General features: G+C 71.5%; 51 protein-coding genes (2 of these 51 running past the window's edge). 18 read left to right on the plus strand and 33 right to left on the minus strand.

Going from position 1 to position 57,671, the window contains the following annotated elements; genetic code table 11:
- The 4 genes in view from BJ975_RS13280 to BJ975_RS13295 are tightly spaced (each overlapping or abutting the next) and all read left to right on the plus strand, a layout consistent with a single transcriptional unit that may run on beyond the window.
- On the plus strand, positions 1-62 hold the 3' portion of the coding sequence (locus BJ975_RS13280; protein WP_218845931.1) for an iron-siderophore ABC transporter substrate-binding protein. Its footprint begins 955 nt before the window's first position; 62 of the gene's 1,017 nt are visible here — the last part of the coding sequence; its start codon lies off the left edge, out of view; the stop codon is at positions 60-62.
- Positions 59-1,093 (plus strand): FecCD family ABC transporter permease, encoded by a 1,035-nt coding sequence (locus tag BJ975_RS13285; RefSeq protein ID WP_179426691.1) that lies wholly within the window; start codon positions 59-61, stop codon positions 1,091-1,093. Before BJ975_RS13280 ends, BJ975_RS13285 begins: the two co-directional genes overlap by 4 nt.
- Positions 1,090-2,127 carry a FecCD family ABC transporter permease gene (locus BJ975_RS13290; RefSeq protein WP_179426693.1) on the plus strand — a complete coding sequence of 346 codons (1,038 nt, stop codon included), beginning with the start codon at positions 1,090-1,092 and terminating at the stop codon, positions 2,125-2,127. Before BJ975_RS13285 ends, BJ975_RS13290 begins: the two co-directional genes overlap by 4 nt.
- On the plus strand, positions 2,124-2,921 hold the full coding sequence (locus BJ975_RS13295) for an ABC transporter ATP-binding protein (RefSeq protein WP_179426695.1): 798 nt from the start codon (positions 2,124-2,126) through the stop codon (positions 2,919-2,921). Before BJ975_RS13290 ends, BJ975_RS13295 begins: the two co-directional genes overlap by 4 nt.
- Positions 2,922-3,028: 107 nt before the next feature.
- On the opposite strand, the gene BJ975_RS13300 is transcribed toward BJ975_RS13295, so the two are convergent.
- Entirely contained in the window at positions 3,029-6,256 is a 3,228-nt protein-coding gene (locus BJ975_RS13300) for a M14 family metallopeptidase (RefSeq protein ID WP_179426697.1), read from the minus strand.
- A gap of 175 nt (positions 6,257-6,431) precedes the next feature.
- Positions 6,432-7,253: a 1,4-dihydroxy-2-naphthoyl-CoA synthase gene (gene menB / locus BJ975_RS13305; protein ID WP_179426699.1), complete on the minus strand. Its 822-nt coding sequence runs from the start codon at positions 7,251-7,253 to the stop codon at positions 6,432-6,434.
- Positions 7,254-7,278: 25 nt separating this feature from the next.
- Between menB and BJ975_RS13310 the strand changes: the two genes are divergently transcribed.
- Positions 7,279-8,028 carry a helical backbone metal receptor gene (locus tag BJ975_RS13310; protein WP_179426701.1) on the plus strand — a complete coding sequence of 250 codons (750 nt, stop codon included), beginning with the start codon at positions 7,279-7,281 and terminating at the stop codon, positions 8,026-8,028.
- Here BJ975_RS13310 and BJ975_RS13315 read toward each other — a convergent pair whose 3' ends face one another.
- The 7 genes from BJ975_RS13315 to BJ975_RS13345 form a co-directional block, all read right to left on the minus strand.
- Entirely contained in the window at positions 8,029-9,450 is a 1,422-nt protein-coding gene (locus BJ975_RS13315; protein WP_179426703.1) for an NAD(P)/FAD-dependent oxidoreductase, read from the minus strand.
- Positions 9,451-9,511: 61 nt separating this feature from the next.
- Positions 9,512-10,516 (minus strand): hypothetical protein, encoded by a 1,005-nt coding sequence (locus BJ975_RS13320; RefSeq protein WP_179426705.1) that lies wholly within the window; start codon positions 10,514-10,516, stop codon positions 9,512-9,514.
- A gap of 98 nt (positions 10,517-10,614) precedes the next feature.
- Positions 10,615-13,203 (minus strand): ATP-dependent chaperone ClpB, encoded by a 2,589-nt coding sequence (gene clpB / locus BJ975_RS13325; protein WP_179426707.1) that lies wholly within the window; start codon positions 13,201-13,203, stop codon positions 10,615-10,617.
- Positions 13,204-13,328: 125 nt separating this feature from the next.
- Complete coding sequence (locus BJ975_RS13330) at positions 13,329-14,822, minus strand: PTS ascorbate transporter subunit IIC (RefSeq protein WP_179426709.1); 1,494 nt, start codon at positions 14,820-14,822, stop codon at positions 13,329-13,331.
- Positions 14,823-14,856: 34 nt separating this feature from the next.
- Entirely contained in the window at positions 14,857-15,132 is a 276-nt protein-coding gene (locus tag BJ975_RS13335; RefSeq protein WP_179426711.1) for a PTS sugar transporter subunit IIB, read from the minus strand.
- A gap of 16 nt (positions 15,133-15,148) precedes the next feature.
- A complete protein-coding gene (locus BJ975_RS13340) occupies positions 15,149-15,601 on the minus strand; it encodes a PTS sugar transporter subunit IIA (protein WP_179426713.1) in 453 nt (150 codons plus the stop codon).
- A gap of 120 nt (positions 15,602-15,721) precedes the next feature.
- Positions 15,722-16,351: a class I SAM-dependent methyltransferase gene (locus BJ975_RS13345; RefSeq protein WP_179426715.1), complete on the minus strand. Its 630-nt coding sequence runs from the start codon at positions 16,349-16,351 to the stop codon at positions 15,722-15,724.
- 79 nt (positions 16,352-16,430) lie between these two features.
- Between BJ975_RS13345 and BJ975_RS13350 the strand changes: the two genes are divergently transcribed.
- From BJ975_RS13350 to BJ975_RS13360, 3 genes are all read left to right on the plus strand, one after another.
- The gene (locus BJ975_RS13350; protein WP_179426717.1) at positions 16,431-18,077 is read left to right on the plus strand and encodes a GDSL-type esterase/lipase family protein; all 1,647 of its coding nucleotides are present in this window, start codon (positions 16,431-16,433) and stop codon (positions 18,075-18,077) included.
- Positions 18,078-18,248: 171 nt separating this feature from the next.
- Positions 18,249-19,721, plus strand: coding sequence for a flavin-containing monooxygenase (locus BJ975_RS13355; protein WP_179426719.1), 1,473 nt, complete (start codon positions 18,249-18,251; stop codon positions 19,719-19,721).
- Positions 19,718-20,866: a zinc-binding dehydrogenase gene (locus BJ975_RS13360; protein WP_179426721.1), complete on the plus strand. Its 1,149-nt coding sequence runs from the start codon at positions 19,718-19,720 to the stop codon at positions 20,864-20,866. The genes BJ975_RS13355 and BJ975_RS13360 overlap by 4 nt, the downstream gene beginning before the upstream one ends.
- A gap of 152 nt (positions 20,867-21,018) precedes the next feature.
- Here the strand turns inward: BJ975_RS13360 and BJ975_RS13365 are convergent, their stop codons facing one another.
- The 9 genes from BJ975_RS13365 to BJ975_RS13405 form a co-directional block, all read right to left on the minus strand.
- The gene (locus tag BJ975_RS13365; RefSeq protein ID WP_179426723.1) at positions 21,019-21,309 is read right to left on the minus strand and encodes a hypothetical protein; all 291 of its coding nucleotides are present in this window, start codon (positions 21,307-21,309) and stop codon (positions 21,019-21,021) included.
- Between the two features lie 108 nt (positions 21,310-21,417).
- A complete protein-coding gene (locus tag BJ975_RS13370) occupies positions 21,418-22,398 on the minus strand; it encodes a prenyltransferase/squalene oxidase repeat-containing protein (RefSeq protein ID WP_179426725.1) in 981 nt (326 codons plus the stop codon).
- A 103-nt stretch (positions 22,399-22,501) separates the two neighbouring features.
- Positions 22,502-23,215 (minus strand): class I SAM-dependent methyltransferase, encoded by a 714-nt coding sequence (locus BJ975_RS13375; protein WP_179426727.1) that lies wholly within the window; start codon positions 23,213-23,215, stop codon positions 22,502-22,504.
- Positions 23,202-24,449, minus strand: a complete 1,248-nt coding sequence (locus BJ975_RS13380; RefSeq protein ID WP_179426729.1) for a glycosyltransferase family 4 protein — start codon at positions 24,447-24,449, stop codon at positions 23,202-23,204. The genes BJ975_RS13375 and BJ975_RS13380 overlap by 14 nt, the downstream gene beginning before the upstream one ends.
- Positions 24,450-24,506: 57 nt before the next feature.
- Positions 24,507-24,923 (minus strand): OsmC family protein, encoded by a 417-nt coding sequence (locus tag BJ975_RS13385; protein ID WP_179426731.1) that lies wholly within the window; start codon positions 24,921-24,923, stop codon positions 24,507-24,509.
- Between the two features lie 44 nt (positions 24,924-24,967).
- Positions 24,968-26,449 carry an FAD-dependent oxidoreductase gene (locus BJ975_RS13390; protein ID WP_179426733.1) on the minus strand — a complete coding sequence of 494 codons (1,482 nt, stop codon included), beginning with the start codon at positions 26,447-26,449 and terminating at the stop codon, positions 24,968-24,970.
- Entirely contained in the window at positions 26,446-27,279 is an 834-nt protein-coding gene (locus tag BJ975_RS13395; RefSeq protein WP_179426736.1) for an FAD:protein FMN transferase, read from the minus strand. The genes BJ975_RS13390 and BJ975_RS13395 overlap by 4 nt, the downstream gene beginning before the upstream one ends.
- Positions 27,280-27,282: 3 nt before the next feature.
- Positions 27,283-27,762, minus strand: coding sequence for an FMN-binding protein (locus BJ975_RS13400; RefSeq protein ID WP_179426738.1), 480 nt, complete (start codon positions 27,760-27,762; stop codon positions 27,283-27,285).
- Between the two features lie 141 nt (positions 27,763-27,903).
- Positions 27,904-28,365 carry a VOC family protein gene (locus BJ975_RS13405; RefSeq protein WP_179426741.1) on the minus strand — a complete coding sequence of 154 codons (462 nt, stop codon included), beginning with the start codon at positions 28,363-28,365 and terminating at the stop codon, positions 27,904-27,906.
- Between the two features lie 67 nt (positions 28,366-28,432).
- Here BJ975_RS13405 and BJ975_RS13410 point away from each other — a divergent pair, with 67 nt between their 5' ends.
- The 3 genes from BJ975_RS13410 to BJ975_RS13420 all read left to right on the plus strand — a co-directional run bounded on the left by BJ975_RS13410 (position 28,433) and on the right by BJ975_RS13420 (position 30,772).
- Positions 28,433-28,771 (plus strand): DUF952 domain-containing protein, encoded by a 339-nt coding sequence (locus tag BJ975_RS13410; protein WP_218845933.1) that lies wholly within the window; start codon positions 28,433-28,435, stop codon positions 28,769-28,771.
- 9 nt (positions 28,772-28,780) lie between these two features.
- Positions 28,781-30,148, plus strand: a complete 1,368-nt coding sequence (locus BJ975_RS13415) for an FAD-dependent oxidoreductase (RefSeq protein ID WP_179426745.1) — start codon at positions 28,781-28,783, stop codon at positions 30,146-30,148.
- A 132-nt stretch (positions 30,149-30,280) separates the two neighbouring features.
- The gene (locus BJ975_RS13420) at positions 30,281-30,772 is read left to right on the plus strand and encodes a SixA phosphatase family protein (protein WP_179426747.1); all 492 of its coding nucleotides are present in this window, start codon (positions 30,281-30,283) and stop codon (positions 30,770-30,772) included.
- On the opposite strand, the gene BJ975_RS13425 is transcribed toward BJ975_RS13420, so the two are convergent.
- Entirely contained in the window at positions 30,759-31,439 is a 681-nt protein-coding gene (locus BJ975_RS13425; RefSeq protein WP_179426749.1) for a winged helix-turn-helix transcriptional regulator, read from the minus strand. The two genes, BJ975_RS13420 and BJ975_RS13425, sit on opposite strands and share 14 nt — an antisense overlap.
- Positions 31,440-31,584: 145 nt before the next feature.
- Here BJ975_RS13425 and BJ975_RS13430 point away from each other — a divergent pair, with 145 nt between their 5' ends.
- Positions 31,585-32,427: a class I SAM-dependent methyltransferase gene (locus BJ975_RS13430; RefSeq protein ID WP_179426751.1), complete on the plus strand. Its 843-nt coding sequence runs from the start codon at positions 31,585-31,587 to the stop codon at positions 32,425-32,427.
- A 69-nt stretch (positions 32,428-32,496) separates the two neighbouring features.
- On the opposite strand, the gene BJ975_RS13435 is transcribed toward BJ975_RS13430, so the two are convergent.
- The 3 genes from BJ975_RS13435 to BJ975_RS13445 form a co-directional block, all read right to left on the minus strand.
- On the minus strand, positions 32,497-34,014 hold the full coding sequence (locus BJ975_RS13435) for an ABC transporter substrate-binding protein (protein ID WP_179426753.1): 1,518 nt from the start codon (positions 34,012-34,014) through the stop codon (positions 32,497-32,499).
- Positions 34,011-35,705 carry a class I adenylate-forming enzyme family protein gene (locus tag BJ975_RS13440; protein WP_179426755.1) on the minus strand — a complete coding sequence of 565 codons (1,695 nt, stop codon included), beginning with the start codon at positions 35,703-35,705 and terminating at the stop codon, positions 34,011-34,013. Before BJ975_RS13440 ends, BJ975_RS13435 begins: the two co-directional genes overlap by 4 nt.
- Before the next feature lie 198 nt (positions 35,706-35,903).
- Complete coding sequence (locus tag BJ975_RS13445) at positions 35,904-36,533, minus strand: TetR/AcrR family transcriptional regulator (RefSeq protein ID WP_179426757.1); 630 nt, start codon at positions 36,531-36,533, stop codon at positions 35,904-35,906.
- A gap of 129 nt (positions 36,534-36,662) precedes the next feature.
- On the opposite strand from BJ975_RS13445, the gene BJ975_RS13450 reads away from it, so the two are divergent.
- The 3 genes from BJ975_RS13450 to BJ975_RS13460 are packed head-to-tail and all read left to right on the plus strand — an operon-like array spanning position 36,663 to position 40,305.
- Complete coding sequence (locus BJ975_RS13450; RefSeq protein ID WP_179426759.1) at positions 36,663-38,219, plus strand: acyl-CoA carboxylase subunit beta; 1,557 nt, start codon at positions 36,663-36,665, stop codon at positions 38,217-38,219.
- Between the two features lie 23 nt (positions 38,220-38,242).
- Complete coding sequence (locus BJ975_RS13455) at positions 38,243-39,889, plus strand: acetyl/propionyl/methylcrotonyl-CoA carboxylase subunit alpha (RefSeq protein ID WP_179426761.1); 1,647 nt, start codon at positions 38,243-38,245, stop codon at positions 39,887-39,889.
- Positions 39,886-40,305: a nuclear transport factor 2 family protein gene (locus BJ975_RS13460; RefSeq protein ID WP_179426763.1), complete on the plus strand. Its 420-nt coding sequence runs from the start codon at positions 39,886-39,888 to the stop codon at positions 40,303-40,305. The genes BJ975_RS13455 and BJ975_RS13460 overlap by 4 nt, the downstream gene beginning before the upstream one ends.
- Positions 40,306-40,364: 59 nt before the next feature.
- On the opposite strand, the gene BJ975_RS13465 is transcribed toward BJ975_RS13460, so the two are convergent.
- From BJ975_RS13465 to BJ975_RS13475, 3 genes are all read right to left on the minus strand, one after another.
- Entirely contained in the window at positions 40,365-43,682 is a 3,318-nt protein-coding gene (locus tag BJ975_RS13465) for an ExeM/NucH family extracellular endonuclease (protein WP_179426765.1), read from the minus strand.
- Between the two features lie 76 nt (positions 43,683-43,758).
- Positions 43,759-46,599 (minus strand): bifunctional metallophosphatase/5'-nucleotidase, encoded by a 2,841-nt coding sequence (locus BJ975_RS13470; RefSeq protein ID WP_179426767.1) that lies wholly within the window; start codon positions 46,597-46,599, stop codon positions 43,759-43,761.
- A gap of 124 nt (positions 46,600-46,723) precedes the next feature.
- Positions 46,724-47,113, minus strand: a complete 390-nt coding sequence (locus BJ975_RS13475) for a hypothetical protein (RefSeq protein WP_179426769.1) — start codon at positions 47,111-47,113, stop codon at positions 46,724-46,726.
- Between the two features lie 105 nt (positions 47,114-47,218).
- Here BJ975_RS13475 and BJ975_RS13480 point away from each other — a divergent pair, with 105 nt between their 5' ends.
- Positions 47,219-48,070, plus strand: a complete 852-nt coding sequence (locus tag BJ975_RS13480) for a 3-hydroxybutyryl-CoA dehydrogenase (protein ID WP_179428313.1) — start codon at positions 47,219-47,221, stop codon at positions 48,068-48,070.
- A 7-nt stretch (positions 48,071-48,077) separates the two neighbouring features.
- Here the strand turns inward: BJ975_RS13480 and BJ975_RS17165 are convergent, their stop codons facing one another.
- Together BJ975_RS17165 and mmuM are read right to left on the minus strand one after the other, a co-directional pair.
- Positions 48,078-48,698, minus strand: coding sequence for a PaaI family thioesterase (locus tag BJ975_RS17165; RefSeq protein ID WP_179426771.1), 621 nt, complete (start codon positions 48,696-48,698; stop codon positions 48,078-48,080).
- Positions 48,699-48,728: 30 nt separating this feature from the next.
- Entirely contained in the window at positions 48,729-49,550 is an 822-nt protein-coding gene (gene mmuM, locus BJ975_RS13490) for a homocysteine S-methyltransferase (protein WP_179426773.1), read from the minus strand.
- Positions 49,551-49,688: 138 nt separating this feature from the next.
- Between mmuM and BJ975_RS13495 the strand changes: the two genes are divergently transcribed.
- Positions 49,689-51,212 (plus strand): AMP-binding protein, encoded by a 1,524-nt coding sequence (locus BJ975_RS13495; protein ID WP_179426775.1) that lies wholly within the window; start codon positions 49,689-49,691, stop codon positions 51,210-51,212.
- A gap of 19 nt (positions 51,213-51,231) precedes the next feature.
- Here BJ975_RS13495 and ppc read toward each other — a convergent pair whose 3' ends face one another.
- From ppc to BJ975_RS13510, 3 genes are all read right to left on the minus strand, one after another.
- Positions 51,232-54,018 carry a phosphoenolpyruvate carboxylase gene (gene ppc, locus BJ975_RS13500; protein ID WP_317628271.1) on the minus strand — a complete coding sequence of 929 codons (2,787 nt, stop codon included), beginning with the start codon at positions 54,016-54,018 and terminating at the stop codon, positions 51,232-51,234.
- Between the two features lie 81 nt (positions 54,019-54,099).
- A complete protein-coding gene (locus tag BJ975_RS13505) occupies positions 54,100-54,348 on the minus strand; it encodes a protealysin inhibitor emfourin (protein WP_218845935.1) in 249 nt (82 codons plus the stop codon).
- A complete protein-coding gene (locus tag BJ975_RS13510; RefSeq protein ID WP_179426779.1) occupies positions 54,345-55,388 on the minus strand; it encodes a M4 family metallopeptidase in 1,044 nt (347 codons plus the stop codon). The genes BJ975_RS13505 and BJ975_RS13510 overlap by 4 nt, the downstream gene beginning before the upstream one ends.
- Before the next feature lie 134 nt (positions 55,389-55,522).
- Here BJ975_RS13510 and BJ975_RS13515 point away from each other — a divergent pair, with 134 nt between their 5' ends.
- Entirely contained in the window at positions 55,523-56,179 is a 657-nt protein-coding gene (locus BJ975_RS13515) for a hypothetical protein (protein ID WP_179426781.1), read from the plus strand.
- 6 nt (positions 56,180-56,185) lie between these two features.
- On the opposite strand, the gene BJ975_RS13520 is transcribed toward BJ975_RS13515, so the two are convergent.
- The 3 genes from BJ975_RS13520 to dnaJ all read right to left on the minus strand — a co-directional run.
- Positions 56,186-57,016, minus strand: a complete 831-nt coding sequence (locus BJ975_RS13520) for a hypothetical protein (RefSeq protein WP_179426783.1) — start codon at positions 57,014-57,016, stop codon at positions 56,186-56,188.
- A gap of 93 nt (positions 57,017-57,109) precedes the next feature.
- Complete coding sequence (locus tag BJ975_RS13525; protein WP_179426785.1) at positions 57,110-57,484, minus strand: heat shock protein transcriptional repressor HspR; 375 nt, start codon at positions 57,482-57,484, stop codon at positions 57,110-57,112.
- A protein-coding gene (gene dnaJ / locus BJ975_RS13530) for a molecular chaperone DnaJ (protein ID WP_179426787.1) crosses the window boundary here: on the minus strand, positions 57,481-57,671 show its 3' portion. It continues 916 nt past the right edge of the window; the window shows 191 of its 1,107 coding nt (coding positions 917-1,107); its start codon lies beyond the right edge, outside the window; its stop codon occupies positions 57,481-57,483. The genes BJ975_RS13525 and dnaJ overlap by 4 nt, the downstream gene beginning before the upstream one ends.

Consider the following 57,671-nt stretch of genomic DNA (forward strand, 5'->3'; position numbering starts at 1 on the left):
TCCCGTGGATGCTGGACGACTACGTCACCCTGCTCGCCGACGCGGCTGCGAAGGTGAAGTGACGACGACGACCGACTCCGCCGTGGGGGGTGCCGCGCAGACGCGGCGCCCCCCGTGGTGGTTCCTGGTCAGCCTCGTGGCCCTCGTGGCCGCGGTGCTCCTCTCCGTCGCGTTCGGCGCCCGCGTCGTCAGCCTCGGCGAGGTCTGGGACGCCCTCACCACGGGCGGCGGGGACGACGTCACCTCGGCCGCGATCCGGTCGCGCGTGCCGCGCACGATCCTGGCCGTGCTCGTCGGCGCCGCCCTCGCGATGGCCGGCGCGGTGCTGCAGGCGGTCACCCGCAACCCGCTGGCCGACCCGTTCATCCTGGGCATCAACTCCGGCGCCTCGCTGCTCGTGGTCATCGGCATCGCCTTCGCCGGCGCCGCCACGATGCCCGAGTACATCGCGTTCGCGCTGGCGGGCGCCGCCCTGGCGGCCGTGTTCGTCTACGTCGTGGGCTCGCTCGGACCCGGCGGTCCCACCCCGCTGAAGCTCGCCTTGGCGGGCGCCATCAGCACCGCGGCCTTCACCTCGCTGTCGAGCGCCATCCTGCTGCCGCGGATCGACGTCATGCGCGTGTTCCGGTACTGGCAGGTCGGCAGCGTCGGCCGCGCCGAGAACTCCGACACGCTGCTCGTGCTGCCGATCCTCCTGGTCGGCGCCGCGATCTGCTTCCTGTCGGCCCGCTCCCTGAACATCCTCGCCCTCGGCGACGAGGCCGCCGCCGGCCTCGGCGTATCCGTGGTGCGCACCCGCCTGCTGGCCGCGGCCGGCGCGATCGTCCTGTGCGGCGCCGCCACGGCACTCGCCGGGCCGATCGGCTTCGTGGGCCTCATCGTGCCGCACCTGTGCCGCCTCGTCGTGGGCGCCGACCACCGCTGGCTGCTGCCCATCTGCGCCACCGTGGGCGCCACGCTGCTGACCGTCGCCGACGTCGTCGGCCGCGTGCTCGGCCGCCCCGGCGAGATCGACGTCGGCGTCATCACCGCCCTCATCGGCGGCCCCGTGTTCCTGTGGGTCGTCCTGCGTCGCACCGGAGGTGCGTCATGACCGTCCTGACCGCACCCGAGCGGGTCCACGCCACACGCACGCGCGGCGCCCGCCGCGCCACCTCCGCCATCGTCGCGCTGGCCGTCATCCTCGTCGTGCTGTTCGTCGTGTCCCTCGCCGCCGGCGACCCCGTGTACTCGCTCGGCGACGTGTGGCGCGTGCTGATCGGCGAGCAGGTCCCGGGCGCGTCCTTCATCGTCGGCGAGCTGCGACTGCCGCGCGCGGTGCTGGCGATCACCGCCGGCGCCTCGTTCGGGCTCGCGGGCATCACCTTCCAGACGATGCTGCGCAACCCGCTGGCCAGCCCCGACATCATCGGCATCACCAACGGCGCGAACGCGGCCGCGCTGTTCGGCATCGTCGTGCTGGGCGCCGGCACCCTCGCCGTCTCGATGGGCGCCGTGGTCGCGGGCATCGCCACCGCCGCCCTGATCTACGGCCTCGCCGCCAGCGGCAAGGCCGTGGGCACCCGGCTGATCCTCGTGGGCATCGGCATCGCGGCGATGCTGCACAGCGTCACGTCGTACCTGCTGGTCTACGCCAACGAGCTCGACCTGCAGCGCGCCATGCGCTGGCTCAACGGCAGCCTGAACCTGGCCTCGTGGGACACCGTCCTGATCGCGGCCGTCCCGTTCGTGCTGCTCACGCCGATCCTGCTGCTGCTGGGTCCGCGCCTGTCGCTGCTGCGCCTCGGCGAGGACCTCGCGGCCGGGCTCGGCGTGCCGGTCGAGGCCACCCGGCGGATGCTCGTGCTGGTGGCCGTGGCGCTGGCCTCGTTCGCCACCGCCGCCACCGGACCGATCCTGTTCGTGGCGTTCATGTCCGGGCCGATCGCCACGCGCTTGGTCGGCCACCGCGGCTCGCTCATGGTGCCGTCTGCGCTCGTCGGCGCCACCCTCGTGCTGGCGGCCGACCTCATCGGGCAGTACGCGTTCGACACGCGCTACCCCGTCGGCGTCATCACCGGCGCGCTCGGCGCCCCGTTCCTGATCTACCTGCTCATCCGCACCCAGCGCACGGGAGGCTCCCTGTGACCACCAGCCTGACCACCGAGTCCCTGACCCTCGCGTACGGCGACCGGCCGATAGTCTCCGACCTGAGCCTGTCGCTGCCCGCCGGGAGGATCACGACGATCGTCGGCGCGAACGCGTGCGGCAAGTCCACCCTGCTGCGCGGCATGGCGCGTCTGCTGCCGGCGCAGTCCGGTCGCGTCCTGCTCGACGGCAGCGACATCCACTCGATGCCGACCAAGCAGGTGGCCCGCCGCCTCGGCCTGCTGCCCCAGTCGCCCATCGCGCCCGAGGGCATCACCGTGGCCGACCTCGTGGCACAGGGCCGCCACCCGCACCGGCGCTCGTTCGCGCGCTGGACGCCGGCCGAGGACACGATCGTCGCCGACGCGCTCGAGGCCACCGGCGTGCTCGAGCTGGCCGACCGCGTCGTCGACGAGCTCTCGGGCGGCCAGCGCCAGCGCGTGTGGATCGCCCTGGCGCTCGCCCAGCAGACCGAGGTGCTGCTGCTCGACGAGCCCACGACGTTCCTCGACGTGTGCCACCAGGTGGAGGTCCTCGACCTGCTCACCGACCTCAACCGCTCGCGCGGCACGACGATCGCGATGGTGCTGCACGACCTCAACCTCGCGGCGCGCTACGCCGACCACCTCGTCGCCGTGGACCGCGGGCTGATCCACGCCCAGGGCACTGCCGAGGAGGTCCTCACGCAGGAGACGGTGAAGATCGTCTTCGGTCTCGACGCCCGCGTCCTCGAGGACCCCACCAGCGGCCGGCCGATGATCCTGCCGCTGGGCCGCCACCACGTGCGCGCCTGAGCGGAAGCGCAGTTTCCCCGGTTAAGCGGGGAAACCGTCACTTCGCGAGGTTTGCAAACCTCGCGAAGTGACAGGAAACCCACTTAACCGGGGAAACTGTCAGCCGGTCAGCGGACGCGCACCGTGGTCGCCCGGTAGACCGGGGCGAACAGGGACGAGCCGTTGTAGCGGACCGCCACGGCGCGCTTGCCCTTGGCGGACTTCAGCGTGACCGTGGCCTTGCCGTTCTTCAGCGTGACCGTCTTGGTCGACGAGCCGACCTTGACCCGGACGGTGCCCGTGGGCGTGCCCGCCGAGGACTTCACCGTGACCGTGACCTGGACGCGACCCTTGCCGAGCGCCTTGGCCTTGATCCCGGCCCGGGTCGCCGCCTTGGCGACCTTGACCGTGGCCACCGCCGAGGTGGAGGCCGCGAAGCCCGAGTCCGCCGCGGGGACGAAGCGGGCCGTCAGGCGACGGGTGCCGGGCTTGAGACCCGAGATCCGCAGCGTCGCGGTGCCACCGGACAGGGCGCGGGTCGCGAGGACCTTGGAGCCCTCGCGCACCTCGACCGTGCCGCTCGGCTTGGTCGCGCCGGGCGCCGTGACCGACACCGAGGCGTTGATCGCCTTGCCGTAGGTCGCCGTCGCCGGGACCTTCAGGGTCGTGGTCGTCGCCACGTCGGGCGCCGGCGCCGGGACGCCCTCACCCTCGGGCGCGGCCCAGAACAGCGCGCGAGCCGCCTGGCTCTGACCGCCCTTGGTGTGCGTGCGGTAGACCGGCGAGGTGCCGAAGACGAACGCCTTCGCACCCGACGGCAGCGCGGCCGACACCGCCGCCGGCTGGCCGCCGGCGTTCAGCGGACCGTTGTTCGCGTTCGTCGCACGCCAGTGACCCGCCAGCAGCGGGTTGCCCTCGGCGTAGCGCTGCTCGACCTTCACCGACTCCGGCAGGCCCGTGAACCACGTGGCCGGGTACACGAACGCGTACTTCTGCGCGTACGGCGCGAGCACGCCGTCGCCGGCCGTGTCGATCGTGACGATGCCGTTGCCGGAGTTGTTGCCGGCCACGGCGGTGCCGCTCTCGAAGATGCCGAACGTCCGCGCCGTGTTGAAGGCACCGGCCGCGCGGCCGACGATGCTGCCGCCGGCGTTCACGAACGCCTGCACGGCGTCGCGACCCGCGGTCTGCGAGTCGTTGAACGTCAGCGCCGAGCCGAGCCACAGGACGTCCACGCCGTCGAGCAGCGCCGGGTTGGCGGTGATCGTCGCGGCCGTGAGGACCTGGAGGTCGTCGAAGCCGAGCTGCGTGAGCGAGAGCAGGTCGTCCTGGTTGCCGGTGTAGCCGATCTTCAGGTCCTTCAGCCCGCGCGTGGCCTCGTCGGACAGCTGCGCGATCTCGGCCGACGTCGCCTTGTCGACGTCGACGTCGAACTCCTGCGCGGCGTCCTCCAGGGCCTCCTGGGCGTCGGCCGCGGCGACGATCGCCGAGCCGTCCGCCAGGACCGAGACGGGGATCTCGTCCTCGAGCAGCGCGTTGAGCGTGCGGAAGTCGTTGACGCCCGCGAGCTCGAACGTGAGGTACTTCCCGGAGGCGACCTTGCCGTCGGCGTTGCCCGTGGTGACCTTGGTGCTGGCGGGCAGCGTGCCCTGGCCGGTGGTGCCGACGGAGTCGACGTCCACGCCCCACAGGTGGCCCCAGCTCCACGCGGACACGTCGTACATGCTCAGGATCCCGGGCTTGTTCGAGATGTCCGACCCGGGCGCCAGCAGCGCGTGCGCCAGGTTGCGGTTCGGCTGCGACATGTCGACGACGTACGAGCCGGCCGGGTACGAGGTCCCGTCCAGCGTCGCGGCGGCGTCGAGACGACGGACGGCGATGTTGTGCTTGATCAGGCTCGCGACCAGCGTGCGGGCGTCGGACAGCGAGCGCTGACCCTCACCCACCGGGATGACGAACGCCCGCGGGTACTGCACGGTCGTCTGGTCGTCCGAGTCGTTCCAGAGGGGCTTCCACTGGTCCGGACCGGGCACGTCGGCGATGTTCGCCTGCGTGAGCGCGACGCGCTCGGCGCCGACGTTGGCGCGACGGAAGAACTCCATCTGGTCGGCCAGCATCGCGTCGTCGTTGGACTTCACGTAGTCGACGATGCTCTTCATCGTCTGCTCCGCGACGGCCACGTTGATCGTGGCGCTCGCCGGGGTCTGCGAGCTGCCGTTGGGGCGCGTCTTCGGCAGCTCGACCGTGTTGCTGACCGAGCCGGTGAAGGCGGCGTACTGCGCCGTGAAGATCGGCGGGAAGTCGTCCCAGCCGGTCGGGGTGTCGCGGTACGGGATCTTGATGTGGTCGGTGTCGTCGCTGGTGTTCTCCGGGACGACCTGGCCGGTCACCACGTTGTAGTACGTGTTGCCGGGGATCTCCGCGTCGACGACGTCGCGCTCGACCTTCAGCGCTGCGGCGTACGCGTGCGGGATGAACAGGTCGTACTCGTAGTCGTCACCGTGCGGCGGGCCGCAGGGCTCGATCTGCAGGACGCTCGTGTAGCCGTGGAAGTCGGCGGCGTAGAGCGCCTGCACGGCGTGGGCCGTGCGGACGAACGACGCCGACTCGGGCGTCGTGTTGGTGATCATGTCGCGGTTGGCGTCGAGGTTGAGCGCCGTGGGCCGCTGGCCGATCGTGCGGCCGTCGGGGTTCAGCACCACGCTGAAGTAGAGACGGTGTCCGCGCAGCAGCGCCTTGACGTCGTTCCACGGGGCGGTGGCGAGCTCCTCGATGTAGTCCAGCGACGCGTCGGTGCCCTCCCACTCGTTGCCGTGGATGTTCGAGCTGATCCAGATGGGGGTCTTGTAGCCCGACTTGAGCGCCGTGTCCGTGGCCGCGGCCTCGGGGTTCGTGCGGATCTTCTTGCGCCACGCGGTCTGCTGCGCCGTCTGGTGCTCGTCCTCCGGAGCCGTCACGGTGACCAGGTAGAGCTGACGGCCCTGCGTGGACTCGCCGACGATCTGGGTGGAGATGCGGTCGGACGCGCGCATCAGCGACTGCAGCCGCGGCGCGATGTCGTCGTACCCGATGAGGTTGCCGGTGTCGGCCGCGTCCGGGGTGGAGTCCGGATAGACCTTCAGCTTGGGCTGGAACGGGTAGGACGAGGGCATCGGCAGCGCGCCCTCGGGGTCGTCGTCCTCGGCCGCGGCACGCGCGGCCTTCGCCGTGAGCGACCCGGCGTTCGGGGACTCGGGGGCGGAGCGGACGGTGATGCCGGGCGGTGCCGGATCGGCGGCTGACGCCGGGGGTGAGCCCAGCAGCGTGGCCAGGAGCGTGACGCTCGCGGCCGTGGCGAGCATTCGTGTGGTGCGCACGGACAGACTTCCCTTCGGACAGTCCGGCGGGCCTCGGGCGTACTCGCCGGCACAGGGGGGTGACCGCATTGTTGCGTCAGTCACCCTGATGGGGGAAGCGTAAGTTGTGCTTCAGGGCCGATTGTCACGCGAAATTGACGCGTGAAACCGTCCCGTCACACTCACTTTCGAAAGCTCAGGAACGACGCGGGAACTGGGTGAAGTCCGGCGTCCGCTTCTGCTTGTAGGCGTCGCGGCCCTCCTGCGCCTCGGCCTGCCCGTAGAACAGCAGGTTGGCGTCGTGGGCCAGCTGCTGGATGCCCGCGTAGCCGTCCTCGTGGGCGTGGAAGCTGAGCTTCGACAGGCGCAGGGCCCACGGCGACAGCGCCAGCATCTCGCGGCACCACTTCAGGGTCTCGGCCTCGAGGTCGGCCAGCGGCACGACGGTGTTGACCAGGCCCATCGAGAGAGCCTCCTGCGCGTCGTACTGACGGCACAGGAACCAGATCTCCTTGGCCTTCTTCGGGCCGACGAGGTCGGACAGGATGCTCGCGCCGTAGCCGCCGTCGAACGAGCCGACGCGCGGGCCCACCTGACCGAAGCGGGCGTTGTCGGCCGCGATGGTCAGGTCGCACACGAGGTGCAGGACGTGGCCGCCGCCGATGGCCCAGCCGGCCACGGACGCGACGATCGGCTTGGGGCAGCGACGCATCTGCACGTGCAGGTCGGTGACGTCGAAGCGGCCGGTGGCGCCCTCGTCGGACTTGTAGCCCGAGTCGCCGCGCACGCGCTGGTCGCCACCGGAGCAGAAGGCCTTCTCGCCCTCGCCGGTCAGGACGATGACGCCGACGGACTCGTCGTCGCGCGCCATGGAGAGAGCGCGAGAGATCTCCTGGATCGTCTGCGGGCGGAACGCGTTGTGGACCTCGGGGCGACAGATCGTGATCTTCGCGATCCCGTCCTGCGTCGTCTCGTACCGGATGTCCGTCCACTCGCCCGCGGCGCTCCACTCAGTCATGGAATCCACCCTAGGGTGGACTCCGATGCACGACGACCTCGGCTTCGACCTCGCGCCCGCGGGCCCCGCGCGCCGCGTGGTCAGCCTCGTCCCGTCACTGACCGAGGCGGTCGCCCACACCCGGCCCGACGCGCTCGTCGGCGCCACCGACTGGTGCACCCAGCCCGCCGGGCTCGAGGTCGCCCGCGTGCGCGGCACGAAGAACCCCGACCGCGCCGCGATCCTCGACCTCTCCCCCGACCTGGTGATCGCCAACCGCGAGGAGAACCGCGAGCTCGACGTCACCCGCCTGCGCGAGGCGGGCGTGCGCGTGTGGGTCACCGACATCCGGACGGTGGCCGAGGCGTTCACGTCGATGCGGCGGCTGTTCGACACCGCACTGGCGTGGGGCGTGCCGTCGTGGCTCGACGAGGCCGAGCGCCGCTGGGCCGAGCCCGTCGTCCCCGACGGCCGCCGGGTGGCCGTGGCGATCTGGCGCGACCCGTGGATGGTGGTCGGCCGCGACACCTTCACGGGCGACCTGCTGCAGCGGCTGGGGCTCGTGCACGCGTTCGCGGACGCGCCGGAGCGCTACCCGCACGTCGCGGTCGAGGACCTCGACGCGGCCGACCTCGACCTCGTGCTGCTGCCCGACGAGCCCTACGTCTTCACCGCGGACGACGGCCCCGAGGCGTTCGCCCGGGTGCCGACGGCGCTGTGCAGCGGCCGGGCGCTCACCTGGTACGGGCCGTCGCTGCTGACCGCGCACCGGGACCTGGCCGGCGCGCTGGCCTGATCAGGAGCGGTCGGCGCCGATCTCGTCGATCGTCTGCTGCGCGGCGGCCTTGCGGACCTGCGCCTTCTTCGAGATCGCCTTGCGGGCCGAGCGGGCGGCCTTCTTCGTCGGCACGACCTCGATCTCGCTGCCCGAGACCACCTTCGGCTCGTGCGCGATGACGTAGGGCGTCTCGCCGACGATCGCGTTGTGGCTGCGCCACAGCAGGTACTTGATCGACAGGTTCGTCATCGTGGCGAAGCGGTTGCGGTTGCCCAGCAGCAGCGCGACGTGGACGGTGACCCAGATGAACCAGGCCGGGAAGCCCTTGAGGCGCGGCAGTCCGCGGACCTCGGCGATGGCGGCGTTGCGACCGATCGTCGCCATCGTGCCCTTGTCGAAGTACTTGAAGGGCTTGGGCATCTTGCCGTCGCCGAGCTTGGCCTTGATGACCTTGGCGACGTGCTTGCCGCCCTGGATCGCGGGCTGGCCCAGCTGCGGCAGCGGGGAGTCGGGGTTGACCGAGATGTCGCCGATCGCGAAGACGCCGGGCATGCCGCGCACCTGCTGGTGCTCGTCGACCTCGATGCGGCCGCCGCGGCCTTGCGGGACTCCCCAGTCCTTGACGACGCCGTGCGCGGCGACGCCCGAGGCCCACACGACGATGCCGGCGGGGAGGAACTCCTGCTGGCCGTCGTGCTCGATGAGCACGCCGTCGCGGCGGACCTCCTTCACGGCGGTCTGCAGGCGCAGGTCGATCCCGCGCTTGACGAGCTCCTTCTTGGCGTACTCGCGCAGCTTCGGGTTGAAGGGCGCGAGGACGTGCTCGCCCATCTCCACGAGCGAGATGTGGATCCGCTTGGAGTCCAGCTCGGGGTACGTGGTGGGCATGTCGAGGTTGCGCATCTCGGCCAGCGCACCGGCGGTCTCGACGCCGGTGGCGCCACCGCCGACCACGACGACGCGCAGGTCGCGGTCCTGGCCGTTGACGGCCGCGTCCTCGAGGTTGGCGAAGAGCAGGTCGCGCAGCGCGAGGGCCTGCGAGCGGCGGTAGAGCGGCATCGCGAACTCCTCGGCACCGGGGATGCCGAAGTAGTTGGCGGTGACGCCGTTCGCCAGCACGAGGTAGTCGTAGGTGACCGTGATGTTGCCGTCGAGCAGGACGGACTTCGCCTGGTGGTCCATCTCCACGACGGTGCCCTTGAGGAAGCGGACGTTGTCCTGCTTCGCGCGGACGGCGCGCAGGAACCACGTGATGTCGCCGGGATTCAGGCTGGCCGTCGCGACCTGGTAGAGCAGCGGCTGGAACGTGTTGTACGTGTGGCGGTCGATGAGGGTGATGTCGACGTCGGCACGGGCGAGCTTGCGCACCAGGGCCAGTCCTCCGAACCCACCTCCCACGACGACGACGTGTGGACGATAGGACGCGCGGACCATGGACATGACCTCCAGCCTAACGAGGCTTTTTGATCAGTTCACGTCCGGGAGCGCGGTGTGAGGACGATCATGCCCTCCGGAACCATTCCTTCGCCTCAGGACGCGAGAGCTGCACGATCACGACGATCGCGCCGAGGATCCAGAGCAGGCCCACCGGCAGCCCCAGCGCGGCGATCCCGGCGGTCAGGACGCTGACGACGATGAGCGCCCACCAGCCCATCGGACCGCCGCTGGCGGCCCATGCGGTGGCGACGAGACCGAGCACCGAGACGACCAGCCAGCTGCCGAACAGCCACGTGCCGATCGTGACCATCTGCTCGGCCGAGATGCCGGCGCTGTCGAGCTGGCCGCGGAGCAGGTCGTTGTCGTCGTACTGCGCGATCACCTGGTCGCGCATGGCGACGAGGGCCAGCAGGACGAGGCCGGAGCCCAGCGCGCCGAACAGCGAGCCGAGGCCCGCGATGATCAGGGCGAGTCCCACGGGACGGGGGCGCCCGGCGGGCGCGACCGGCTGCTGCGGGAGGCCCGCGTGCTGCGCCGGGTCGTAGGGCGGCGGCTGCACCGCGGGCTGGCCGGCGGACGACTGAGGCGTGGGACGGAACTCGGCCGGGGCGCCCGAGACGGACGGCTCGGTTCCCAGCGACAGCGGCGTGCGGCCGTTCACGACGGCGAACCACTGGCGAGCCGGTGCCGACCACAACAGGTAGACGATGAGGGAGCCCAGGACGGCGGGCAGGATGCCGGCGGCACCCGTGGCCAGGAACGTGACCGCGCCGAGGCCCGCGATGACGCTCAGGCCGATGCGCGACTGCTGGTGGCCGCGCGCGGCGTAGAACGAGAAGACGGTGGCCGCGATCGAGCACACGAGCAGGCCCATCACGATCCAGCGCAGCGTCGGCAGGACCGCCGACGGGTCGGCCCCCAGCGGCTCGAGGCCGGAGCGGAGCGCCTCCTGGACCTCGATCGATCCCCAGTTCGCGAGCGTCTCGTAGAGCGCGACGGTCGCCAGCACGCCACCGAGCCCGCCGTACACGCAGGCGAGCGTCACCGACCGGGGCCTGGGGGTTGACATGCCTCCGATCCTTTCAGATCCCGCCTGACACCCCCACCACCGAGTCCGGCGCCTCCCCGGGGTGATTCCGAGGAGGCGCCGGTGGGTGGCGGCGGGTGTCAGGCCCGCCGCACGACGAGCTCGTCGGCGTCGGGGACGCGGTCGACCAGGACCGTGTCGCCGTCGCGGACCTCGCCCGCCAGCAGCTCGCGGGCGAGCCGGTCGCCGATCGCCTGCTGCACGAGGCGGCGCAGCGGACGGGCGCCGTAGGCCGGGTCCCAGCCGGTGAGCGCCAGCCACTCCTTGGCCGCGTCGGTCACGTCGAGCGAGATCCGCCGGGCGGCGAGCCGCTGCTCGAGCGAGGCCAGCTGCAGGTCGACGATGTGCGTCAGGTCCTCCACGCCGAGGGCGTCGAACATGACGACCTCGTCGAGCCGGTTGAGGAACTCGGGCTTGAAGGCCATCTTGACGACGTCCATGACCTGGTCGCGCTTCTGCTGGTCGTCCAGCGCCGGATCGACGAGGAACGAGGAGCCGAGGTTCGACGTCAGGATCAAGATGACGTTGCGGAAGTCCACCGTGCGGCCCTGGCCGTCGGTGAGCCGACCGTCGTCGAGCACCTGCAGCAGGATGTCGAAGACCTCGGGGTGGGCCTTCTCGACCTCGTCGAGCAGCACCACCGAGTACGGACGGCGCCGCACGGCCTCGGTCAGCTGGCCGCCCTCGTCGTAGCCGACGTAGCCCGGAGGGGCACCGACGAGCCGCGCGACGGAGTGCTTCTCGCCGTACTCGCTCATGTCGATGCGCACGATCGCGCGCTCGTCGTCGAACAGGAAGTCCGCGAGCGACTTCGCCAGCTCGGTCTTGCCCACGCCCGTGGGGCCCAGGAACAGGAACGAGCCGGTGGGACGGTCGGGATCGGAGACCCCGGCGCGCGCCCTGCGCACCGCGTCGGACACGGCACGCACCGCGTCGCGCTGGCCGACGAGCCGCTTGCCGAGCTCGTCCTCCATGTGCAGCAGCTTCTCGGTCTCGCCCTCGAGCAGGCGCCCGGTGGGAATGCCGGTCCACGACGCCACCACCTCGGCGATGTCGTCGGAGCCGACCTCCTCGTGCACCATGCGGTCGTCGGCGGCCGAGGCCTCCGCGGCCTGTGCGTCGGCGAGCTGCTGCTCCATCTGCGGAATCTCGCCGTAGAGCAGGCGGCTCGCGGTGGCCATGTCGCCCTCGCGCTGGGCCCGCTCGGCGGCGATGCGCGCCTCGTCGATGCGCTCCTTGATCTCGCCGACGGCATTGAGGCCCTGCTTCTCGGCCTCCCACCGCTGCTCGAGCGAGCGCAGCGTCTCCTGCTTGTCCGCGAGCTCCTGACGCAGCTTCGCCAGGCGCTCCTGACTGGCCTCGTCCTTCTCGTTCTGCAGGTGCAGCTCCTCCATCTTGAGGCGGTCCACGCCGCGGCGGAGCTCGTCGATCTCGACGGGGCTGGAGTCGATCTCCATGCGCAGCCGGCTGGACGCCTCGTCGATGAGGTCGATCGCCTTGTCGGGCAGCTGACGGCCCGGGATGTACCGGTGCGACAGCGTGGCCGCGGCCACGAGGGCGGCGTCGGCGATCTCGACCTTGTGGTGGGCCTCGTACTTCTCCTTGAGGCCGCGCAGGATCGCGATCGTGTCCTCGACGCTGGGCTCGCCGACGTAGACCTGCTGGAAGCGGCGCTCCAGCGCGGGGTCCTTCTCGATCGACTCGCGGTACTCGTCGAGGGTGGTCGCGCCGATCATCCGCAGCTCGCCGCGTGCCAGCATCGGCTTGAGCATGTTGCCGGCGTCCATCGCCGAGTCGCCGGTGGCACCGGCGCCGACGACGGTGTGCAGCTCGTCGATGAAGGTGACGACCTGGCCGTTGCTCTCCTTGATCTCGGCGAGCACGGCCTTGAGGCGCTCCTCGAACTCGCCGCGGTACTTCGCGCCCGCGACCATCGCGCCGAGGTCGAGGCTGACCAGGCGGCGGCCGCGCAACGACTCGGGCACGTCGCCGTCGATGATGCGCTGGGCGAGGCCCTCGACGACGGCGGTCTTGCCGACGCCGGGCTCGCCGATCAGCACGGGGTTGTTCTTCGTGCGGCGGCTGAGCACCTGGACGACGCGCCGGATCTCGGCGTCGCGGCCGATCACGGGGTCGAGCTTGCCCTCGCGGGCGAGCGCGGTCAGGTCGATGCCGTACTTCTCCAGCGACTGGTACTGGTCCTCGGCGTCCTGGCTGGTGACGCGGGCGCCGCCGCGCACCGACTCGAACGCCGCGGTGAGCGTCTCGGGGGTGGCGCCGCGGGCGGCCAGCAGCTGCTGCGCCGGACCGCCGACCGTGGCGATGCCGACGACGAGGTGCTCGCTGGAGACGAACTCGTCGCCCAGCTCGCCGGCGAGGTCGATCGCGCGCTGCAGCGCCTCGTGGGTGGCGCGCGCGAGCTGGGGGTTGCCCACGGTGGAGCCGCTGGCACTGGGGAGCCGGCTGATCACCGCATCGGTCTCGGTCAGCACGGCATCGACGTCGGCGCCCGCTGCGGTGAGCAGCGGTGCCGCGGTACCGCCCTGCTGGGTGAGCAGGGCTCGGAGCAGGTGCGCCGGCTCCACGGTGGGGTTGCCGGCGGCAGCGGCCTGCTGCATCGAGGCAGCGAGGGCCTGCTGACTACGCGTGGTGAGGTGGTTCAGGTCCATGTCAAGGTCAACCATAACAAAGTTGAGTCCATTCCACTCAACCTTGGATCTGCGTCACATCCCGTCCCACGACGCACGACGGCCCGCCCCGGAGCCGGGACGGGCCGTCGTGGAACCGCGTGCAGCTACTCCTTCGCGGGAGTCTGCTTCTCCGCGGCGGCACGCGCCGCGGCGTCCTCCTCCGCGAGGATCTCGTCGCGCTTCGCGCCCGGCGTCCAGCCCGCGTCGACGACCTTGACCTGGTAGACCGAGGCCGCGACGACCAGCGCGATGCCGATCAGGATGCACAGGACGATGCCGATGCCCGGGCCGGCCAGCAGGCTCGAGCCGAGCAGCGTGCCGAACCAGCCGAAGTCCGCGTCGCCGAAGGTGGAGTTCGCGAAGCCGAGCTCGCCGAAGACCTCCAGCAGCAGCGCCGGCAGGATCGTGATGAGCACGCCGTTGACGAAGCCGCCGACGACCGCGCCCTTGCGACCACCCGTGGCGTTGCCGTACACGCCGGCACCACCACCGGTGAAGAAGTGCGGCACCATGCCCGGCAGGATCAGCGCCAGGCCGAACGCCGGCTCCAGCCACACGGCCAGCAGCGCCAGCGTCGCGAGGCCACCGGCGAACGAGGCCAGGAAGCCGATCAGCACGGCGTTGGCGCCGAACGGGAACACGATCGGGATGTCGAGCGCCGGCTTGGCACCGGGGACGACCTTCTCGGCGATGCCCTGGAAGGCGGGGACGAGCTCGCCCAGCACGGTGCGGACACCGTAGAGGATGATCGCGACGCCGACGCCGAACTGCAGCGCCTGGCCGAAGCCGGCCATCACGGCGGCGCCCGCATCGGCGGCGCCGAGGAGCTCCTTGGTGTTGTCCGGGCTCGCGATGAGGCCCCAGACCACGAAGACCTCGTAGATCAGGACCATCGACAGCGCGGTGGCGACCATCGAGTCGCGCAGGAACTTCAGGCCCTGCGGGAAGTTGATCTCCTCGGTGGAGCGGCTGCGCTTGCCCACGGCCTGGCCGGTGGCGCCGGCCGCGATGTAGCCCAGCGTGCCGAAGTGGCCGATCGCCAGCGAGTCGTCGCCGGTGATCTTGCGGGTCCACGGCTGCGCGAGCGCCGGCATGACGACCATGATGACGCCGAGCAGGAACGCGCCCACGAGGACGACGAGCCAGTCGTTCTTGTCGTCGAGGCCCACCGACAGCACGACGGTCAGCATGAGCGACATGAAGACCATGTGGTGGCCGGTGAGGAAGATGTAGCTCAGCGGCGTGAACCGCGCGAGCGCCAGCATCACCAGGAAGCCCAGCGTCAGCACGTACGCGCTCTGCGCGCCGTACTGCTCGGCCGCCATCGCGGTGATGACCTCGTTCGTCGGGATGACGCCCTGGGCCCCGGTGACGTCGAGGATGATCTCGCCCAGCGGGCCGAGCGAGGCGATGACCACGTTCGCGCCGGCACCGAGGATCAGGAAGCCGAGCGCGGCCTTGAGGCCACCGCCGATCACCTGTCCGCTGGAGCGCTTGAGGGCGATGAGGCCGATCGCCGTGATGATGCCGATGAGGTACGCCGGCACGTTGAGGATCTGTTGTCCGATGAAGTCGAGTACGTCGACGAACCAGTCCATGTCGTTCTCCCTTGGTTCCGTTCTTTCAGGCTCGTCAGACGAGCGGAGTCAGCTTCTCGGCGATCTCGCCGACGTCGGTGAAGTTGTTGACGATGACGACCTTGGCCGGCACGTCACCGATCTCGTCGGCCAGGTCGGCCGACGTCAGGACGATGTCGGCGGTGCGTGCGGCACCCTTGGCCGTGCCGATGTCGGCGGCCTCGACGTCGACGTCCTGGTCCTTGCCGAGGGTCCGCAGGACCTTCTCGGCGTTCATCTTGAGCAGCACCGAGGTTCCGATGCCCATACCGCACACGGCGACGATCTTCATGACGATGGTCCTTCGTTCAGGGGGTGGTGGGGGTGAGCAGCTCCAGGACGCGGGCCGGCGAATCGGCCTCGCGGAGCCTGGCGAGCAGGTCGGTGTCGCCCAGGACGGCGGCGAGGGCGGACATCAACCCGAGGTGTCCGTCGTGGTCGAGCGCGGCCAGGGCGACGACGAGCCACACGGGGTCGTTCGTCTGGTGGCCGAACTCGACGGGCTCGGCCAGCTGCAGCCACGCGATGCCCGCGCGGTTGACGGCCGGCGAGGGGCGCGAGTGCGCCAGGGCGATGCCGGGCGCGAGCACGATGTAGGGGCCGAGCTTCTCGACCGTCTGGACCATCTCGTCGGTGTACTCGTCGGTGGTCACGCCGACGGCGGTGAGCAGTGCGCCGGCCTGGCGGACGGCGTCACGCCAGTCGGACGCCTCGGCGCGCACGGCGATCGCGTCTTCGGTGAGCTCGTCGTTGAGTGTCACGGGGCGGCCCCTTTCGTCCCACGGCGGGACGGCTGAGTGGAGCGTAGCGCGCCCCGGGTCTGTTTTGCCTAACCCTAGGCATATGTCGGAGTGTCGCCGCGGCCGACCCCGGACGGCGGATCAGGCCGGGCGTTGCAGCACGCGCAGGCTGTCGGTGTGGCCCACCTCGACGAAGCCGTCGGCCAGCGCCCGCTCGTAGATGTGGAAGGGGGCCTGGCCGCCGTCGGCCGGGTCCGGGAAGACGTCGTGGATGGCCAGCGCGCCGCCGGGACGGACCCACGGCGACCAGCCCGCGTAGTCGGCCTGCGCGGCCTCCTCGGTGTGGCCGCCGTCGATGAAGACGAGGTCGGCGGGCGTGCGCCACCAGGCCGAGATCGTGGCCGAGCGACCCACCATCGGGACGACGACGTCCTCGAGCTGCGCCGCCCAGAGCGTGCGGCGCAGCACGGGGAGGGTGTCGAAGGCGCCCGTCTCGGGATCGACGAGCGAGGCGTCGTGGTACTCCCAGCCGACCTGGTGCTCCTCGGAGCCGCGGTGGTGGTCGATCGTGACGAGCGTGGCGCCGGCCTCGCGCGCGACGTAGCCCAGGTGGACCGTGGACTTGCCGCAGTACGTGCCGATCTCGACGATCACGCCGCCCGGCGTCGCGAAGCGTGCCGCCGCGTCCCGCAGCGCCTGCGCCTCGACCTCGGGGAGGAAGCCGCGGACCTCGTCGGCGATGCGGGACAGTTCCTCGGGAAGCGCGTTCACCCGCCGCACTCTACGACCCTCGCGCGGGAGTGTGACCACAGTGGCAGGAGGGGCTCCAGATCTCGCGTACCATCATCCGGTGACTCGACGCCCCTGGAGCCTGACGGCTGCCGTCGCCGTCGCGGTGTCGGTGCTCGCAGCATCCCCCGCCACGGCCGACGACGCCCCCGTCCCCGACCCCGTCGTCACCACGGCTCCCGCACCCGAGCCGACCACGGCACCCACGACCGCGGTCCCGACGAGCACGCCGACCGTGCCGCAGGGCGACGGCGGAGCGGTCGACGACGGCGGCGAGGTCGCGCTGCCGAACCCCGGTGCCCCCTCCGCGCGCCACGCCCGCGTCCTCGTGTTCGGCGACTCCTTCTCCAGCACGCGGCGCTACAGCGTCAAGGGCACGAAGAGCCGGCCCAAGGCCTGGTGGGCGCACGTCGCCGAGGCCGCCGGCATCCCCGCCAGCGAAGTCATGGTCAGCGCCGAGGGTGGCAGCGGCCTGCTGGCCCGCGGCTTCGGCTCCACGCTCGTGCCGTGCTCGGGCACCACGTTCGGCGACCGGCTGGGCGACCTCGCCGCCACCGATCCCGACGTCGTCATCGTCGAGGTCGGCCGCAACGACGTGCGTCGCTGCCGCGGGGGCGCGCGCGTCGTCGCCACCGCCGCCGAGCGCCGGGCCGCCGCCGAGCGATACTTCGTCGCGCTGGCCCGTGCGGCCGACCGGCAGGGCATCGCCCGCTCGCGGGTCTACGTCATGACGCCGTGGGGCTCGTCCGACGGCGCCGGCAAGGTGGCCACCTCCACGCTCTACGAGGCGCTTGCGAAGGCGCGCGGCTTCACCTGGATCACGCTGCCCTCGCTCGTCCGTCGCGAGACCATCGACGCGATCCACCCGAACGCCGCCGGCGCCACCACGCTCGGTGCGTGGGTGGTGCGCTCGTCCGACCTCGCCACGATGATCGGCTCGCGCGCCGCGCAGCACGCCCCGGTCCCCTCGCACGCGAAGGTGCTGTGCACGGGCGTCAGCGCCTGCCGCGCCGCGAAGACGTCCACCCGCGGCCACGAGAGGGTGACGCGCCGGATCTGGGGCGCGGCCCCCCGCACCTCCACGCACTACGCCGCGTTCCGGCTGAGCCAGGGCGTCCGCTCGGCGCCCGTGCTGACCTCGACCACGCCGCGCACGTGGCGCACCGCCGCCCTGAAGGAGCGCGCCGCCGCCCAGGTCGCGCAGCCGCAGCGGGGCGACATCGCGTGGTGGCTCAGCGCACCTGCGGGCGTCGGAGCCACCTCGCGGGGGCACCTCGCCGTCGTCGAGAGTGTCGCGCACAACAACTCCTGGGTCGTCGTCACCGAGCTGACGAGCCGGGGCACGTTCCGCTCGGTCCGGTACGCCGGCACCTCCTACCCGCGCGCGTTCCTGCGGTTCACGCGCACCGACGGCGGCCCGCGCGGCCTCGTCACCGGCCTGAGCGCGAAGAAGGGCCTGCTGGCCGTGCGCGGTCGCGCGGTGGACACCGACGCGGAGACCAAGGGCGTGCGGATCCGGGTGCACGTCACCCAGGGCAGCCGCTCCTGGACCCGCACCGCCACCCGCACGAGGCTCGGCTTCTACCACCGCTTCTCGCTGCCGGGCCTCAAGCGCGGCACCGCGACGGTCAAGGTGCGGGCGCTCGACGCCCCCGGCACCCGCGGCTCCGACCGCACGCTGCGCACCGCCCGCCTCACCGTGCGCTGACGCCGCCGCCGAGGCTGGCGCGCCGAGCGGCGCCAACCAGGGTCGCGAGTGGCGCGATGGCGCCCGCCACTCGGCGAGTGGCGGCGTTTCTGCGCCCCTCGCGGAGGGGGCGCGGGGACGGGTCTGCCGGAGGTGCTCCCGCAGTGGCGTGACGCAGGCCACAATCGGTCCATGACCACGCAACGCGACGTCGACGTCCTCATCGTCGGAGCCGGCCTCTCCGGCATCAACATGGCCTACCGGATCCAGCAGGCGTGTCCCGACCTGACCTACGCGATCGTCGAGCGACGCGAGCGGATCGGCGGCACGTGGGACCTGTTCCGCTACCCGGGCGTGCGCTCCGACTCGGACTTCTTCACCCTCGCGTTCCCGTTCCGGCCGTGGCGCGGCAAGGACGCGATCGTCGACGGCGACCAGATCCTGGAGTACCTCGAGGACACGGCCCGCGAGGCCGGGATCGACCGCCACATCTCGTTCGGCCGACGCGTCGAGGCGGCCGACTGGTCGTCCGCCGACGCGCGCTGGACCGTGCAGGCCGAGGGCCCCGACGGCGCCGAGGAGTGGTCGGCGCGGTTCCTCGTCGCGTGCACCGGCTACTACGACTACGACCAGCCGTACGACCCCGGGTTCGCCGGCGTCGACGACTTCGAGGGCACCCTCGTGCACCCGCAGTTCTGGCCTGAGGACCTCGACCACACCGGCCGGCGGGTCGTCGTGATCGGCAGCGGCGCCACCGCCGTGACGATCGTGCCCGCCATGGCCGAGACCGCCGAGCACGTGACGATGCTCCAGCGCACGCCGAGCTACCTGCTGGCCCAGCCGAAGGGCGACCCGATCGCCGACGTCGTCCGCAAGGTGGCGCCGCCGACCGTGGCCCACCACGTGGTCCGCACGAAGAACATGCTGCTCCAGTGGGCGCTCTTCCAGGCCTGCCAGCGCGCGCCGAAGGCGATGCGGTCGCTGCTGCTCAAGGGCGTCGCGCACGGCACCGGCTCGGAGGAGATCGCGCAGCAGCACTTCAACCCGCCGTACGACCCGTGGGACCAGCGCCTGTGCGTCACGCCGCAGGGCGACATCTTCGCGGCGATCAAGGCCGGCAAGGCCTCGGTCGCCACGGCACGCATCGACCGCTTCGTGCCCGAGGGCGTCCGGCTCGAGGACGGCACCGTGCTGCCGGCCGACATCGTCGTCACCGCGACGGGCCTGTCGATCAAGATCCTCGGCGGCGCGCGCATCACGGTCGACGGCGAGCTCCGCGACCCCTCGGACTCCTTCGCCTACTACGGCGCGATGCTGACGGGACTGCCCAACCTGGCCTTCTGCGTCGGCTACATCAACCTGTCGTGGACGATGCGCTCTGACATGACGTCGCGACTCGTGGCGAAGGTGCTGCGCCGGCTGGTCGACTCCGGGTCCACGTCGGTCGTGCCGGAGTTCGCGGGCACGGGCGCGTCCACGCCGCTCATGGACATGCAGTCCGGCTACCTGCAGCGTGGCGCCCACCTCATGCCGCGCGCGGCCGCCTCGTACCCGTGGTCGTTCAAGCAGAACTTCCTCGTCGACTCGTGGTCGACGAACCGGGCCGACCTCGACGACGGCCTCGTGTGGACGACCGCGGCCGACCGGGCGGAGGTCGGGGCGTGAAGGCGGTCAGCGTCCACGAGGGCGAGCTGTCCGTCGTCGACCTGCCGACCCCCGAGCCCAGACCTGGCCAGGTCCTCGTCGCGGTCACGCGCTCGGGCATCTGCGGCTCGGACCTGCACGCCCGCATGCACGCCGACGCGAGCGCCGACGTCGCGGCCGAGGTCGACTACGACCGCTTCATGCGGCGCGCCGACCACGTGGTGATGGGGCACGAGTTCACCGGCACGGTCGCCGCGTACGGGCCGAAGTGCCGCAGGCGATGGCCCGTGGGGACGCCTGTCGTGGCCCTGCCGGTCCTGCAGCGCGAGGGGCAGGTCGACATGACGGGCCTGTCCGAGCGCGCGCCCGGCGGCTACGCCGAGTACGTGCTGGCCCAGGAGGCGATGACGTTCGAGGTGCCGTCGCACGCCGACCCCGACCACGTCGCGATGACCGAGCCGCTCGCGGTGGCGCACCACGCGGTGAACCGCAGCGAGATCGGTCGCAAGGAGGTCGCGCTGGTCGTGGGCTGCGGTCCGATCGGGCTCGCCGTGATCCTCATGCTGAAGGCGGCCGGCGTGCGCACGGTGGTCGCGAGCGACTACTCGGCGGGCCGGCGCGCGCTCGCCGAGCGGTGCGGCGCCGACGTCGTGGTCGACCCGGCGGTCCGGTCGCCGTGGGACGCGTACAAGCGCCCGGCCACGCACCTGACCTCCGCGCCCGACTACTTCGGGCAGGGCATCGACGCGATGCGGATGCTGCGGCGCGTGCGCTGGGTGCCGTGGAAGCGCGTCATGCGACTCGCCGAGCGGGCGGGCCAGACGCCGCGAGGGCCGGTGGTGTTCGAGTGCGTCGGCGTCCCGGGGATCATCGAGGACCTCGTCACGCATGCGCCGATCCGGTCGCGGATCATCGTCGTGGGCGTGTGCATGGAGCCCGACACGTTCCGCCCGACGATGGCGGTCAACAAGGAGCTCGACCTGCGATTCGTGTTCTGCTACCAGCCGCACGAGTTCCACGAGACGCTCGAGATGATCGCCGACGGCCGCGTCGACCCCAGTCCCCTGCACACCGGCACCGTCGGCCTCGACGGCGTGGCCCAGGCCTTCGACGACCTCGCCGGCGCCGAGCACCACGCGAAGATCCTCATCGACCCGCGGCGCTGACGGTTCCCCCGGTGACCTGGGTCTGCCCTCACTGACCGGGGATCGCAATCCCCGGTCAGTGACAGTTTCCCCGGTTAAGTGGGTTTTCTGTCACTTAACGAGGTTTGCAAACCCCGTGAAGTGACAGTTTCCCCGCTTAACCGGGGAAACTGTCACGCTCGCCGACGCCGTAGCCACTCCAGCACCGACCCCTCGAGGAGGCACACCGCGAGCAGGCAGACCAGCAGGATCTCGAGGAGGCGGGAAGCGTCGAGGAAGCCCGCGCTGACGACGCCCAGAGCCACCGCGGCTCTCACGACGTGGAACCACCGAGTGAGCGCGTCGTCGTCGGGGCCGGGCAGCAGGCACGACCCGAGGACCACGGCCATCACCGCGATAGCCCACACGGGATGGCCGCGCGCCGCCAGGACCATGGCCACGACACAGAGGACGACTTGCGCCACGGTGAGAGCCCACTGAAGCGCGGCCGTTCGGACGCTCGCGCTGATCTCCACCATCCACGAAGGATCGCAGCGCGATCGTCCGCTGTCAGGCCGTTCGACGGACTGGCGTCAGCGGCCCATGAACCCGGCGGCGGGCGTGGCGCCGGTCAGGGCGTCGTGGGCGAGCAGGGCGGTGCCGGCGGTCCACGTGGACTGCTCGACGGGCCAGCGCTTGCCGTCGTTGTAGACCAGGCCGGTCCACCAGGCGCCGTCGGGATCGCGCAGGTGGCCGATGTCGGCGTAGAGACTCTCGGCCGCGGCGGTGCGGCCGGCGCGCACGAGGGCGAGCACGAGCTCGAGGGTCTCGCCGCCGGTGACCCACGGGTTCACGGTGACGCAGCGCGTGCCGAAGCCGGGGACGACGAACTCGTCCCACCGCTCGTCGAGGCGAGCGGCCGCGGCCTCGCCGTCGAGCACGCCCGTCATCACCGGGTAGTACCAGTCCATCGAGAAGCGAGGCTTGGGCGTGAACAGCTCGGGACGATCGACGAGAGCCGCCGCGATCCCGTCGGCCGCGTGCCGCCAGTGCGGGCGCGGGTGGCCCCACGTCTCGGCGAGACGGGCGGCGCACCGCAGGCTGAACACGATGCTCGAGTTGCCGGTGACGAGGCACTCGCCGGCGACCTTGCCGTCGACGCCGCGGGCCCACGCGACGGGACCGTTCCCCACCTGGAGCTCGAGCACGACGTCGACCGCGCGCTCCAGCATCGGCAGGAAGCGGCTCGCGTCGACGCCCAGCAGTTCGAGGTGGAACAGGCCGGTGGCGACGTAGGCGCAGTAGTTGGCGTCGGTCTCGGGCTCCTCGACGCCGTCGTCGTCGGCGCCCGGCCAGTACTTGCGGCCCCACGAGCCGTCGGGCCGCTGCGCATGGCGGAGCCAGTCGTAGGCCGCGACGGCCTCGTCGACGAACCCGGCGGTGGCCAGGCCCATCGCGGCCTGCACGTGGTCCCACGGGTCGAGGTGACCGCCGTCGAACCACGGGATCGCCCCGGTGCTCAGCTGGACCGACGCGATCCACTTGCCCGTCTGGTGGGCCTCGGTGGGCGTCACCGCGCGCGCCTCGCTCCACTTCTGGAACGGGGTGCACCGTTCTGAGGCGCGAAAGCGTTCAACCCGTTCCACAAGTGGGGAGGGGGCGAGGACGCGGGCTGCATCAGAAGGGCTTCTGGAAGTACAGGGCCACGCTCTTGCCGAGCACGGGGTTGAGGGCCTTCTCGGCCCAGCGGGTGGTGCGGGGGGCCTTCATCATGTCCCACACCAGCAGCTGGTGGTAGCCGCGCACGAGGGGGTGCTGGTCGCGCTCGACGCCGACGGCGCACTTGATCCACCAGTACGGCGAGTGCAGCGCGTGGGCGTGGTGCTGGTGCGTGAACCGCAGGCCCGTGGCCTCCAGCTTCGCGCGCAGCTCGTCGGCCTTGTAGATGCGGATGTGGCCGCCCTCGTTCGCGTGGTACTCGTCCGAGAGCCTCCAGCAGACCGCCTCGGGCATCCATCGCGGCACCGTGACGGCCAGGACGCCGCCGGGCGCGAGGATGCGCTCGAGCTCGCTGATCGCCTGCACGTCCTCGGGCACGTGCTCGAGGATCTCCGAGGCGAGCACGACGTCGAACGTGCCGTCCTCGTAGGGCATGTCGAGGATCGTGCCGACCTGCACCTCGCCGCTGCCGCCCGGCGGGACCTCGCCCTCGAGCGCCATCGCGCCGAACATGTCCTCGACGCCCTTGAGCTCGACCTCGTCGAGGTCGAACGCGGTGACGTGCGCACCCCGGCGCAGGGCCTCGTAGGAGTGGCGGCCGGCGCCGGCGCCCACGTCGATGAAGCGCGTGCCGCGGCCCACCCGGAGGCGGTCGAAGTCAACGGTCAGCATGGGGATTCCTTCCGTCCCGGAGTGCAGCGCGGTGATCGGCGATCACCTTCTCATAGGCCTGCGTGGTGGCGCGGGCGACGGCGAGCCAGCTGAAGCGCTCGATCGCGCGGCTGCGGGCGACGCCGGACAGCCGGGCGCGCTCGACGGGGTCGTCGAGCAGGCGACCCACCTCGGTGACGAGCGCGTCGACGTCGCCGGGCGGCACGAGCACGCCGGCGTCGCCGACGACCTCGGGCAGCGCGCCCGCGGCACTGGCCACGAGCGGCGTGCCGCACGACATCGCCTCGACGGCGGGCAGGCTGAAGCCCTCGTACAGCGACGGGACGACCATGACCTCGGCGGACGAGATCAGCGCGGCGAGCTCCTCGTCGGAGATGCCGCTGTGCACCGTGACGATGCCGGCGAGGTCGCCGTGGTGGATGCGCTGGTGCGCGGCGCCCTCGGGGTCGAGGTTCGAGACCAGCTGCACGTCGATCTCACGATCGGTGGCCAGCTTCGCGGCGGCGTCCATGAAGTGCGCGAGGCCCTTGAGCGGCGAGTCGGCGCTGGCGACCACGACGATGCGGCCGGGCACGCGGGACTCCGGCGGGCTGAAGAGGTCGGTGTCGACGCCGAGCGGGACCACGGTCATCTGGTCGGGGTCGAGGCGGAAGTCGGTGACGGTGTCGCCCGCCGAGGCCGTGGAGACGCCGAGGATCGTGCGGATCCGCCGCGCCACGAAGGCCTGCATGCGCACGAAGGCGTACCAGCGCCGCGTCGTCACCTGCTTGCGCAGCGGCGCGGCCGCGATGTCGAGCGCGCGGTCGCGGCTGATCGGGTGGTGGATCGTGGCCAGGAACGGCTGGCGCTTGTTGATCGAGAGCAGCCCGTAGCCGAGCGACTGGTTGTCGTGCACGACGTCGAAGCCCGAGAGGTCGAGGCGGCGCGCGCGGAGGCTGAACGTCAGCGGCTCGGGGAACGCGGCGGTGACCATCTGCAGGTACTCCAGCACGTCGATCCAGTCGCGGAACTCGCGCAGCCGCGGCGTGCGGAACGGGTCGTCGTCGCGGTAGAGGTCGAGACTCGGCACCTTCTCGAGGCGGACGTCCGGGTGCAGGTCCTCGGGGTACGGCTGGCCCGAGAAGATCGTGACCTCGTGCCCGAGCTCGGCCAGTCCGGTGCTGAGGTTGCGGACGTAGACGCCCTGCCCACCGCTGTGCTGCTTGCTGCGGTACGACAACAGTGCAATCCGCACGCGGCCTCCTCGGGTACTCGTCGGTAACCCATTGTGCCGGGTCACACGCGAGTCGGCTCAGGGGGCGCTGATCTGCACGCTGCTCAGCTCGACGTCGCGACCGGCGCGGAGCGTGCCGTGCACCTCGGCGAGCAGGTCGGTCTCGCGCACGAGGTCGGCCACGAGGCCCGCGTCGGCGGCGGACTGCACGTGCACACGGTAGGTGAGGTCGGAGGCGGGCTCGCCGCGCTCGCCGAACTCGGACTCGACGACCACCTGGACCGCGCCGATGTCGACGCCGCGGCGGACGGCCTCGCGGTGGAGGTCGTTGAGGAAGCAGGTCGCGAGCGCGGCGGCCAGCAGCTCACCGCCGTTGACGGCCGAGCCGGGCCCGTCCTCGCGGGCGGGCAGGTCGAGCGTCGTGGTGCGGTCGTCGGTCCGGACCGTCACCTCGTGGCGCCCCGGCTCGTGGTGCACGGTGGCGGAGATCCTCATCCCTCGATCGTGCGCCCGGCTCCGGCGCGATCGCAACCCCCGACTCAGTACCCCAGGAAGTGGTCGCGGCGCAGCCGGCGGACGCGGCGGCGCAGGCCGCGCGAGACCTCGTCGACGAAGTCCGGGCGGCCCGAGACGAGCGCCGTGCGCTGGTCGAGGTCGGGGACGAGTCGCGCGATCGTGTCGCCGTCGACCTCCTCCACGGGGAGGCGGAGGACCTTCGCGTCCGACGCCTCGAGCTCGGTGGTGTAGGGCTGCGCGGCGCGCTCGCCCACCACGACCACGACGTCGCGTCCGCGGTGCGCGGCCAGCTGGCTGAGGAACGGAGTGACGCCGATCCCCGCGCCGACCAGCAGCACGGGCCCCTTCGCCGGCCAGACGAAGTCGCCGTGGACGGCCGTGACGCGGAAGTGGTCGCCGGGCTCGGACGCGGCGAGGGCGCGCTTGTAGGAGGAGCCGGGCTCGGGATGCCGCGTCGCGAGAACGACCTCGCGCCCGGGCGCCGAGACGACGCTGAACATGCGCCGGCGGCCGCGGGTGTCGATGCGCGCGTGCGGCACGTCGAGCTCGACGTACTGGCCGGGCACGAACCGCAGCGGGCGGTCGGCGTCGAAGACGTACTCGACGACGTCGTCGCCCAGCCGGCGCTGCTCCCGCAGGACGAGCGTGCGCGAGCCCTGGCGCAGCGCGAACGCGACGAGGCCGGTGACCACGAGGGCGAGCTCGTAGGTGCTCGTGAACGGCTCGGTCGTCCAGGGCTCGCCGAACAGGCGCGACGTCAGCAGCGGCCACGTGAACGCGACGCCCGCGAGCGCCGCGACGCCCAGCTGCTGGGCTCGCCGCGGGGGCAGCGTCAGGGGCTCGCTCAGCATGAAGCCGCCGAAGAAGACGATGGGCGTGGAGTAGAGGGTGAAGCGCAACGCCTCGGTGAGCTCGGCGCCGACGCCCAGCTGCCACCACACCGTGACGGCGATCGCGACCAGCGCGAACACGGCACCGAGGGCCAGCCGGCGGGTGCGGTAGAGCACCAGCAGCGCGCCGACGAGGACGAACCAGAACAGCGACTCGCTCGCGACCCACCAGCCGGTGAACGGGATCGGCCAGTCGGTGACCCAGCCGAGCAGCACCGACAGCACGACGCCGGCCGCGGCCGGGTTCACGAGGTGACGACCGCGCCACGCGATGAGGTACTTCGAGATCTGCGCGAGCGCCGCGACGAGCGCCAGCCAGGCCAGCTGCTCGCCGTGGGTGGTGGGCCAGTAGAGGAACCACAGGATCAGCGCGGTGACGATCGAGGACTCGAGGTGCGGACGCGCACCGATGAGCCGGCCCACCACGTAGTTCACGACCACCGACGTCGCCACCATCACGGCGAGCGTCAGCAGCAGCGCGTCCACCGGGAAGATGTCGGAGTCGAGCACGCCGAGCGCGGACTGGACCACCGCCACGACGACCAGCGCGAGCAGCACCAGGGTGACGAGTCGGTACATCGTGAACCGACCGAGCTGGCGATCCAGGAACGTCATGTGAACACCTCTCCGGGCAGCTCACGGGCCACCAGCCGCCGATTCCGGTCCAAGGATGCCCACCAATGACCGGTCTCGGGAAGGGTCGGGCTGAAGAACGCCGCGGTGGCGAGACCGTCGGCCCAGCCGGCGTCGGGCCCGCCGGCCCACGCCGCCACGACGTCGCGCGTCGGACGGCCCGAGCGGGCGTCGAGGACGTGGTGCAGGTCGGCCGACCAGCGGCGCCGGTTGCTGGCCGAGCCGCAGATCCCCTCGCCGTCGGGGACCTCGACGACGGCGACGGCCAGCGTGGGGTCGTCGGGATCCTCGAGCGCGACGCGCAGGACGTCGCCCGAGCGGTTCACGAGGTCGCCGCTGGCGTCGACGACGCACGGCTGGTCGATCATCGCGGCGACCTCGCCGGCGAGCCAGCCCTTGCCGACCGCGCCGATGTCGAGGACCACCGGGCCGGGCACGCGCAGCACGCTGCCGCTCAGCTCGCAGTCCGCCCACGACGGCACGCGCACGGGGTCGCCGGAGGGGGTCAGGGTGTAGCCGGGGCCGTAGCCCAGCTGCTCGAGGGCGCCGCCGACGAGCGGGCTCACGGCACCGTCGGTCAGCGCGAAGAGACGGTCGTAGAGGGCCAGGATCGCGGGGGCGTCGGGCCCGAGGTCGACCTCACGCTCAGTGCGCAGCGCACTCACGGCGGAGTCGGCGCGGAACCGCGACCACGTCCGATCGAACGAGTCGATGCGGTCCGTGATCGCGGTTCGCAGCCCGGGGGCGATCGGGTCGGGGGTCCCGATCGACCACGCGGTTCCGATGGCGTCGAGACGCCAGTCGGAGCTCATGGGTCAGGCCTGGGCCTGGCTGATGATCTGGTCGATGGCGTCGTTGAAGCCGCCGCTGGTCAGGGAGGAGCCGGACACCTTGTCGACGTCGAGCTCGGTGATCTTGCGGCCCTCGACCTGGGCGTCGATGCCGCTCTCGAACTTCTTCTGGAACTGCTCGGAGTTGCCGCCCTCGGCCTGGCCGTCGGCGTCGAGCGAGGTGATCGTGCCGTCGGCCGCGAGCTCGACCTCGACCTCGATCTTCTGGGTCTGGCCGTCGGGGGTGGTGTAGCTGCCGGTGGCCTCGTACTCGCCGGCGGTGAAGGCGCCGGTGGCGCCGGAGTCGGAGGCGGCGGGCTCGGACGGCGCCGCGGACGTGGCGGAGGGGGTCTTGCTGGAGGACGCGTCGTTCTCGGCGGCGTCGCTGTCACCGCACGCGGCGAGCGTGAGGAGGGCGGTCGAGGCGGCGAGGGCGGCGTAGGCGCGGCGCTTCGTCGGGGTCATGAGGCTCCTGGGGTCGGGGCACGATGTGGTTTCTCGTTCAACCGTCGTGCCAACAACCTAGGCGAACGCCGCGTGAGAATCGACCTCGGGACCGCCTCCCGGACAGACGCACAGGAGGTTCTCAGGTGGGCGAGGCGGAGCTCAGTCGAGGCAGAACTCGTTGCCCTCGGGATCGCGCATCACGATGAAGCCCGACTCCATCGGCGGCGCCGGCTCGAACCGCCGCACGCGCTCGGCCCCGAGCGCGACGAGCCGCTCGCAGGCCTGCTCGAGCGCGGCCATCCGCTCGTCGCCCTCGAGACCCGGTGCGGCGCGGACGTCGAGGTGGACGCGGTTCTTGGCCACCTTGTCCTCGGGCACCTGCTGGAAGAAGACGCGCGGGCCCCTGCCCTGCGGGTCCTCGATCGCGGCCTTGGAGCGGCGCAGCGCTGGCGGCACGCCGACCCGCTCGAGGAAGTCGTCCCACGCCGCCCACGGGTCGTCGCCGGGGCCGAGCTGGGCGTCGGGCGGGCCCGGCACCTCGTAGCCGAGGACGGCCGCCCAGAAGTCGGCCAGGGCCGGTGGATCGTGCGCGTCGAACGTGACCTGGACGTCGAGGCTCATGGGATCGCTCCGTTCTCGTGGGGACCGCACCGCCATCATGCACCCGCCGACCGACGAGAATCGACGGGTGACGAGCGATCGCCTGTTCCACCTCGTGTCCGAGTCCGTGTGGCGCGAGGTCGGTGACGCGTACGCCCCGGCCTCGCTGGGGACCGAGGGCTTCGTGCACCTCTCCACCGCCGAGCAGGTCGCCGGGACCGCGGCGCTGTTCTTCGCCGGGGTCGAGGACCTCCTGGTGCTGCGGATCGAGGTACCGGCCGGCGACCCGCTGCTGCGCTGGGAGGCCGCCGAGGGACCGCGCGGCACCGAGGACTTCCCCCACTATCACGGGCCGATCCCGAGGTCCTGGGTCGTGCGCCGGTCCAGATGGCGGTCGGGTGCCGAGGCGTTGGGGCGCGAGTCTTAGGCTTGCCTCATGACTGTGGACAGGAAGGTGCGCGTCGCCGTCGTCGGCGCCGGCCCCGCTGGCGTGTACGCGGCCGACATCCTCACCAAGACCGAGGACCTCGACGTCACCGTCGACATCCTCGACCGCGACCCCACCCCGTTCGGCCTGATCCGCTACGGCGTCGCCCCCGATCACCCGCGGATCAAGGAGATCATCAAGGCGCTCAAGCGCGTGATGGCCAACGAGGACATCCGCTTCTTCGGCAACGTCAACTTCGGCACCGACATCAAGCTCGAGGACCTCAAGGGCTTCTACGACGCCGTCGTGTTCGCCACCGGCGCGCGCCGCGACCGCGAGCTGAACCTGCCGGGCATCGACCTCGACGGCTCGTACGGCGCGGCCGACTTCGTCTACTGGTACGACGGCCACCCCGACGCGCCCCGCGAGTGGGACTTCCAGCCCCACGCCAAGGAGGTCGCCGTCCTCGGCGTCGGCAACGTGGGCCTCGACGTCGCCCGCATCCTGGCCAAGACCGCCGACGAGCTGCTCGTCACCGAGATCCCCGACAACGTCTACGAGGGCCTCAAGAACAACGCCACCACCGACGTGCACGTGTTCGCGCGCCGCGGCCCGGCCCAGGTGAAGTTCACCCCGATGGAGCTGCGCGAGCTGTCGCACTCCCCCACGATCGACGTCATCGTGCACCCCGAGGGCTACGAGTTCGACCACGGCTCCATGGAGGCGCTCGCCGCCGCCAAGAGCCAGAAGCTCGTCGTCAAGGTGCTCGGCGACTACCTGGCCAAGGAGCCGTCGGGCGCGCCCCACCGGATCCACATCCACTTCTGCCAGAACCCCGTCGAGATCCTCGGCGAGGACGGGCGCGTGGTGGGCCTGCGCACCGAGATCACCGAGCTCGACGGCACCGGCAACGTCCGCGGCACCGGCGAGTTCAAGGACTGGCCCGTCCAGGCCGTCTACCGCGCGATCGGCTACTACTCCGACAACCTGCCGGGCCTGCCGTTCGACGCCAACGCGGGCGTCCTGCCCAACGACGGCGGCCACGTGCTCGACATCGACGGCTCGCCGATCGAGGGCGTCTACGCCACCGGCTGGATCAAGCGCGGCCCGGTCGGCCTGATCGGCCACACCAAGTCCGACGCGGCCCAGACGATCAAGATGCTCGTCGAGGACCTGCCGAGCCTGCCGGCCCCGGAGTTCGCCGAGCGCGAGGCCTTCGACCGTCACCTCGACAGCCGCGGCATCGAGTACACGACGTGGGAGGGCTGGGAGAAGCTGGACGCCCACGAGGAGAGCCTCGGCGCCTCCGACACCCACCCGCGCGAGCGCAAGAAGGTCGTCCCGCGCGACGAGATGGTCGGCATCGCCCGCGCCTGACTCCGCGCCTCCGGCGCGCCAGATGTGTAGCGGTATCCACCCTTTCTCGGTCGAATCGGCCGAAAAACGGTGGACACCGCTACACATCTCGCGTCCGGGACCGGACGGCCCGAGGCTGCCTAGACTCGAGCCATGAGCCGACTGCTGCTGATGCGCCACGGCAAGGCCGCGTTCCCGGACGGGGTCGAGGACTTCGAGCGGCCGCTCGCCGATCGCGGACGGCGCGAGGCCGCGCTCGCCGGTGACTGGATCCGCGAGCACGTGGGCTCGGTCGACGCCGTGATCTGCTCGACCGCCATCCGCACGCGCGAGACCCTCGCCGCCACGGGCCTCGAGGCGCCGACGACCTTCCTCGACTCGATCTACGAGGGCTGGACCGGGAGCCTGCTGGAGGCGGTCCAGTCGGTCGAGGCGTCGGCCGACACCGTGCTGCTCGTCGGCCACGCCCCGGGCACCCCCGGCCTGGCCGCCCGGCTCGCGAGCGAGGAGTCCGACCCCGCCGTCGTGAACGAGGTCCGCGCGGGCTTCCCGACCTCGGCCATCGCCGTCCTCGACGTCGCCCGCCCGTGGGCCCAGCTGGACGTCGGCACCGCCACGCTGCTCGAGGTCGTCATCCCGCGCTGACCGCGGCCTGCGCCGCCAGCGCGTCGGCCAGCATCGACCGGCCGAACCAGTCGGGCACGTCCCGGCGGACGTCGCGCGGCGCCTCGATCTCGACCTGCCGTGCGCGCATCGCCCGCTCCCACGAGACGTCGCCGCGCCACACGTGCGTGAGCGTGCGCAAGGTGGCGCGCACCGTGGCCGTCACCTCGAAGCCCGGGTCGTAGTCGCACGCGTCGACTTGGCCGCCCGCGACCACGAGCCACCACCGGCGCGCCCGCTGCAGGTCGGTGAACTCCACCGCCACGCACGTGCGTCCCGGCGGCCACGACGCGGTCGGCACGGTGCGCCGCACGTCCCACATCAGCAGGTGCGGGTCGAGGTCCTCGTCGCCGAAGTCCTCGATCCAGCGCAGTCCCCAGACGCCCAGGCTCATCACGGCGGTGTGCAGGTCGCGACCGCACTCGGTCAGCCGGTAGTGGCCGTCCTCGTGGTCGACGATCCCGTGCCGCTCGAGAGCCTGGAGCCGCTTGGACAGCAGCGCCGGCGACATCCGCGGCACGCCGCGCCGGAGCTCGTTGAACCGCGTGCTGCCGAGCAGGAGCTCGCGGACGATCAGGACCGTCCACCGCTCGTCGAGGATCTCCATCGCCTTCGCGAGTGGACAGAACTGGCCGTAGGACGTCGCCATGGGTCACCCCTTCGTCCCGCCCATCGTGCGCCTGCGCCACGCCGCCGCGCCACCGTCCGATCGGGCGGTACAGAAACAGAACTGGTATCACCACGGCCGCTGGACGGACTCTGTCGGAAGGCAACGAAGCACAGAAGGAAGTCCCATGAGCACCACTGAGACCACCGACACCGCAGCACAGCAGGACCTCGAGCTGAAGGCTCGTCACCGCAGGATGTGGGCACTCGGCGACTACGACCGCGTCTGCCGCGAGATCGTCTCCCCGCTGGGCGGCGTCCTCGTCGACGCCCTCGACGTCCAGAGCGGCGAGCGCGTCCTCGACGTCGCGGCCGGCACCGGCAGCGCGGCCGTCCGCGCCGCCCGCCGCGGGGCCGACGCCGTCGCGTCCGACCTCACGCCCGAGCTCCTCGACGTGGGCCGCGAGTCCCACCCCGACGACACCCTCGCGTGGGACGTCGCGGACGCCGAGGCGCTGCCGTACGAGGACGACGCGTTCGACGTCGTCATGTCGTGCATCGGCGTGATGTTCGCGCCGCACCACCAGCGAGCGGCCGACGAGCTGGTCCGCACGGCCCGCCCCGGCGGCCGGATGGGCCTCGTCTGCTGGACGCCCGAGGGCACGATCGGCCGGCTGTTCGCGACGATGAAGCAGTACGTCCCGCCGCCGCCCCCGGGCGTCTCCCCGCCCCCGCTGTGGGGCCAGGAGGATCACGTCCGCGAGCTGCTCGGCGACCGCGTCGAGGACCTCGAGCTGCGGCGGATGACGCTCCCCGTCACCCTCTTCGAGGGCGGCGAGCAGTTCCGCGACTACTTCGCGAAGCACTACGGTCCGACGATCGCGGCCTACGCGGCCCACGCCGGCGACCCCGACCGCACCGCCGAGCTCGACCGCGACCTCGCGGCCCTCGGCGAGCGCGAGGGGACGCGCGACGAGGCCGGCTTCACGATGCAGTGGGAGTACCTGCTCGTCACCGGGCGGGTGCGCTGACCCGACGCGCGCGCCGGACGACTCCGGGATCCCGACGGTCCCGGAGCCGTCCTCCCCCTGATGGGCCCGTCAGTCCACCGTGATGCCGATGAACTTGGGCTTGCCCATCTGGTTCATCTGGAAGCCCTGGACCTTGTCGCTCCGCGCGATCAGCGCATCCTGGAACGCCACCGGAAGGAACGGGGTGCTCTCGTACGCCGCGACGGCCGCGGCGTCCAGGCCGACCACGCGCTCGTCCAGGTCGAAGGACTGGTCCGCCGCACCGATCGCCTCGGCCATCCCGTCGATGTCGAGGCCGCCGACGTTGTAGTAGCCCTTGGCGTCGAACAGCGACCGGTAGGTCATGCTCGGGTCAGGACGTCCCGACCAGCCGGCGAGGTAGGCCGGACTGCTCTTCTGGTTGAAGTACTGGTCCGTGGCCTCGACCACGTCGCGCGGGAGGATGTTGACCGTCACGCCCACCGCCGCCCACTGGTCCTTCAGGATCTCGGCCAGGCGAACGCTCGAGGTGTCGCTGCGGCTGAGCATGTCGAACTCGAGGTCCGGCTCACCGGCCTCGGCCAGCAGTCGCTTCGCCTCGTCGGGGTCGTAGGCGTAGTCGACCGAGTCCGGCGTCTCCGCCCAGTACCCGTCAGGCAGCACACCGCTGGCCGGCTGCCCGTGCCCGAACAGCGCGTTCTTGACGATCGTGTCGCGGTCGATCGCCAACGCCAGCGCCCGGCGCACCGTGGCATCGGAGAACTGCGGCGCGCTCGTGTTCATGTACATGCCGTGCACCAACAGGCTCGTCTGCGACTCGAGGACGACGGACTTCTCCTTCTCCAATGACTCGGCGTCGACCGGCTGGACGTCGAGCGCGATGTCCTGCTGCCCGGAGCGCATGGCGGTCACGCGGGTGCGCGGGTCGGTGATGATCTTGATCCTCAGGCTCTCGGCGCGCTCGGCGTCCTCGTCCCAGTAGTCGTCGAACCTCTCCAGGCGGAGCTCGTTGCCCTGCTTCCAGTCCGACAGCTTCCAGCCGCCCGCGCCGACCGGGTTGCGGCTCACGTCGTTGTCGTTCGCCTCCAGCGCCGCCGGCGAGACCATCATGCCGGCGCGATCGGCCAGGACCAGCAGCAACGAGGCGTCAGGACGGCTCAGCTCCAGCGTCACGACGAGCTCGTCATCGACCCGCACGTTCTCGATCGACGCCAGGTCAGCGGCCGCGACCGAGTCCTCGGCGCGCGCGCGATCGAGGTTGACCTTGACGGCGTCGGCATCGAGGGGCTCTCCGTCGTGGAACGTGACGCCCGACCGAAGGGTCAGCGTCAGCTCGTTCGGGCTCGGCGAGTCCCAGGACTCCACGAGCCCGGGCTGCGGCTGAAGACCCTCGTCGAACGACACCAGCGTGTCGTAGATCGGGAAGAGCATCACGTGATCGTTGCCGGAGTTGCCGCGGATGGGGTCGAGCGAGGACACGTCCGACTGGGCCGCGACCCGCAGCGTGGTCGACCCTGCCGACTTCTCGTCCGAGCCCCCGCAGGCGGACAGCACCGCGGTCATCAGGGCGGCCGCAGCCACCACCTTCATCGTCTTGGCGATCCTCACAGCGTCTGTCCTTCCTTGAACAGCTGGCGCAGCTTGTACTTCTCGATCTTGTTGGTCGGTGTGTGCGGGATCTTGTCCACCGGGAGGATCCGCGTGGGCCACATGAACTTCGGCATGACCGCCTTGCAGTGCGCATCGAGCGCCGCCTCGTCGAAGGCGCGCCCCTCCACCAGCTCGACGAACGCGACGATCGCGTCCTCGTAGCCCTCGTCGCTCGGCACCGCGATGACCGCAGCGAGCTGGACACTCGGGTGGCGGGCGATCTGCTCCTCGACCTGCGCACCCGAGATGTTCTCCCCGCGAACGCGGATGCGATCGCCGAGTCGATCGACGAAGTGGAAGACGTCGTGCTCGTCGACCCTCGCGGCGTCACCGGTGTGGAACCACAGGTTGGCGAAGGCCTTGGCGGTGGCCTCGGGCTTGGCGAGGTACTCGGTGAAGATCAGCTCGGACAGCGCCGGCCGCATCGCCAGCTGCCCGACCTCACCCGGTGCGCAGGGTCGGTCGTCCTGGTCCAGCACGGCGACCTCGAAGAACGGGCTGGGCGTGCCGAGGATCCCCTTGATCACCCGCGGGTCCGGCCCGTCGAGGACCAGCATCCCGGCCTCCACGAAGGAGGCGCGGATCGTGGCGTGGTCGAGGCCTCGGTAGACCGACTCCGGCGTGCCCTCGCCCTGCGGGAGCTCCTCGACGAGGGTCATCATCGCGCTGCCGGACTCGGACTGGCCGAACCCCGTGAGAGCGAAGTCGATCCCGAAGCGCCGCGCGAACTCCTGGTGGTTCGCCGGTACGGGACCCAGCACCACCTTGTTGAGCGCGTTCTCGCGGTCGTCGTCCCGGGGCTCCTGCTTCTGCAGCCACGTGATCATGACGTCCAGCAGGGTCGCCGTGGTGCACCCGCCCGCCTTGATGCGGCGCCAGAAGTCGCTGGGGCTGAAGCGGTCCCACAACTGCAGGCCCGCCCCGACCCAGAGGGCGCGCGCGACGTTGTAGTGAGCCCCGCCGACGTGGTACAGCGGGAGGTCGTTGTAGACGACGTCGTCCTCGTTGAGGATCCGGCGACCGATCCACGTGTACCCGTTGACCCAGCGGTGCGACTGCAGGACGCCCTTCGACGGCCCCGTGGTCCCCGACGTGTAGATGATGTTGGCCGGGTCGTTGAACGCCAGGGTGACGTCAGGACGCTTCGCCTCCCCCAGCAGGTCGGCGAAGACATGAGGCCAGGCCCGCGACGATCCCTGCGCCGGCACGACGATCACCGTCGGGTCGACCGTCAGCTCGCCCTTGATGTCCTCGACTGCCGGGACGAGGTCCTCGTCGACGATCAGCAGGGCGGGACGCGTGTCGTTGAGCTGGTAGGCCAGGAGCTCGCCCCGGTAGAGGTAGTTGACGGGCGCGTAGACGGCGGCGGCCTTCCAGAGCCCGTACATCGACGCGGCGGCGACCATCGCGTTGGTGGAGAGCACGCTCACCCGGGTTCCCCGGTCCACCGCGAATCGCTCCGCCAGGTTTCCGGCGATCGCGTCGGTGCGAGCGCCGAACTGGGCGTAGGTCAGCTCCTCGCCCGTCTCGCCGTACGTGATCGCGATGCGGTCGGGTCGCACCCCCACGTGGTGGTCCAGCGCTTCCACGGCCGTCGCGAAGTCGTACTCCAGCAGCTTCTCGAGGTCTTGGGACCTGATGGCATCCAACTACCTCACTCCTTCCCGCGCGCCGAGCGTCCTCGTCGGCGCTGTCTACCTGAGCGACCGCTCAGGTAGTGGGATCGTATGTGACGTCTCTCACGCAACGCAAGAAGAAGTTGAGATTAGTTTCAAGTGCCGCCCGCGCAGACACGGGCACGACACCGCGAGCGGCGACTCGCGGCGAGGAGTGGGTGCCAGTCGGCGTCAGCCGGCGGCGAACGCCGCGTCGATCACCTCAGGAGAGGCGTTCAGCATGCGCAGCCCCAGCAGCGCGAAGTGGTCGCCGATCTCCTCCGGCGTCCACCGCCCGTCCGGGCGGTACCAGCGCGCGACGTCGACGCACAGGGAGAACAGGGCGGTGACCGTCATGTCGATCTGGGGACTCTCGAACAGCTCCAGCTCCACGCCGCGGTCGATGATCGCCCGCACCAGGCCCACCATGGCCCGCCGCACCGCGGCCACCTCCGCGAAGTGCTGGGGACTCAGCGAATCCAGCTCGTTCGCCAGCACGTGCGAGACGAACTGCTCGCGTGCGTGACCAGCGCTCAGCGCGCGCATCACTCCGACGAACTGCGCACCCGGACCGGTCTGGGTGGCCAGGACGCGCTGCATCCCGTGCAGCGCGCTCTCGTGCCCCTCCTTGGCGATGAGGAAGAGCAGCTCCTCCTTGGAGCGGTGGTGGGCGTACAGGGCCGAGGCGCTGATGCCGGCCCGCTCGGCGATGCCACGCGTCGATGCGCCTCCGAAGCCGTGCTGGGCGAACTCGGCCCGCGCGGCGTCGAGGAGGCGCGCCCGCGTCCGATCGCCCCGGGGACGCTGCTTCCGCTCTGCCATGCCTCAGCCACTCCTTCGCAGTCGTCGCCGTTGACGCGGCGCGGTGGTTCATCCTATCGTCGCGAACGTAACCGATCGATCGCTCAGTTAGCTATGCCCGTTCCATGGCGCTGGGGAAGGAACTCTCGCGTGACAACATCTCTCGGACACGACGAGGTCCACCGCCGCCGCGCGCTCGCGCTGCGGCTCGGAGGCGTCGACCAGGTGGCTCGCCAGCACGCCCAGGGCAAGCTGACCGCCCGCGAGCGCATCGACCTGCTCGCCGACCTCGGCTCACTGCGAGAGTTCGGCATCCTCACCGGACGCTCCGAGTACTCCCCCGAGGGCGAGCTGCGTGACTTCGTCCCGAAGGGCCAGGTCGACGGGATCGTCGAGATCGAGGCCCGCCCTGCCGTCGTGAGCGCCGGAGACTTCACGGTTCGCGGCGGCGCGGGCGGAGTCGATGCGGTGGGCTTCGGGCGCGAGCCGCTGCCGGCGGAGCGCGCGCTGGAGATGGGAGTTCCGCTCATCCGGCTCCTCGACGCGAGCGGAGGCAGCGTCAAGAGCTTTCTGGACCTGGGCCGCACCTACCCCCCGGACGGCAACACCTTCGTCGCGCCCGAGGTGGAGCTGCTCCAGCTCGCACCGGTCGTGTCAGCGGTGATGGGGCCGGTCGCCGGGCTGCCCGCGGTCGCCGCGTGCCTCGGCCACTTCAACGTCATGGTCAAGGAGACCTCGCAGCTGTTCCCCGGCGGGCCTCCGGTGGTGAAGGCCGCGCTCGGCCTGGACATCACCAAGGAGGAGCTCGGTGGCTGGCGCGTCCACGTCCACGAGAGCGGGTCGGTGAACAACGTGGCGGTGGACGAGCACGACGCCCTGGCTCAGGTCCGCGCGTTCCTGTCGTACCTGCCGACCAACGTGCACACGATGCCGCCGCGATCGGCACCACGCGGGCCCGGTACCGATCCGGACACCCTGCGCGACGTGATCCCCGAGGACGCCAGGACCCCCTTCGACCCTCGCGCCGTGATCGATGCGGTCGTCGACGAGGCGACGTTCTTCGAGCTGTCGCCCGCCTACGGTGGCTCACGGGTGACCGGGCTGGCCCGCGTCGACGGCTTTCCCGTGGGGATCATGGCGAACGACCCCGCGGTGCTCGGCGGGTCCACGGACACCGCTGCCGCGATGAAGACGATTCGGCTGATTCAGATCTGCGACCAGTTCCACCTTCCCCTGGTCTCCCTCGCCGACGAGCCCGGCGTCCTGGTCGGCCCCGACTCGGAGCGCGCCGGGATCGAAGCGGCCGGCGCCCGCCTGGTGTGGTCCGTGTGCCGGAGCCGCATGCCCTGGATGACCGTCGTCATGGGCCGACTGTTCGGCGTCGGCGGACAGACGCACCACCGCGCCTCCGGGATGTTCCGCCGCATCGCCTGGCCCACCGCACAGTGGGGCTCCATGCACATCAGCGGCGGCACGTACGCCGCGTTCCGCAGCCAGATCGAGTCCGCACCGGACCCGGAGGCCGAGCAGGCGCGCATCGAGGCGCAGCTGCGGGCGGTGACGTCACCGTTCCGTACCGCCGAGGCCACCGGCCAGGACATCGTCGACCCGGCGGAGACCCGCGACCTCGTCGTGCAGTTCGTCCGTGACGCGCAGCTGCCGCTGGCTCGCCAGCTCGGGCCCTCCCCCACCCCGTTCCTCCCCTGAACCGCGACCGGAGAGCACACCGCATGAAGAAGGTACTGATCGCCAATCGTGGCGAGATCGCCATCCGGATCATCCGCGCCTGCCGCGACCTCGGGCTGGCGTCCGTCGCGCTGCACACGGCCGAGGACGCCGGCGCCGCGTACGTGTCGCTCGCCGACGAGGCCATGCCGCTTCCGGGCCGCAGCACCGCCCATGCCTATCTGGACATCGACGAGATCCTCGCCGCCGCGCTGGCGTCCGGGGCGGACGCCATTCACCCCGGCTACGGCTTCCTCTCCGAGAGCGCCGAGTTCGCCCGTCGCGTCGCAGGAGCGGGTCTGACCTGGGTCGGACCGCCCGAGCGAGCCATCGACCTCCTCGCGGACAAGGCCTCCGCGCGCAACATCGCCTCCGAGGCGGGTGCCCGGCTGATCCCCGGCAGCGGCGGTCCTGTCGAGACGGTCGAGGACGTCCGTGCCTTCGTCGCCGAGCACGGCCTCCCGGTGGTGATCAAGGCCGTGCTGGGCGGAGGCGGACGCGGCCAGCGGGTGGTGACGTCCATCGACCAGGTCGCTGAGGCGTGGCAGTCCGCACGGCGGGAGGCCGAGGTCGCCTTCGGCTCCAACCCGTGCATGGTCGAGCGGCACCTGAGCCACGTCCGCCACGTGGAGACCCAGTGCCTCGTCGACCGGAACGGCACCGTCCGGATCGTCAGCACCCGCGACTGCTCACTCCAGCGTCGCAGTCAGAAGCTCGTCGAGGAGGCGCCCGCGCCACTGCTCGACAGCGCGCAGGTGCGCCACCTGTGCGACGTGTCCACCGCCATCCTGCAGGCGGTCGGCTACGTCGGCGCGGCCACCTGCGAGTTCCTCCTGGACGAGAGCGGAGATCTCTACTTCCTCGAGGTCAACACCCGACTCCAGGTCGAGCACAGCGTCACCGAGGAGGCCACGGGCGAGGACCTGGTCGCCGCTCAGCTGCGGATCGCCGATGACGAGCTGGTCCAGCCGGGCGCCGTCGAGGCCGATCGTCACGCGATCGAGTTCCGGATCAACGCCGAGGACCCGGGACGGGACTTCCTCCCGATCCCCGGGATGGTGCGCTCGCTCTCGATTCCCCAGGGTCCGGGGGTTCGCTGGGACGGCGGCGTGACGGCCGGCGAACGCGTCACCACGAACTTCGACTCGCTCATCGGCAAGCTGATCGTCACGGGCCCCGACCGGGCGACCGCCCTGGCGCGCGCACGCCGCGCACTCGCCGAGCTCTCCGTCGACGGCATCGCGACGGTGACCGACTTCCACCGTGGCATCGTCGAGCACCCAGACTTCGCCGAGCTGCCGCTGGGCGTGCACACCCGATGGATCGAGCAGGACTGCGACCTCCAGCTCGACGCCTACGCCCCGAGCGTCGCCGATGCCGAGACCTCCTCCGGTCGCCGAGGCGAGGTTCGCTCCGGCGCGACGAGACGGGCCCTCGAGGGTGACGTCGTCTCGCCCCTCACCGCCACCGTGCTCCAGGTCCGCGTCGAACCCGGCTCCGTCGTCTCGGAGGGCGACGTCGTCGCCGTGGTGGAGGCGATGAAGATGGAGCAGTCGATCCGCACGACCACCGGCGGGACCGTCTCGGCCGTGCACGTCGCCGCGGGCGACGGCGTCACGACAGGTCAGGCCGTCGTGAGCATCGACGCATGACGACCCTCCGCGAGGCGTCCCACCCCTTCGTCGTCGCACTCGACGCCCTGGCCACGGCCGCGGAGACCGGCGACGAAGCCGCCTTCACGCGCCTGTTCTCGACCGACGCGACCATCTGGCAGAGCACGGTGGGCCACGGGATGCGCGTCCCGGATCTCGTCCGGGTCCTGCGGGCGCTCGACCGCACGGTCGGGGGCCGCCGCTACCTCGACCGCCGCGTCGACGTCCTCGAGCGTGGCGCCGTCGAGCAGCACGTCCTCGAGGGGACTCGCCTGAGCGACGGCGCACGCGTCCGACTCACGGCGTGCGTGGTCGTCAGGTTCGACGAGGACGGCTTGATCTGCGACCTGCGCGAGTACCTCGACTCCGCGGAGACTGCGGCTTTCACGGCGCCACCGACGAGCCTGCGCAGCTAGACAGAGGACGGCCCCAGGATCTCCCTCGATCCTGGGGCCGTCCGGCCTGTCCCCCTGCCTCAGCGCACCCGCAGCACGAATGCGCGGCTGGCGGGCGACGTCAGCGACGAGCCGCCGTACTTCGCCACCAGGCGCACCGAGGACCTCTGACGCGGCAGCGTGACCGTGGCCTTGCCGCCCTTGACCTTCGCGGAGCCGATCACCTTCGAGCCGCGGTAGATCCGCACCGTGCCCGACTTCTCGGTGAAGCCCGGGGTCCTGACCGTGACGCGCACCTTCGCGCGCGTGCGGTCGGTGACCTTGCCGTTCAGCACCTTCGCGGCAACCGTGGCCTGGGCCTTCGCGATCGTGACCCGGACGCTGGTCTCGCTCGGGTCGACGTCGCGGCTGCCGCCGTAGAAGACCCGCACCGTCGTGGTGCCCGGACGCAGTGCGGTGCCGGGCACGCGGATCGTGGCCGTGCCGTCGCGCATGATCGCCGAGGCGATGATGCGGCCGTCGACCGTCGCGTACGTCAGGCCGCTGGCACCCGGGGCGCCCGTGACGGCGATCGCCGTCGGCTTGCCGTAGGTGCCGCGCGCCGCCTTGGCGGTCAGCGTGGACACGGCGCGCACGTCGACGGCGACCTTCGCGGTCGAGTCGGCGTAGCGGCCCTCGCCGGCGAAGTCGACGTCGAGCACGTGACGGCCGGCGCGCAGCGTGTCGGCCGGGACCGTCACCGTGGCGGTACCACCGGAGACCTCGGCCGTGCCCAGCACCTCGTCGCCGAGCGAGACCGTGACCGTGCCGCGCGGCGAGCCCACGGCCGAGCCGACCGTGACGGCGACGTCGAACGGCTCGTCGGCCCACACGACCTTGGGCACGTCCGCCGAGGTCGTGGTGGCGACCTCGGCCGCCGCACCCGGGTCGAAGCCGACGATCACGGGGTCGTGGTCGCTGGCGCGGTACGGGGTCGACGCGTCGAACAGGCTCGTCACGTTGTTGTTGAAGCGGCTGTACTCACGGCCGATCGACTCGGGCGCGTTGATCGTCCACACGTCGGCGCCGGTGACCCGCGCGAACGCGGCCGAGGACGCGAACACGTGGTCGAGCGAGCCGTGCATGCCCTCGAACTGGTAGGTCTCCTCGTTCGTCAGGCGCTGGTCGACGTTGACGAACCCGGCGTCCTCGATGATCGCGAGCGGGTCCTCCTTGGCGTAGGAGTTGAAGTCGCCGAGCAGGAAGACGCGGTCGGTGTCGGTCTGCTCCTCCAGCGAGGCCACGAAGTCGACGAGCGCCTCGGCCTGGCCCACGCGAGCGCGGTTGGACGCGCCCTGGCCGTCGCCCTGGTCGGCGTTCACCCCCTCGCCCGAGCCCTTGGACTTGAAGTGGTTGACGATCGCCAGGAAGTCCTGGCCGGCGTCGCCGTCGACCGGACGGAACTCCTGCGCCAGCGGGGCGCGGGCGTTGGAGAACGCGGGCGAGTCGAGGATGACCGACGGACCGACCGGCTCGACCACGTCGCGCTGGTAGATGAACGCGGTGCGGATGACGTCGCGGCCCGAGGTCGGGATCGCGGCCGGCGACAGCACGGGTGCCCAGCGCTCGGTGCCGGCGTCGGCGTTGAGCGCGGCGACGAGGGTCTTGAGGGCCTCGTCACGGTCGGCGCCACCGAGCGAGCCGGTGTCCTCGATCTCCTCGAGCGACAGCACGTCGGCGTCGAGCGTGTTGATCGCCTTCACGATCTTGGCCTGCTGACGCGCCAGGCTGGCGTCGTCGGCCGCACCGCGGGGGCCGTTGTTCGTGCACTCGTTGACCGTGATGCGGTTGCCGTCGCGGTCGGTGTACCAGGTGCACGTGCCGCGGCCCGAGGCCACCCAGTCCTCGCCCGTGGTGGTGAAGTAGTTCAGCACGTTGAACGAGGCGAGCTTGACCGCGCCGCCGACGTCCTTCGGCGCCGGCTCGCGCGTGCTCTCCGACGAGATCGTGGCCGGCTCGTCACCGGCGGCGAACGGCTGCGTGGGCTGGAGCTTCCAGGTGCTGTTGCGCCAGTCCATGATCATCGGATCGTCGATCGTCACCTTCGCGCCCGTGCGGACCTCGTTGCCGGGCGTGAGCCACGGACCCGGGATCGCGCGGTTGGCGCCCGACGTGAAGTTGATGCTCTTGCCGTCGTCGATGCTGATCGCGCGCGCGGCGTTCTGCGCGACGAGCGCGTCGTACGCCGAGGTGCGCGGGCGGACCTCGTTGGTCGGCTGCGGCAGCACGGTGTCACCGGCCGCCAGGCCGATCTCGCCGAACGTGTTCGTGCCGTAGTTGTTCGTCAGCGTGTAGGTGCCCGAGGTGGCGTCGACGAGCATGCCCTCGAGCGCCTCCCGCTGGCCCGGGCTCATCGGGAACGTGACCGGGGTCGGGGTGACCGTGCCGGGCGTCGTCGCGTCCTGCCACGACACCGCGGTGACCTGCGTCAGGCCGTTGAACTCCGAGACGGTGCCGGTGACGTCGATCGTGTCGCCGAGCTCGACCGACTGCGCGAACGTGGTGGACGCGCCGAAGACGAAGAGGCCGTGCGAGGCCGGGCCCGCCGTGCCGCCGGTGCCGGGTGTCTGGATGTAGGCGCCGTTGAAGCCGCCCGAGGCGTAGTGGCCGGTGACGACTCCGGTCGTGCGGACCGTCCTGCCGACCAGAGGGCTGGCCGCGCCGGTGCCCTGGATCTCGGCGATGGTCGCGTCCAGCACCGGCGGAGGCGCCACGTCGCACGCCGTGCCGCATGCCACGGGGCTCGGAGGCGTCTGCTTCGTGAAGTCGGCACCGTTCTGATCGGTGTCGACCCCGCCCGTGCGCGCCAGGGACTCGCCGACGGCGGGGTCGAGCGGTGCCGGGGCCGTGCCCTCGAAGGTGTTGGTGCTGCCGTAGCCCACCAGGTCCACCAGGGTCGCGTCGGCGAGGACGGCGCTCGGCTGGCCCGTCAGGGCGGTCTCCGACCTGACCAGCGCGATGGTGCCCGACGCGCCCGCGGGGTTGATCGACCCGGTGACGTCGGGGGCCGGGAGGTCGGCGCCGGCGGCCGTGCTGTTGCCCTGTCCTGCCACCAGGAACGAGCCACCGGGCTGCACCTCGTGAGAGCCCAGCGGCGTCACTCCGGTGAACGCGGTCGTTCCGCCGGAGGACCGGTACTGGACCGACCAGCCGGAGACGTCGATCGCGGCCGCGGTCGGGTTGCGCAGCTCGATGAACTTGAGCTTGTAGGGCGCGCCGGCCGAGCCTCCGTCGACGTAGACCTCGTTGATGACGAGGCCGGAGCCGTCGGGCGCGGCGGTGGCCGCGGACGGCACCGCCACGGCCGCACCGGCCGCGACGGCGAGCGCGGTGAGTCCGCGCAGGACAGGACGAGACATCAGGATTCCCCTCGAGATGGGTGCAGGTGGGAGTGGGCCGGGGCGGCCTGCACGCAGGCCGCCCCGGCTCGGTTCACTACTTGACGACCGTGGTCTTCACGGAGGTCTTGGACGCGTTCGCGACGGAGCTGCCCTTGTAGAAGACCCGCAGCGTGGCCTTGCCGCGCGGGAGCTTCGACAGCTTCACGCGGGCCACGCCGTTCTTCACCTGCGCCTTGCCCACGACCTTCGTGCCGCGCTTGACCACGACCGTGCCGGTCGGGGTGAAGCCCCGGCCCGAGACGCGCGCCTTCAGGACCGCGTTCTTGGCCGAGACCTTCTTCGCGACGACGGCGCGCACCGAGGTGTTCGCCTTCGTCACCTTGACCGTCACCGTGGCGTCGGCCGGCTCGTACGAGGCGCTGCCGTTGAAGAACAGGCCGTAGGTGTGCGAGCCCGGCTTGAGCGCGGTGCCGCCGAAGCGGAACGTGCCCTTGCCGTCGGAGAGGAAGGCGGTGCCGACCTGCATGCCCAGCTGGTTGGCGACGTAGACGATGCCGGTGGTGCCGGGGGCGGCCGACATCGTGATGGTCGCGCCGGTGCCGTACGGCGTGGTCGAGCCCTTCGCGGTGAACGGCGTCTCGCCCTTGATGACCTCGACCGAGACGGTGCCCTCGGACGGGGCCACGGTGGAGGAGCCGTCGAACGAGACGGTCAGCGTGCGCTGGCCGAGTCGCAGGTCGGCGGCGTGGACGTCCACGGTGCCCTCGCCGTCGGTGACGGTGCCGGCACCGACGATGTGGTCGCCCTCGAGGATCCGGACCGGACCGTCGACGTCGACACCGGCCGCCGCGGCGACCTCGACCGAGACGTCGAAGACGTCGCCCTTGGTGACCTGGGCCGGGGCCGTGGCGGTCGTCGTGGACGCGGCCTTCTCGACCGACAGCGGGATCGTGGCGACGGTGCCGCTGGGCGCCGCCGTCGCGCGGATCGTGCCGCCCTCGATCGCGCCGGCCGGGACCGTGAACGTGAACGTGCCGGAGGCGCCGTTCGTGACCGCCTGGGTGCCGAGGTCGAGCGACTGGTCGTCGCCGTACTCGAGGACCGCGCTGACCGAGGTGTTCGCCGGGCTGCCCAGCGACGTGAGGTTCAGCTTCGGCAGCGAGAACGAGGCGCTGTCGCCGACCTCGTAGGAGTCCGCGAGACCCGTGACGGCGACCGAGCGGCGACCGAAGTCGGGCGCGACCGGGGAGTTGTCGCCGAGGTAGTCGATCCAGCCCTCGTAGTCGACGACGCCGGTGTCGACCCACGTGCCCTCCTTGAAGGCGCGGAAGTTGTCGCCACCGGTGCCCAGGAAGGACGGGACGATGACCTTGTAGGACTTCGCCGGGTCGATCAGCTGGTCGTCGATCCAGATGCTGGTGACGCGATCGCCCTCGTCGCGGGTGGCGTCGTAGGTGTAGCGGACGTTGTCCGACACGCCCAGCTGCTGGTACGGACGGCTCGGCACGTTGCCGTTCGCGTCACGCTGCCACTGCTGCTCGAAGACCTTCTTCAGCGAGGCGCCCGTGAGGGTGACCGTGTAGAGGTTGTTGGTGAACGGCAGGACCGCGTTGGCCTCGGCGAACGTCACCGAGCCGTCGGTGTTGTTCGGGCCTCCGGTGGTGGTGTTGCCGGCGTAGAACAGCTCGTCGCGCAGGCCACCGGGGTTGTTGAGGGCCAGGTCGGCGGGCGCCGGCGTGCTCTTGGACTGCTCGAGCATCGCGTCGGGGACCAGGTTGCCGATCGTCGACTCGCTGGCGCGGTCGTCGCGGCCCGTCTTCGGGGCGGCCGGGTTCGACGGCGTGTAGACGCCGTTGACGTAGCTGCCGCCGGTGTAGGCCGTGGTGATGTCGGCCGAGATGTCGGCGACCTTCTCGTTGCCGATCGTGGCGGCGTACGCGAGCGCGCTGTCGACGATCTGCTGGACCTGGGCGACGCGCGGCGACGCCAGGTTGGCGGTCGCGGCCCGCGCGACGTTCTCCACGGTGTGCGCGGCGACGTCGCCGGTGTCGGGATCGACCGACAGGGTGACCTTGCCGATGTTGTCGCCGTAGCTGCCGGTCTGCAGGACCGGGCGCGTCTTGCCGGCCGCGCCGGGCACCGGGGCGTCCCAGGCGTAGACCTTGTGCGTGTGGCCGGTGAAGATCGCGTCCACCGAGGCGTCGGTGCCGTTCACGATGTCGGCGAAGGCGCCGCCGTGGGCGACCTCCTCGGCCAGCGACGAGCCGTCGGGCGTGCCCGCGCCGGCTCCCTCGTGGTACGCCGCGACGATGACGTCGGGACGATCGGCCTCGGGCAGCGCCTCGAGACGGTCGACCTCGGTGTTGACCGCTGCGACGGGGTCGGTGAACTCGAGGTCCGAGATGCCCGAGGGGGTCACCAGCGTGGGGGTCTCCTGCGTGACAGCGCCGATGACGGCGACCTTCAGGCCGGCGCGCTCGAACGTCTCCGAGGCGGGCAGCGCGGCCGAGCCGTCGGACTTGAGCCGGACGTTGGCGCCCAGGTACGGGAAGTCGGCCCGGTCGGTGACGCGACCCGTGAGATCGGCGAAGCCGCGGTCGAACTCGTGGTTGCCCACGGCGGACACGTCGAGGTCGAGCGCGTTCAACACGTCGATCGTGGGCGCGTCCTGCTGGGTGGCCGACGCGAACGGCGACGCGCCGATGTTGTCACCGACGGACAGGAAGAGCGTGTTGGCGGCGCCCTCCGTGTCGCGGATGCTCTCCACGGTCGTGGCGAACTTGGTGGTGTTCGCGTCGATGCGGCCGTGGAAGTCGTTGATGTCGACGAAGGTGATGTCGACCGGGTCGGCGGCACTCGCCGACGGGGCCACCACGATCGGCGCACTGAGCAGCGCTCCGATCGCGACGACCGAGAGGGAACGTCGGGACTTCAAGATCTTGGTCCTTTGTCGCAGGGAACACGGGTCGCCACACCGTAACCCTGAGAATCACCCAAGAGACCTGCCGAAGCATGTCTTTTTGGTTAAGACCCGGCAAAAGGTCGGGGCGCCGCGCGGACTAGAGGGCGATCGTCGCCTGGAGTCGGCACGGGCCGTCGGGCGCGGCCACGATCGGGTCGATCGCGAACGGCACCGTGGCGCCGGCCTTGACCCGGTCGAGCTCGACCACGCGCGCCGGTCCGGTCTGCTGACCGATGAAGGCGGTGACCCGGTAGTCGCGCACCTGCTTGCCCGTGTTCTTGAGCGTGCCCTGCACCTTCCAGCGCCCCTTGGCGTTCTGGCGGCACGTGAACGTGGTGATCGCGAGCGGGTCGACCGTGCCCTGGGCCTCGGTCCCCACCTGACCCGGAGCGGTCGACGTGGCGTCGGTCTTCGGGGCGGCCGAGCCGTCGCTCGCACCGCAGCCGGCCACCGCCAGGACGAGCACCACCGAGACCCACGCACGCATGGGTCCATCCCATCACGCGGGCCCCATGCGCCCGCGGAGGCGCACCCCGGTGGCCGGTACGATCGAAGCTGAGGAATCCATCATCTTTCAGGAGGTCGAGTGTCCATCGAACGCATCGGAGTCGTCGGAGGCGGCCTCATGGGGTCCGGCATCGCGGAGGTCAACGCCCGCGCCGGCCTGTCGGTCGTCGTCGTCGAGGTGACCGAGGACGCGGCCACCGCCGCGCACGGTCGCATCGAGTCGTCCCTGCAGCGCGCCGTCGACCGCGGCAAGCTCTCGGAGACCGACCGTGACGCCGCGCTCGACGCCATCAACGTCACCACCGACCTGAACGCGCTGGCCGACCGCCAGCTCGTGGTCGAGGCGGCGAGCGAGAAGGAGTCGGTCAAGCTCGACCTGTTCACGCGGATCGGGCAGATCCTGCAGGACCCGGACGCGATCCTGGCGTCCAACACGTCGTCGATCCCGATCGTGAAGCTCGGCGCCGCCTCGGGTCGCGCCGACCGGGTCATGGGCGTGCACTTCTTCAACCCCGCGCCCGTCATGAAGCTCGTCGAGCTGATCCCGTCGCTGACCACCTCGGACAAGACGCTCGACCGCATGCGCGGCTACGTCTCCGAGACGCTCGGCAAGCAGCCGATCGACGCGACCGACCGCGCGGGCTTCATCGTGAACTCGCTGCTCGTGCCGTACCTGCTGTCGGCGATCCGGATGTACGAGGCCGGGTACGCCTCGGCGAAGGACATCGACAACGGCATGGTGCTGGGCTGCGGCCACCCGATGGGGCCGCTCGCGCTGAGCGACCTCATCGGACTGGACACCATCAAGGCGATCGGCGAGTCGATGTACGAGGAGTTCAAGGAGCCCCTCTACTCGCCGCCGCCGCTGCTCGACCGCATGGTCGACGCTGGCCTGCTGGGCAAGAAGTCGGGCCAGGGCTTCTACCCCTACCCCTGAGCCGCGGTCAGTCCGTCGTGCGCTTCCCGAGCCCCTGCTCGGGAAGCAGGCGCAGGAAGAGGCCCTCGGCCTCGGCGCACACGACGTCGCCGTGGCGCAGCTCGCCGCGCAGGAACCACTTGCGGCCCTCGACGCGGTCGATCCACACGACGGCCTCCAGCTCGGTGTCGATCGGCGTGAGGGCGCGGTAGCTGGTGTTGAGGTAGGCGGTCCGCGTGATGCCGCCGGCATTCAGCGACGCGAGGATGCCGAGCACCTCGTCGAACAGCAGCGTCACGGCGCCGCCGTGCACGGCCATGCCGCCGCCCATGAACCAGCGGCCGAACCGCACCGTGCCCTCGACGCGGTCGCGCGTGCGGGAGGTCACCAGGAGCTCGGGCAGCATCGCGTGTCCGCGCACCGGCAGCTCGGCGACGCGTCCGTTGACCTGGTGCTGCTCGTCGGTGGCGAGCGGCTCGAGGCGCTTGCGCCAGCCGGCGAGGTCGGCGGCGAGCCCGTCGATCGACTCGCGGTCCATCGGCATCGAGGCGAGCGCGTCCTGGACGCCGTGCAGGTGCTCGACCAGCTCGCCGTAGGCCCGCACGTCGTCGGCGGCGAAGTCGCCCTTGAACATCTCTTCCCAGCTCACCCGAGCGAGGCTATCCAAGCGCTCGTCGCGTCAGCCGAGGGCACCCATGATCACGGCGACGCGCGAGACCGCCTCGGGACCCACCCGGCAGCAGCCGCCGACCCACGCGGCTCCGGCCTCGACCCACGCGGGCACCAGACCGACGTCGTACGTGCTGGTGCCGACCCACTGCTGCGCCTCGGCGTCCCAGACCTCGCCCGCGTTGGGGTAGACGACGCCCGGCTTGCCCGTGGCCGCGGCGGCCCGCAGCGCAGGGCCGACGTCGGCGGGTGCACAGCAGTTCACGCCGACGGCCACCACGCTGTCCACGGCTGCCGGGATCGCGAACGCGGCGTCGAGCCGCTGGCCGGCGCACGTGCGATCACCGACGATCGAGTAGGAGAACCACGCCGCGTGGTCGTACTCCGCGAGCAGCCGTGCCAGCACTTCGGCCTCGTCGGTGTCGGGGATCGTCTCGACGGCGATCACATCTGGTCCGGCGGCCAGGAGGGCCTCGAGGCGCGGCCGGTGCACCTCCTCCAACTCCCGCGCGGTGAGTCCGTAGCGACCGCGGTACTCCGACCCGTCGGCGCGCAGCGCCCCGAACGGACCCAGCGAACCGGCGACCAGGCGGCCCTCGACGTCGCCGGCGGCCTCACGGGCCAGCTCGACGCTCAGCCGGATGAGGCCGGGGTCGCTCGCCTGGTAGCTGGCGGAGGTCGCCACGTCGGCCCCGGCCTCGAAGTAGGCGCGGTGCACCGCGACGATCTCGTCGGGCGACGTGCGCAGCACCCGCGCGGTCCACTCGCCGCCGGACAGGTCGTTCCCCCGGTCCTCCAGGGCGTTGGACAGTCCACCGTCGAGCACGTGCATCCGGCCAGTATGCCGTTCGCCGGGAGGGCCCGACCGCTGGTCGATCGGTCCGGGCCCGAGGTGCACGAGGCGAGCGGGAGTCGCCACAATGGCAGCGTGACGTGACCCACACGCACCGTTCGACCCGCCGGAGGCCTCATGATCGTCCCGCTGACCCTGCGCGACTTCCTCGACCGCGCCCGCACCGTCTACCCCGACCGCGTCGCCGTGGTCGACGAGCCGAGCCAGGTGGCGGACTCGTGGGGCGAGCTGACCTACGCGCAGCTCTACGCGAAGGCGCGCAGCCAGGCGGCCACGCTCGACGAGCTCGGGATCGCGCAGGGCGCGCGCGTGGCGATGGTGTCGCACAACGCGGCGCGCCTGCTCGCCTCCTTCTACGGCGTGGCCAACTGGGGTCGCATCTTCGTGCCCGTGAACTTCCGGCTCGCACCGGCCGAGGTGCAGTACATCGTCGAGCACTCCGGCGCCGAGGTCGTCATGCTCGATCCCGAGCTGGAGCACCTCGCCGACGCGTGCGCGTCGGCCAAGCACGTGTTCGTGCTGGGCCGCGACGACGACCGGATCTGGGCGTCGAAGGCCGAGCCGGCCGAGTGGGAGCCGGACGAGAACGCGACCGCCACGATCAACTACACCTCGGGCACGACGGCCCGGCCGAAGGGCGTGCAGCAGACGCACCGCGCGCGCTGGGTCAACGCCACCACGTTCGGCTGGCACGCCACGCTGACCGACCGCGACGTCTACCTGCACACGCTGCCGATGTTCCACTGCGACGGCTGGGGCCTGCTCTACTCCGCCACCGGCGTGGGCGCGAAGCAGGTCGTGATCCGCCAGATCGACGGCACCGAGATCCTCCGACGGATCGAGGAGCACGGCGTCACCGTGCTGGCCTGCGCGCCGGCCGTGCTGAACGCGGTCCTCGACGCGCTGCCCGACTGGACCGGCGAGACCGGCCGCGACCGGGTGCGCTGCATCGTGGCCGGCGCTCCCCCACCGACCCGCACGATCCAGCGCGTCCGCGAGGAGCTGGGCTGGGAGTTCATCCAGATCTACGGGCTCACCGAGACCTCGCCGCTGCTGACGATGAGCCGCATGCGCGAGGAGTGGGACGACCTCGAGGGCGAGGAGCAGGCGCGCCTGCTCGCCCGTGCCGGGGCGCCCACGCTCGGCACCCGGATCATGGTCGACGACAAGGGCGAGATCCTCGCCCGCAGCAACACGGTGCTCGAGTCGTACTGGGAGAACCCGGACGCCACCCAGGACGCGCTGGCCGACGGCTGGTTCCACACCGGCGACGGCGGCGTCTACGAGGACGGCTACGTCACGATCGCCGACCGCAAGAAGGACGTCATCGTGTCCGGCGGCGAGAACGTCTCCTCGATCGAGGTCGAGGACGTGCTCGCGTCGCACCCGGCCGTGCGCGAGGTCGCCGTCATCGGCGTCCCCGACGACAAGTGGGGCGAGCTCGTGCTGGCCCTCGTCGTGGTCGAGGGCGACGTCTCCGAGGAGGACCTGCGCGCCCACGCCCGCGAGCGCCTCGCCGGCTACAAGGTGCCCAAGCGCGTCGAGTTCCGCGAGGAGCTCGCCCGCACCGCCACCGGCAAGCTGCAGAAGTTCAAGCTCCGCGCCCAGTACTGGGAGGGCCGCGACCGCCTCGTCAACTGACCGGATCTCGACACCCGGGTCAGCCGGTGTTGCGCAGGCCGTTGGCGATGCCGTTGACGGTCTGCAGCAGCGCGGCGCGCATGTCCTCGTCGACGGCGTCGGGGTCCTCGCGGTAGCGGGCCAGCAGGTCGACCTGGGCGAACGAGATCGGCTGGAGGTACGCGTCGCGCACCTCCAGCGTGCGGCGCAGCGCGGGCTGGTCGTCGAGCACGTGCCGCTCGCCGGTGACGCGCAGCACCTCCTCCACGGTGACCGCGTGCTCGGCGCGGATGCGGTCGAAGATCGGTCGCAGGTCCGCCGGGACGAGGGTGTTCACGTAGTGCCCCGCGACGTCGAGGTCGGTCTTGGCCAGCGTCATCTCCACGTTCGAGATGAACGTGCGGAAGAAGTGCCACTTCTCGAGCATCTCGGCGAGCACGTCGGCCTGGCCGACGAGCCGCGCGGCGCGCAGGCCGCTGCCGACGCCGAACCAGCCCGGCACGATCTGGCGACTCTGGGTCCAGCCGAACACCCACGGGATCGCCCGGAGGCCGTCGATGCCGCCGCCCGTCTCGGGCCGGCGCGACGGGCGCGAGCCGATGTTGAGGTCGCCGAGCTGGTCGACCGGGGTCGAGGCCAGGAAGTACTCGAACAGCCCCGGCGCGTCGATCAGCTTGCGGTAGGACTCGTAGGCCGCGTCGCTGACCTGCGTCATCGTGTCGTCCCACTGCTGCATCGACTCGGCGGGCGTGCGGGCCTGCAGGTGCAGGGTGGACGCCTCGAGCACGGCCGCGAACGACAGCTCGAGGTTCTCGTGGCCCAGGCGCGGCAGCGAGTACTTGTCGCTGATGACCTCGCCCTGCTCGGTGAACTTGATGTCGCCGGTGAGCACGCCGTACGGCTGGGCGAGGATCGCGTCGTAGGTGGGTCCGCCGCCACGGCCGACGGTGCCGCCACGGCCGTGGAACAGCCGCAGCGTGACACCGTGCTTCTGCGCCACGTCGCGCAGCGCGCGCTGGGCGCGGTGCAGCTCCCACTGCGAGGTGGTGATGCCACCGGCCTTGTTCGAGTCCGAGTAGCCGAGCATGACCTCCTGCGTGTCGTCGCGCAACCGCACGAGCGAGCGGTAGTGGTCGTCGGACAGCAGCTCGTCGAGGACGTCGCCGGCGCGACGGATCTCGTCGACCGTCTCCAGCAGCGGGACGAAGCCGAGCCGCGCGAAGGGCGGCGTCTCGTCGCTGCCGACGAGGTCGACCAGGCCGGCCTGCCGGGCCAGCACGACCGGCGCGAGGAGGTCGTCCCCGCCGAGCGTCATCGACACGATGTAGGACTCGATGACGTCCTCGCCGAAGGTCTCCTTCAGCTCGCGCACCGCGGTGAAGACCCCGTATGTGCGCGCGCCCCACTCGTCGAGGGCGGGCGGATCGGCCGACAGCGGCCGCAGTCGGCCCAGCTCGCGCGACAGCAGCGCGAAACGCTCGCCGCGGTCGAGCTCGGCGTAGGGCGTCTCGGACTCGTCGAGGCGGTCGTACAGGATGCCGAGCGCGTGGTGGTGGGCCTCGGCGTGCTCGCGAATGTCCATCGTGGCCAGGTGCAGCCCCACCGAGGAGATCGCGCGGATCGCGCGCGCCAGCATGCGGTCGGCGATGAGCTCGCCGCCGTTCGCGCGCAGCGACGCGTCGACGACGCGCAGGTCGGCCAGCAGCTCGTCGCGGTTGGCATAGTCGCGTCCGGGCACGTGGGGCGTGCCGTCGGCGACGCGCGCCGCCGAGTTCGCGACCTTGAGCTTCACGCACGACAGCTTGAGCCGGTAGGGCTCGTGGGCGTTCACGAGCAGCAGTCGCGGGTCGAGGTCGGGCAGGGCCGTGAGGTCGGCCTGCAGCGACTTCGTCAGCTCGGCGCTGACCTCGACGAGCTCGTCGGACGACGACAGCTCGCGGATCAGCAGGTCGAGGTTGGTGTCGACGATGCGCGTGGCGATGCGGTTCTGCAGCCGCAGGATGTCGAGGGTGACCTGCGGGGTCACGTTGGGGTTGCCGTCGCGGTCGCCGCCGATCCACGTGCCGAACGACAGAGGACGGTGCGCGGGATCGAGGACGATGTCGTGCTCGGCCAGCCGGTCGGCGAGGTCGGTGCCGATGTCGGGCAGCGCCTCCTCGAGGATCTGCTGGAGGAAGAACACGAGGTGCCGCGCCTCGTCCACGGGCGTGGGCCGCGTGCGGCGGACGGCGTCGGTCTGCCAGATGAGGTCGATCAGCTGCGCCAGGTCGCGGTCCTGCGCGGTGCGTCGACGCGTGCCCGGCTCGGCGGAGTCGAGCAGGATGTCGGCGATGCGACGCAGCTTGGTCAGCACCGTGCGGCGGCTGACCTCGGTGGGGTGCGCGGTGAAGATCGCACGCACGTCGATCCGCTCGATGCCCTCGCGCAGCGCGTCGACGCCCTGCTCGGCGACGATGTCCTCGATCGCGCGGGCGAGCCAGCCGCCGTCGTCGGGCCGCGACTCGATCCCGCGCACGCGCGCGACCTGCTCGGCCACGTTGGCGAGATTGAAGTAGACGCTGAACGCCCGCACGAGCTTGCCCACCGTGGCGGCGTCGAGGTCGGACAGCAGGGCGCGGATCCGGGTGGCGGCCTCGTGCCGCTCGTCGGCGTCGTCGGAGTCCTCGATGATCTTGCCCTGCGCGCGGACCAGCTCGACCTGCTCGAAGAGGTGCTCGCCCTCGAGGCGGCGCAGGGTCTGGCCCAGCAGGTCGCCCACGCGGCGCACGTCGTGGCGCAGTGAGTCGTCCTTGGAACGGGCGATGGCGTCGAACTCGGAGTCGGTCACGGGGCTCCCCTCGGCTGACGGATGTCGTGGGGCGCCGTTGCCCGCGTCCAGCCTAGCCAGTTCGGTGGTGGTGCGCGGCGCTCAGCGCGTGTGGTGGACGACCGCGTCGACGAGGTCGCGCCACGGGCCGTCGACCTGCCGCTCGGGCAGGGTCGCCTCGCGATCGTTGGCCCGGACCTCGTAGACGAATCCGTCGGGGTGGCCGTCGTCCGGAGTGGCGTCCCACGGGCACGCCTCGACCAGCGGCCACCAGACCTGGGCCTCATCCTCGCTGGTGGCCTCGACCTCCCACTGCCGGCGCAGGCCGGCGAAGCCGCCGGTGCGGGTCACCCGGACGACGAGGAGGGGCTGGTCGATTCCATCCATACCCCCACAGACTGCCACGCGTCGCGCACCACGTCAGCCGCGTCGTGGTTCTCGGCGACCGCGACCGTGGCACGCGCGAACTCCTCGAACGTGGCGCGCGGCGAGAGGTCACCCAGCAGCGTCTCGTACCAGATCCGGCCGGCCACCTCCCAGGCGTGGCCGCCGAGCCCGGTGGCCACGAGGTGGAACGCCTTGTTGGGGATGCCCGAGTTCAGGTGGACGCCGCCGTTGTCCTGCCGGGTCTCGACGAAGTCGTCCATGTGGGCGGGCTGCGGGTCCTTGCCGAGGACGTCGTCGTCGTAGGCCGTGCCCGGCGCGCTCATCGACCGCAGCGCGCGACCCTCGACGGCGTCGGTGAACAGGCCCTCGCCGATGAGCCACGAGGCCTCGTCGGCGGTCTGGCCCGCGGCGCGCTGCTCGACGAGCGCGCCGAAGACGTCGGCGACGGACTCGTTGAGGGCGCCGGACTGGTCGCGGTAGACCAGACCGACGGTGTACTCGACGAGACCGTGCGCGAGCTCGTGGCCGATCACCGAGAGCGACGCGGTGAAGCGGCCGAAGATCTCGCCGTCGCCGTCGCCGAACACCATCTGCGAGCCGTCCCAGAAGGCGTTGTCGTACGCGTTGCCGTAGTGCACGGTGCCCAGCAGCGGCAGTCCGGCGTCGTCGATCGACTGCCGGGCGTAGACCGCGCGGAGGAGGTCGTCGGTGGCGCCGAAGCCGTCGTAGGCCTCGTCGGCCGCGACGTCGCCCGTGGGCGGGTCGCCCTCGTCGCGCACGACCTCGCCCGGCAGCTCGGTGCCGTTCCGCGCGTCGTGCACCGTGCGGCGCAGCGGCACGGTGGTGGCCGGCGGCCGGGCCGACGGGTGCGCGTGCCCGCCGTGCTCGGGACGCTCGGCGAGCGCGGCCTGGGCTGCCTGGGCCGCCGTGGCGTAGCGGTCGTCCTCGAGGCCGGCGATGTGGCGAAGAAGGTAGGGCGGGACGATCCCCCGAATCGTGTCCATGTCCCGACCGTAGACGTCGGCACCGACATCGCGCGCGCCGACGACTGCCACGTGAGACCGGCGTGGCCGACCGGCTGCCCGGACTGGCCGATCGGCCGAGGCGGCCGTCTTCGTCGCCCGGTTAGCGTGCCGTCATGGCCACCTGGACCCTGCGCGACCGCGGCCGCGACCTCGCCGTGCGCGACGACGGGACCGGTGGCCTCGTGCTGTCGCTCGACGGCGTCGAGGTCGACGAGGCCACGGTCGGACGGCTCGGCGACCACGAGTTCGAGCTCGACCGGATCGCCGGCCGCCACCAGAAGGTCAAGGCCGAGCGAGGGGTCGGCGCGACGCTGTCGAAGGTCGTGCTGGTGGAGTCCGGCCACGGCGACCTGCCCGTCACCGTGCCGTTCGTGCCACCGGAGGGCACCCGCGCCCGCCGCCTGCACGACCTGCGCGAGGCCCACCCGAAGGCCTGGGCGGCCCGGCACGTCGTGTTCAGCGTCGTCGGACTGCTCGGCATCGGCGCCCTCGTGTCGGCCCTGCTCGGCCGCCTCGTTCCGGCGATCGACTGGTCGTGGCTGCCCGACGCGCCGGACGTGAACCTGCCCGAGGTCGGCTTCGAGTTCTCGTTCCCGAGCTGGCTGCGGTACCTCAACCCGTTCTTCTGGCTCGGCCGCGTCACGCCCGACTGGCTGGCCGACCTGCCGTGGGGCGTGATCATCTCCCTGCTCGTGGCGTGCAGCCTCGCGTGGGGCGAGTACCGCAAGCAGCAGGACCGCAAGGAGCGCGAGGAGCGCACCGACGACTGAGGCGTCTCAGGACGGGTCGCGGCCCTCGGCCCGGCGCTCCTGCTCGGCCTCGTGCCGGACGGTCCGGATCCCCTTGGCCCACTGCGGCAGGTCGGCGCGGCGCACGTGGTCGGGCACCTGGCGGCTGAGCACGAACCGCGTGAGCGCGATGCCCACCACGACCATCGTGATGCCGAGCAGCCAGCCCAGGCCGGTGCGCCCCTCGTTCGACAGCCACACGATCGCGGTGGGCACGGCGAACGTCAGCATGAGGATCACCGACAGCACCCGGGCGCCGGCGGCGTTCGCGGCCGCGTGCGCGGGGCTCGTGTCCATCATGTTCGCCTCGACGAACTCCGCCGGGCGGAAGAACGCGAACCACGGCAGGACCACGAACACGACGAGTCCGAGGCCCGCCAGCATCGGCATGAAGGTGTTGGCCAGGACGACCAGCGCGGCGTCCGACCAGATGCCGCCACCACCGCGCGATGCATCGAACCAGTAGTGCCAGCCGTCGGGGCGGCGAACCGCCTCGATCGTGTCCTCGACGCCGGGCCGGTACCGGACGAGGACGGCGGTCAGACCCACCACCGGGCCCATGATGAGCGGCAGGACGAGCGTCCGGCCGAGCGCGACGAGGGGACGCGGCCCGTCGAACCGCACCCACATCGTCTCCAGCACGGCCCACGACACGGGGATGACCGAGCCGAACATCAGCAGGTAGCCCAGCGGACTGTCGCCGTCGACGTCGGCGGCCACGTCATCGATGACGATCCACTGCACGACGGCCACGGCGACCACGAGCAGCCACGGGACCGGGGTGAACAGGATCCGCCGCCACGGGCTCTTCGCGCGCATGCGCTCGAGCCTAGGGGCGGCGCGGCGGCCCCGCCTCGGCGAGTGGCGCACACCGGGGTCGCGGGTCGGCGGGGCAGGGCGGAGGTGGCGGGGTCAGCGCTGGCGGCGCCAGACGGTGACCTGGCGGTCGCCGTAGAGCGCGGGGAGGTTCTGTGGGGCGCGCGCCTGGGCCAGCTCGGCCTGCAGCTCGGCGACCTTCGCCTGCAGCGCGGTCACCTGGTTCTCCAGCGCGATGACGCGCTTCACGCCCTCGAGCCCGAGGCCCTCGGCGGTCAGCTGGGCCACCATCCGCAGCAGCTCGATGTCGCGCAGCGAGTAGCGACGGCCGCCGCCGGACGTGCGACCGGCCTCGACGAGGCCGATCCGGTCGTACGTGCGCAGGGTCTGCGGGTGCAGGCCCGACAGCTCCGCGGCGATGCTGATGACGAAGACCTTGGCCTCCGGTCCCGGCGGGACGAATTCATTCATGAGGTACTCCCGATCCTTGCGGCACGGTAGGCCTCGATCGCGGCCAGCTCGTCGGCCGACGGCTCGTGCGGCACCTGCACCTCGACGGTGACGAGCAGGTCGCCGCGGGTGCCGTCGCGGCGGGTGCCGCCCTTGCCGCGCGCCCGGAACGTGCGGCCGTTGGGGGTGCCGGCGGGCACCTTGAGCT

Source organism: Aeromicrobium tamlense (genome assembly GCF_013408555.1).
In the GTDB taxonomy this organism is placed as follows: Bacteria; Actinomycetota; Actinomycetes; order Propionibacteriales; family Nocardioidaceae; genus Aeromicrobium; species Aeromicrobium tamlense.

Coding starts and splice junctions, on each gene's coding strand:
- BJ975_RS13335 (WP_179426711.1), bottom strand. CDS start 15,132: ATGAAGATCGTCGCCGTGTGCGGTATGGGCATCGGAACCTCGGTGCTG.
- clpB (WP_179426707.1), bottom strand. CDS start 13,203: ATGGACCTGAACCACCTCACCACGCGTAGTCAGCAGGCCCTCGCTGCC.
- BJ975_RS13320 (WP_179426705.1), bottom strand. CDS start 10,516: ATGTCAACCCCCAGGCCCCGGTCGGTGACGCTCGCCTGCGTGTACGGC.
- BJ975_RS13430 (WP_179426751.1), top strand. CDS start 31,585: ATGAGCACCACTGAGACCACCGACACCGCAGCACAGCAGGACCTCGAG.
- BJ975_RS13390 (WP_179426733.1), bottom strand. CDS start 26,449: ATGACGTTCCTGGATCGCCAGCTCGGTCGGTTCACGATGTACCGACTC.
- BJ975_RS13385 (WP_179426731.1), bottom strand. CDS start 24,923: ATGAGGATCTCCGCCACCGTGCACCACGAGCCGGGGCGCCACGAGGTG.
- BJ975_RS13420 (WP_179426747.1), top strand. CDS start 30,281: ATGAGCCGACTGCTGCTGATGCGCCACGGCAAGGCCGCGTTCCCGGAC.
- BJ975_RS13525 (WP_179426785.1), bottom strand. CDS start 57,484: ATGAATGAATTCGTCCCGCCGGGACCGGAGGCCAAGGTCTTCGTCATC.
- BJ975_RS13400 (WP_179426738.1), bottom strand. CDS start 27,762: ATGACCCCGACGAAGCGCCGCGCCTACGCCGCCCTCGCCGCCTCGACC.
- BJ975_RS13515 (WP_179426781.1), top strand. CDS start 55,523: ATGGCCACCTGGACCCTGCGCGACCGCGGCCGCGACCTCGCCGTGCGC.
- BJ975_RS13455 (WP_179426761.1), top strand. CDS start 38,243: ATGAAGAAGGTACTGATCGCCAATCGTGGCGAGATCGCCATCCGGATC.
- BJ975_RS13495 (WP_179426775.1), top strand. CDS start 49,689: ATGATCGTCCCGCTGACCCTGCGCGACTTCCTCGACCGCGCCCGCACC.
- mmuM (WP_179426773.1), bottom strand. CDS start 49,550: ATGCACGTGCTCGACGGTGGACTGTCCAACGCCCTGGAGGACCGGGGG.
- BJ975_RS13290 (WP_179426693.1), top strand. CDS start 1,090: ATGACCGTCCTGACCGCACCCGAGCGGGTCCACGCCACACGCACGCGC.
- BJ975_RS13315 (WP_179426703.1), bottom strand. CDS start 9,450: ATGTCCATGGTCCGCGCGTCCTATCGTCCACACGTCGTCGTCGTGGGA.
- BJ975_RS13375 (WP_179426727.1), bottom strand. CDS start 23,215: ATGCTGACCGTTGACTTCGACCGCCTCCGGGTGGGCCGCGGCACGCGC.
- BJ975_RS13415 (WP_179426745.1), top strand. CDS start 28,781: ATGACTGTGGACAGGAAGGTGCGCGTCGCCGTCGTCGGCGCCGGCCCC.
- BJ975_RS13355 (WP_179426719.1), top strand. CDS start 18,249: ATGACCACGCAACGCGACGTCGACGTCCTCATCGTCGGAGCCGGCCTC.
- BJ975_RS13425 (WP_179426749.1), bottom strand. CDS start 31,439: ATGGCGACGTCCTACGGCCAGTTCTGTCCACTCGCGAAGGCGATGGAG.
- BJ975_RS13395 (WP_179426736.1), bottom strand. CDS start 27,279: ATGAGCTCCGACTGGCGTCTCGACGCCATCGGAACCGCGTGGTCGATC.
- BJ975_RS13330 (WP_179426709.1), bottom strand. CDS start 14,822: ATGGACTGGTTCGTCGACGTACTCGACTTCATCGGACAACAGATCCTC.
- BJ975_RS13405 (WP_179426741.1), bottom strand. CDS start 28,365: ATGAGCCTCGACGTCCAGGTCACGTTCGACGCGCACGATCCACCGGCC.
- BJ975_RS13310 (WP_179426701.1), top strand. CDS start 7,279: ATGCACGACGACCTCGGCTTCGACCTCGCGCCCGCGGGCCCCGCGCGC.
- BJ975_RS13475 (WP_179426769.1), bottom strand. CDS start 47,113: ATGCGTGCGTGGGTCTCGGTGGTGCTCGTCCTGGCGGTGGCCGGCTGC.
- BJ975_RS13510 (WP_179426779.1), bottom strand. CDS start 55,388: ATGGACACGATTCGGGGGATCGTCCCGCCCTACCTTCTTCGCCACATC.
- BJ975_RS13460 (WP_179426763.1), top strand. CDS start 39,886: ATGACGACCCTCCGCGAGGCGTCCCACCCCTTCGTCGTCGCACTCGAC.
- BJ975_RS13465 (WP_179426765.1), bottom strand. CDS start 43,682: ATGTCTCGTCCTGTCCTGCGCGGACTCACCGCGCTCGCCGTCGCGGCC.
- BJ975_RS13445 (WP_179426757.1), bottom strand. CDS start 36,533: ATGGCAGAGCGGAAGCAGCGTCCCCGGGGCGATCGGACGCGGGCGCGC.
- BJ975_RS13520 (WP_179426783.1), bottom strand. CDS start 57,016: ATGCGCGCGAAGAGCCCGTGGCGGCGGATCCTGTTCACCCCGGTCCCG.
- menB (WP_179426699.1), bottom strand. CDS start 7,253: ATGACTGAGTGGAGCGCCGCGGGCGAGTGGACGGACATCCGGTACGAG.